The sequence below is a fragment of the Paludifilum halophilum genome (assembly GCF_002245355.1).
GTDB lineage: Bacteria > Bacillota > Bacilli > Thermoactinomycetales > DSM-45169 > Paludifilum > Paludifilum halophilum.
Window position 1 is genome coordinate 57672 of the sequence record NZ_NOWF01000001.1, and the last position, 57671, is coordinate 115342.

57 protein-coding genes (2 of these 57 cut by a window edge) are annotated in these 57671 nt (G+C 52.2%); 53 read left to right on the top strand and 4 right to left on the bottom strand.

Translation table 11 applies throughout. The features are described 5' to 3' along the window. The 16 genes from truB to CHM34_RS00305 form a co-directional block, all read left to right on the top strand. On the top strand, positions 1-200 hold the 3' end of the coding sequence (gene truB / locus CHM34_RS00230; RefSeq protein WP_240511796.1) for a tRNA pseudouridine(55) synthase TruB. Its footprint begins 706 nt before the window's first position; the window shows 200 of its 906 coding nt (coding positions 707-906); its start codon lies off the left edge, out of view; its stop codon occupies positions 198-200. Between the two features lie 5 nt (positions 201-205). After that, positions 206-1156: a bifunctional riboflavin kinase/FAD synthetase gene (locus CHM34_RS00235; RefSeq protein ID WP_094263046.1), complete on the top strand. Its 951-nt coding sequence runs from the start codon at positions 206-208 to the stop codon at positions 1154-1156. Positions 1157-1330: 174 nt separating this feature from the next. Beyond that, positions 1331-1600 carry a 30S ribosomal protein S15 gene (rpsO, locus tag CHM34_RS00240; protein WP_094262586.1) on the top strand — a complete coding sequence of 90 codons (270 nt, stop codon included), beginning with the start codon at positions 1331-1333 and terminating at the stop codon, positions 1598-1600. Positions 1601-1731: 131 nt separating this feature from the next. After that, positions 1732-3831 (top strand): polyribonucleotide nucleotidyltransferase, encoded by a 2100-nt coding sequence (gene pnp, locus CHM34_RS00245; RefSeq protein WP_094262587.1) that lies wholly within the window; start codon positions 1732-1734, stop codon positions 3829-3831. Positions 3832-3968: 137 nt separating this feature from the next. Further along, on the top strand, positions 3969-4952 hold the full coding sequence (locus CHM34_RS00250; protein ID WP_094262588.1) for a polysaccharide deacetylase family protein: 984 nt from the start codon (positions 3969-3971) through the stop codon (positions 4950-4952). 68 nt (positions 4953-5020) lie between these two features. Continuing rightward, on the top strand, positions 5021-6277 hold the full coding sequence (locus CHM34_RS00255) for a M16 family metallopeptidase (RefSeq protein ID WP_094262589.1): 1257 nt from the start codon (positions 5021-5023) through the stop codon (positions 6275-6277). Then, positions 6267-6713 (top strand): dUTP diphosphatase, encoded by a 447-nt coding sequence (dut, locus tag CHM34_RS00260; protein WP_094262590.1) that lies wholly within the window; start codon positions 6267-6269, stop codon positions 6711-6713. Before CHM34_RS00255 ends, dut begins: the two co-directional genes overlap by 11 nt. Before the next feature lie 19 nt (positions 6714-6732). Further along, the gene (locus tag CHM34_RS00265) at positions 6733-6915 is read left to right on the top strand and encodes an aspartyl-phosphate phosphatase Spo0E family protein (RefSeq protein ID WP_169713505.1); all 183 of its coding nucleotides are present in this window, start codon (positions 6733-6735) and stop codon (positions 6913-6915) included. Positions 6916-7271: 356 nt separating this feature from the next. Continuing rightward, the gene (locus CHM34_RS00270) at positions 7272-7646 is read left to right on the top strand and encodes a YlmC/YmxH family sporulation protein (RefSeq protein WP_240511797.1); all 375 of its coding nucleotides are present in this window, start codon (positions 7272-7274) and stop codon (positions 7644-7646) included. A 123-nt stretch (positions 7647-7769) separates the two neighbouring features. Then, complete coding sequence (gene dpsA, locus CHM34_RS00275) at positions 7770-8660, top strand: dipicolinate synthase subunit DpsA (protein ID WP_094262592.1); 891 nt, start codon at positions 7770-7772, stop codon at positions 8658-8660. 5 nt (positions 8661-8665) lie between these two features. Then, a complete protein-coding gene (locus CHM34_RS00280) occupies positions 8666-9268 on the top strand; it encodes a dipicolinate synthase subunit B (protein ID WP_094262593.1) in 603 nt (200 codons plus the stop codon). A 104-nt stretch (positions 9269-9372) separates the two neighbouring features. Next, positions 9373-10413 carry an aspartate-semialdehyde dehydrogenase gene (locus CHM34_RS00285; protein WP_094262594.1) on the top strand — a complete coding sequence of 347 codons (1041 nt, stop codon included), beginning with the start codon at positions 9373-9375 and terminating at the stop codon, positions 10411-10413. A gap of 18 nt (positions 10414-10431) precedes the next feature. Next, the gene (gene dapG / locus CHM34_RS00290; RefSeq protein ID WP_094262595.1) at positions 10432-11661 is read left to right on the top strand and encodes an aspartate kinase; all 1230 of its coding nucleotides are present in this window, start codon (positions 10432-10434) and stop codon (positions 11659-11661) included. 178 nt (positions 11662-11839) lie between these two features. Continuing rightward, positions 11840-12724, top strand: coding sequence for a 4-hydroxy-tetrahydrodipicolinate synthase (gene dapA / locus CHM34_RS00295; protein ID WP_094262596.1), 885 nt, complete (start codon positions 11840-11842; stop codon positions 12722-12724). A 225-nt stretch (positions 12725-12949) separates the two neighbouring features. Next, on the top strand, positions 12950-14629 hold the full coding sequence (locus CHM34_RS00300; RefSeq protein ID WP_094262597.1) for a ribonuclease J: 1680 nt from the start codon (positions 12950-12952) through the stop codon (positions 14627-14629). A gap of 221 nt (positions 14630-14850) precedes the next feature. Next, positions 14851-15210, top strand: coding sequence for a DUF2512 family protein (locus tag CHM34_RS00305; RefSeq protein WP_141201598.1), 360 nt, complete (start codon positions 14851-14853; stop codon positions 15208-15210). A gap of 168 nt (positions 15211-15378) precedes the next feature. Here the strand turns inward: CHM34_RS00305 and CHM34_RS00310 are convergent, their stop codons facing one another. Continuing rightward, the gene (locus tag CHM34_RS00310; protein WP_094262599.1) at positions 15379-15954 is read right to left on the bottom strand and encodes a spore coat protein; all 576 of its coding nucleotides are present in this window, start codon (positions 15952-15954) and stop codon (positions 15379-15381) included. Positions 15955-16056: 102 nt separating this feature from the next. After that, positions 16057-17277, bottom strand: coding sequence for an MFS transporter (locus tag CHM34_RS00315; protein WP_240511798.1), 1221 nt, complete (start codon positions 17275-17277; stop codon positions 16057-16059). 147 nt (positions 17278-17424) lie between these two features. Here CHM34_RS00315 and CHM34_RS00320 point away from each other — a divergent pair, with 147 nt between their 5' ends. The 17 genes from CHM34_RS00320 to CHM34_RS00400 all read left to right on the top strand — a co-directional run bounded on the left by CHM34_RS00320 (position 17425) and on the right by CHM34_RS00400 (position 36772). Beyond that, positions 17425-18279, top strand: a complete 855-nt coding sequence (locus CHM34_RS00320) for a LysR family transcriptional regulator (protein WP_141201599.1) — start codon at positions 17425-17427, stop codon at positions 18277-18279. Positions 18280-18402: 123 nt separating this feature from the next. Continuing rightward, positions 18403-19191 carry a PhzF family phenazine biosynthesis protein gene (locus CHM34_RS00325; RefSeq protein ID WP_206093737.1) on the top strand — a complete coding sequence of 263 codons (789 nt, stop codon included), beginning with the start codon at positions 18403-18405 and terminating at the stop codon, positions 19189-19191. Positions 19192-19286: 95 nt separating this feature from the next. Then, a complete protein-coding gene (locus CHM34_RS00330; protein ID WP_094262603.1) occupies positions 19287-20069 on the top strand; it encodes a ClpP family protease in 783 nt (260 codons plus the stop codon). Beyond that, positions 20066-20278, top strand: coding sequence for a YlzJ-like family protein (locus CHM34_RS00335; RefSeq protein WP_094262604.1), 213 nt, complete (start codon positions 20066-20068; stop codon positions 20276-20278). The genes CHM34_RS00330 and CHM34_RS00335 overlap by 4 nt, the downstream gene beginning before the upstream one ends. 109 nt (positions 20279-20387) lie before the next feature. After that, positions 20388-22742 carry an FtsK/SpoIIIE family DNA translocase gene (locus CHM34_RS00340; RefSeq protein WP_094262605.1) on the top strand — a complete coding sequence of 785 codons (2355 nt, stop codon included), beginning with the start codon at positions 20388-20390 and terminating at the stop codon, positions 22740-22742. Between the two features lie 177 nt (positions 22743-22919). Then, positions 22920-23948 carry a BMP family lipoprotein gene (locus tag CHM34_RS00345; RefSeq protein ID WP_094262606.1) on the top strand — a complete coding sequence of 343 codons (1029 nt, stop codon included), beginning with the start codon at positions 22920-22922 and terminating at the stop codon, positions 23946-23948. 242 nt (positions 23949-24190) lie between these two features. Beyond that, positions 24191-25489: an EF-P 5-aminopentanol modification-associated protein YfmF gene (gene yfmF, locus CHM34_RS00350; protein ID WP_094262607.1), complete on the top strand. Its 1299-nt coding sequence runs from the start codon at positions 24191-24193 to the stop codon at positions 25487-25489. Then, positions 25476-26756, top strand: coding sequence for an EF-P 5-aminopentanol modification-associated protein YfmH (gene yfmH, locus CHM34_RS00355; RefSeq protein WP_094262608.1), 1281 nt, complete (start codon positions 25476-25478; stop codon positions 26754-26756). The genes yfmF and yfmH overlap by 14 nt, the downstream gene beginning before the upstream one ends. A 60-nt stretch (positions 26757-26816) precedes the next feature. Further along, positions 26817-27569: an elongation factor P 5-aminopentanone reductase gene (gene ymfI, locus CHM34_RS00360; RefSeq protein WP_094262609.1), complete on the top strand. Its 753-nt coding sequence runs from the start codon at positions 26817-26819 to the stop codon at positions 27567-27569. A gap of 153 nt (positions 27570-27722) precedes the next feature. Beyond that, complete coding sequence (locus tag CHM34_RS00365; protein WP_094262610.1) at positions 27723-27977, top strand: DUF3243 domain-containing protein; 255 nt, start codon at positions 27723-27725, stop codon at positions 27975-27977. 354 nt (positions 27978-28331) lie between these two features. Beyond that, complete coding sequence (locus CHM34_RS00370; RefSeq protein WP_094262611.1) at positions 28332-29105, top strand: YmfK family protein; 774 nt, start codon at positions 28332-28334, stop codon at positions 29103-29105. Between the two features lie 30 nt (positions 29106-29135). Continuing rightward, positions 29136-30338, top strand: a complete 1203-nt coding sequence (locus CHM34_RS00375) for a helix-turn-helix domain-containing protein (protein WP_094262612.1) — start codon at positions 29136-29138, stop codon at positions 30336-30338. A gap of 45 nt (positions 30339-30383) precedes the next feature. After that, positions 30384-31604, top strand: coding sequence for a helix-turn-helix domain-containing protein (locus CHM34_RS00380; RefSeq protein ID WP_169713506.1), 1221 nt, complete (start codon positions 30384-30386; stop codon positions 31602-31604). 137 nt (positions 31605-31741) lie between these two features. Beyond that, positions 31742-32587: a helix-turn-helix domain-containing protein gene (locus tag CHM34_RS00385; protein ID WP_094262614.1), complete on the top strand. Its 846-nt coding sequence runs from the start codon at positions 31742-31744 to the stop codon at positions 32585-32587. A gap of 735 nt (positions 32588-33322) precedes the next feature. Further along, entirely contained in the window at positions 33323-33907 is a 585-nt protein-coding gene (gene pgsA, locus CHM34_RS00390) for a CDP-diacylglycerol--glycerol-3-phosphate 3-phosphatidyltransferase (RefSeq protein WP_094262615.1), read from the top strand. A 31-nt stretch (positions 33908-33938) separates the two neighbouring features. Next, positions 33939-35192: a competence/damage-inducible protein A gene (locus tag CHM34_RS00395; protein ID WP_094263048.1), complete on the top strand. Its 1254-nt coding sequence runs from the start codon at positions 33939-33941 to the stop codon at positions 35190-35192. Continuing rightward, entirely contained in the window at positions 35189-36772 is a 1584-nt protein-coding gene (locus CHM34_RS00400; RefSeq protein WP_094262616.1) for a DEAD/DEAH box helicase, read from the top strand. The genes CHM34_RS00395 and CHM34_RS00400 overlap by 4 nt, the downstream gene beginning before the upstream one ends. A 169-nt stretch (positions 36773-36941) precedes the next feature. On the opposite strand, the gene CHM34_RS00405 is transcribed toward CHM34_RS00400, so the two are convergent. Then, positions 36942-37253 (bottom strand): metal-sulfur cluster assembly factor, encoded by a 312-nt coding sequence (locus CHM34_RS00405; RefSeq protein WP_094262617.1) that lies wholly within the window; start codon positions 37251-37253, stop codon positions 36942-36944. A gap of 180 nt (positions 37254-37433) precedes the next feature. Between CHM34_RS00405 and recA the strand changes: the two genes are divergently transcribed. The 14 genes from recA (at position 37434) to CHM34_RS00480 (ending at position 51420) form a co-directional block, all read left to right on the top strand. Beyond that, positions 37434-38516: a recombinase RecA gene (gene recA / locus CHM34_RS00410; protein ID WP_094262618.1), complete on the top strand. Its 1083-nt coding sequence runs from the start codon at positions 37434-37436 to the stop codon at positions 38514-38516. Between the two features lie 28 nt (positions 38517-38544). Next, positions 38545-39198, top strand: a complete 654-nt coding sequence (locus CHM34_RS00415; RefSeq protein WP_094262619.1) for a RecX family transcriptional regulator — start codon at positions 38545-38547, stop codon at positions 39196-39198. A 6-nt stretch (positions 39199-39204) separates the two neighbouring features. Further along, positions 39205-40200 carry a metallophosphoesterase family protein gene (locus CHM34_RS00420; protein WP_094262620.1) on the top strand — a complete coding sequence of 332 codons (996 nt, stop codon included), beginning with the start codon at positions 39205-39207 and terminating at the stop codon, positions 40198-40200. Then, on the top strand, positions 40197-41720 hold the full coding sequence (locus tag CHM34_RS00425; protein WP_094262621.1) for an AAA family ATPase: 1524 nt from the start codon (positions 40197-40199) through the stop codon (positions 41718-41720). The genes CHM34_RS00420 and CHM34_RS00425 overlap by 4 nt, the downstream gene beginning before the upstream one ends. After that, positions 41650-41928, top strand: a complete 279-nt coding sequence (locus CHM34_RS00430; RefSeq protein WP_094262622.1) for a hypothetical protein — start codon at positions 41650-41652, stop codon at positions 41926-41928. Before CHM34_RS00425 ends, CHM34_RS00430 begins: the two co-directional genes overlap by 71 nt. Further along, positions 41912-42577 carry an ATPase gene (locus CHM34_RS00435; RefSeq protein WP_094262623.1) on the top strand — a complete coding sequence of 222 codons (666 nt, stop codon included), beginning with the start codon at positions 41912-41914 and terminating at the stop codon, positions 42575-42577. The genes CHM34_RS00430 and CHM34_RS00435 overlap by 17 nt, the downstream gene beginning before the upstream one ends. Before the next feature lie 254 nt (positions 42578-42831). Beyond that, positions 42832-44370: a ribonuclease Y gene (gene rny, locus CHM34_RS00440; RefSeq protein ID WP_094262624.1), complete on the top strand. Its 1539-nt coding sequence runs from the start codon at positions 42832-42834 to the stop codon at positions 44368-44370. Between the two features lie 57 nt (positions 44371-44427). Then, on the top strand, positions 44428-45219 hold the full coding sequence (locus tag CHM34_RS00445; RefSeq protein WP_094263049.1) for a TIGR00282 family metallophosphoesterase: 792 nt from the start codon (positions 44428-44430) through the stop codon (positions 45217-45219). A gap of 361 nt (positions 45220-45580) precedes the next feature. Further along, positions 45581-45841, top strand: coding sequence for a stage V sporulation protein S (locus tag CHM34_RS00450; RefSeq protein WP_040387185.1), 261 nt, complete (start codon positions 45581-45583; stop codon positions 45839-45841). A gap of 82 nt (positions 45842-45923) precedes the next feature. Beyond that, complete coding sequence (locus CHM34_RS00455) at positions 45924-46865, top strand: dipeptidase (RefSeq protein ID WP_169713507.1); 942 nt, start codon at positions 45924-45926, stop codon at positions 46863-46865. Between the two features lie 399 nt (positions 46866-47264). Further along, on the top strand, positions 47265-49025 hold the full coding sequence (locus CHM34_RS00465; RefSeq protein ID WP_094262627.1) for a 2-oxoacid:acceptor oxidoreductase subunit alpha: 1761 nt from the start codon (positions 47265-47267) through the stop codon (positions 49023-49025). Beyond that, on the top strand, positions 49012-49878 hold the full coding sequence (locus CHM34_RS00470; RefSeq protein ID WP_094262628.1) for a 2-oxoacid:ferredoxin oxidoreductase subunit beta: 867 nt from the start codon (positions 49012-49014) through the stop codon (positions 49876-49878). Before CHM34_RS00465 ends, CHM34_RS00470 begins: the two co-directional genes overlap by 14 nt. Positions 49879-49960: 82 nt before the next feature. After that, entirely contained in the window at positions 49961-50743 is a 783-nt protein-coding gene (locus CHM34_RS00475; protein ID WP_094262629.1) for an MBL fold metallo-hydrolase, read from the top strand. Between the two features lie 74 nt (positions 50744-50817). Next, the gene (locus CHM34_RS00480; RefSeq protein WP_094262630.1) at positions 50818-51420 is read left to right on the top strand and encodes a hypothetical protein; all 603 of its coding nucleotides are present in this window, start codon (positions 50818-50820) and stop codon (positions 51418-51420) included. Between the two features lie 34 nt (positions 51421-51454). Here CHM34_RS00480 and CHM34_RS00485 read toward each other — a convergent pair whose 3' ends face one another. Beyond that, entirely contained in the window at positions 51455-52141 is a 687-nt protein-coding gene (locus CHM34_RS00485; protein WP_094262631.1) for a tetratricopeptide repeat protein, read from the bottom strand. Between the two features lie 214 nt (positions 52142-52355). Here CHM34_RS00485 and tdh point away from each other — a divergent pair, with 214 nt between their 5' ends. The 6 genes from tdh to CHM34_RS00515 all read left to right on the top strand — a co-directional run. Further along, the gene (tdh, locus tag CHM34_RS00490; protein WP_206093725.1) at positions 52356-53396 is read left to right on the top strand and encodes an L-threonine 3-dehydrogenase; all 1041 of its coding nucleotides are present in this window, start codon (positions 52356-52358) and stop codon (positions 53394-53396) included. A gap of 32 nt (positions 53397-53428) precedes the next feature. Next, the gene (locus CHM34_RS00495) at positions 53429-54604 is read left to right on the top strand and encodes a glycine C-acetyltransferase (protein ID WP_094262632.1); all 1176 of its coding nucleotides are present in this window, start codon (positions 53429-53431) and stop codon (positions 54602-54604) included. Between the two features lie 153 nt (positions 54605-54757). After that, positions 54758-56230, top strand: a complete 1473-nt coding sequence (miaB, locus tag CHM34_RS00500; RefSeq protein ID WP_094262633.1) for a tRNA (N6-isopentenyl adenosine(37)-C2)-methylthiotransferase MiaB — start codon at positions 54758-54760, stop codon at positions 56228-56230. Position 56231: 1 nt separating this feature from the next. Continuing rightward, positions 56232-56654, top strand: a complete 423-nt coding sequence (locus tag CHM34_RS00505; protein ID WP_094262634.1) for a YlbF/YmcA family competence regulator — start codon at positions 56232-56234, stop codon at positions 56652-56654. Positions 56655-56773: 119 nt separating this feature from the next. Further along, positions 56774-57355, top strand: a complete 582-nt coding sequence (locus CHM34_RS00510) for an outer spore coat protein CotE (RefSeq protein ID WP_240511799.1) — start codon at positions 56774-56776, stop codon at positions 57353-57355. A gap of 135 nt (positions 57356-57490) precedes the next feature. Further along, on the top strand, positions 57491-57671 hold the beginning of the coding sequence (locus CHM34_RS00515; RefSeq protein WP_169713508.1) for a putative amidoligase domain-containing protein. Its footprint extends 1202 nt past the window's final position; only the first 181 of its 1383 coding nucleotides appear in the window; it begins with the start codon at positions 57491-57493; its stop codon lies beyond the right edge, outside the window.

A 57671-nucleotide genomic window follows, 5' to 3' on the forward strand; every position in this document is an offset into this window, starting at 1 on the left:
AGTTCCCCAGCTTGTTCCTTCCGGGGGAGGCCTACTCGCAGGTGATGAACGGGATGCCGTTGGAGTGGGCCGATCCTTTGCCTTCTTCCCCTTACCACGGGCGGTTTCGGGTCTATACCGAAGCCGGGGATTTTTGTGGCCTGTACCGGATGGTTGATGAAACGACTGCCCATCCGGAAAAAGTTTTTCGGGTTAGGTGAAGCCGATGGAAACGATCCGTTTAACATATCCGTTGCGCATGGAACCATCTCGACCGGCAATCGCTTTGGCGATCGGTTATTTTGACGGCGTTCATCTCGGTCATCAGGCTGTTATCGGCAGGGCTCGGCGTTTTGCCGAGGATCAGGGGATTGCGACAGGGGTGATGACGTTTCATCCCCATCCTCGCGAAGTCCTGGGGAAGGCGAAGATGAACCACTACCTCACTCCTCTGCCGGAAAAACTGAACGCCTTTGAAGCGCTCGGGGTGGATCGCACGTATGTGATGGCATTTGATCGGGAGTTTGCTTCTCTCTCTAAAGAGGCCTTTATCGAGGAGGTACTTGCGCCTCTCAACGTCCGAGGGGCGGCTGTCGGATTCAACTTCTCCTTTGGCCGGGGCGCGGAAGGAAAAGCGGAGGACTTGGTCCGGTTGGGAGAGGGAAAGTTTCGGGTCGAAGTGACCCCCCCGATTGATCAAAATGAGTTGCCCCTGAGCAGTACTCGTTTGAGACAAGCTGTGCGGGAAGGAAGGGTGGATATCGCCGGACAGATTCTGGGCCGTCCCTATGCTCTCGCGGGGGAAGTTGTTCATGGAGATCGTCGGGGGCGGTTGATCGGTTTTCCCACGGCGAACCTTCGTCTGGGGGAGCCTTATATGGTTCCCGACCACGGAGTGTATGTGGTTCAGGCTTCCTGGGGAAATACGTCACGCTACGGGATAATGAACATCGGTGTCCGGCCCACATTTGATGATCCCACCCCCCGGTTGACACTGGAGGTGCACCTCTTAGACACGGATGTGGACCTCTACGGAAAACAGCTGCGGGTGGAGTTCTTGCACCGGCTTCGTCCGGAGGTGAAGTTCGACTCCGTCGATGCCTTGGTTGACCGGATCCGAAAGGATGAAAGGGAGGCCCGGGCGTGGCTGGAGCGGAAGAAATCATCTTCGTGTTGAACGGCCTCATTTACTCATTCTTTTTGATATGCTATACTATTTTGGTACGAAAACAGGTGAAAACCCGTTTTCGGGCCGGCTTGATCGCCGGCGGACAACCCTGGCGCGGATAATCGACTGCCTCGGCGATTGACTGGGCCACGGGGGTTTTGAAATAAAGGAGGTGAACCGGAGATGAGCTTGTCTTTGGAACGCAAGCAGGAAATCATCAACGAATTCAAGACCCACGAGAACGACACCGGGTCTCCGGAAGTTCAGATCGCGATTTTGACCACGCGGATCAATGAACTGAACGAACATCTGCGGGTTCATAAGAAGGATCATCATTCCCGCCGCGGATTGTTGAAGATGGTCGGTCAGCGTCGCAACCTGCTCAACTATCTGAAGAAAAACGATATTACGCGGTATCGGACGGTGATCGGAAAACTGGGTCTGCGCCGGTAACGGGTGGTAAAGCGGGGGCTTCCCCCGCTTTTTTCAGTCGTGGGACTCTAAAAGGATTCCTGAAAGGAAATAATGTTACTGTGCAGAAGAAGTAAAAACGTGTGCTCAAGAGAGGAGGAAATGCAGCAACAATGGAACCTTCTGTTTTTAAAACGGAACTCGCTGGACGGCCGCTGACGTTGGAAGTTGGGAAATTTGCCAATCAAGCGAACGGGTCAGTGTTCGTCCGCTACGGTGAAACAGCTGTATTGGCCACGGCGACGGCCTCGGATGAGCCGAAGGACCTGAGTTTCTTTCCGCTGACGGTCAATTATGAGGAGCGGTTGTACGCCGTGGGGAAGATTCCCGGAGGCTTTATTAAAAGGGAAGGACGCCCCAGCGAAAAGGCGGTTTTGACCAGCCGTTTAATCGACCGGCCGATTCGACCCCTGTTTCCCGAAGGTTTTCGCAATGAGGTCCAAGTGATTACCACCGTCATGTCCGTCGACCAGGATTGTTCGTCGGAGGTGGCGGCGATGATCGGAGCTTCCGCGGCCTTATCCATTTCCGATATCCCCTTTGCCGGTCCCATCGCCGGTGTCATCGTCGGAAGGGTCGATGGGAAACTGGTGGTGAATCCCGATGTCAAGGAAATGGAGAAAAGCGATCTCCATCTTGTCGTTGCCGGGACGAAGTACGGGGTGAATATGGTGGAAGCCGGCGCGGATGAGATTCCGGAGGAAGTGATGCTGGAAGCGATCCTGTATGGTCACGAACACATCAAAAAAATGGTCGCTTTTCAGGAAGAGATGGTTGTCCAACGGGGGCAGGAGAAAATACAGCCGGAGCTTCGCCGGGTGGATGCCGATTTGGAGCAACGGGTTCGGGAATTAGCGGCTTCTTCGATGAAGGAAGCGGCCCAAGTGGTGGATAAGAAGGAACGCCAGCAAGCGGTCGACCGGATCAAGGAAAGCGTAGCGGAAGAGTTGGTTGACGAGTATCCCGAAGAGGAACAGCAGCAAGATATCGGAGAGGTGCTGGAGACACTCCTGAAAGAGGAAGTGCGCCGCTTGATCCTGGAGGAGAAAAAGCGTCCGGACGGACGTGGCCCTGACCAGATCCGGCCATTGTCCAGCGAGGTGAGTATTCTTCCCCGTACTCACGGGTCCGGCCTGTTCCGAAGAGGCGAAACCCAGGTATTAAGCATCTGCACCCTGGGAGCTCTGGGAGATGTACAGATTTTGGACGGACTGGACCTGGAAGAGTCCAAGCGGTTTATGCATCACTACAATTTTCCGCCCTTCAGTGTCGGTGAAGCGCGTCCTCTGCGGGGACCGGGACGTAGGGAAATCGGTCACGGTGCCTTGGGTGAGCGGGCGTTGGAGCCTGTCCTTCCGTCTGAGGATGAGTTCCCTTATACCATTCGCCTCGTATCGGAGGTACTGGAGTCCAACGGTTCCACTTCCCAGGCCAGTATCTGTGCTTCCACCCTCGCCATGATGGATGCCGGGGTTCCTGTTAAAGCGCCGGTGGCGGGGATCGCCATGGGGTTGGTGAAGGAAGGGGACCAGGTAACGGTTTTGACGGATATCCAGGGGATGGAGGACCATCTGGGTGACATGGACTTCAAAGTGGCCGGTACCCGACAGGGTGTAACGGCGTTGCAAATGGATATTAAAATCGAGGAAATCGATCGGCGGGTCTTGGAGCAGGCATTGGAACAAGCCCACCGTGCCCGTCATATGATACTGGATGATATGTCCCGGGCGATTGAAAAGCCTCGCGGCCAATTGTCTCCCCACGCCCCGAAGATCCTGGCGATCAGAATTGATCCCGACAAGATCCGGGATGTGATCGGGCCGAGCGGACGTGTGATCAATAAGATTATCGACGAGACCGGAGTCAAAATCGATATCGAACAGGATGGCCGTGTCTATATCGCTTCGACGGATCCGGAACAGAATGAAAAAGCCAAGAAGACCATCGAAGATCTTGTTCGGGAAGTTGAAGTGGGAGAGACTTACACGGGAACGGTTAAACGTGTGGAGAAATACGGAGCTTTTGTTGAAGTACTTCCCGGAAAAGAAGGGCTGGTTCATATTTCCCAGCTGGCTCCAAACCGGGTGAACAAAGTCTCTGATGTCGTCAGTGTAGGAGACGATATCCGGGTCAAGGTGACGGAGATTGATAATCAAGGGCGGATCAACCTCTCGCGAAAAGCAGTCTTGAAGGATAAGTCCGGGGTGGAATAAAAAGGTCCACCCAACATTGCAACAAAAAGAGCCAGAGCGATCTGACTCTTTTTTTGTGGGGGGAAGTTGCCTCTCCTCTTCTGTATAGGCGCTCGTTTCCACGCATAAGTTAGTACCAGTGACAGGGAGGTGCTGACGTGAACGAGCGGAGGCTGCGCAAGCGATGGTTGTTGCTTGTGATTCCCCTGATTGGATTCGTGGTGTACTCTCCTTCCGTCACCGCTTATGTTAATCAGGTGAAGGAAGGAAAGGCACAACCGGTCTTTCAGCGGGATGAGTTGAAAGATGTTATTGAACAGGGGGCTCGCGTGCGAAATGAGCCACCAGTGGATGCCCGGGTGGACCCGGTATGGAAAGCCATTCCCGGATATAACGGTCTGGCTGTCGATGTGGAATCCACCTATCGTCTGGCTAAGCGGATGGGACAGACCCGACCCGTACGCTGGATTATGGAGGAAGTGACACCGAAGGTTTCCCTGGATGATCTGGATGCACAGCCGATTTATCGGGGGAATGAAAAAAAGCCGATGGCGGCATTGATGATTAATGTGGCCTGGGGGACGGAACACCTGCCGGGTTTACTCGATATTCTGAAGCGGGAAGGGATTTCCGCCACCTTTTTTTTGGACGGGTCCTGGTTGAAAAAGCATCCTGAAATGGCGGAGGAGCTCCGGCGACAAGGACATGAGGTGGGGAATCACGCCTATTCCCATCCGCTGATGAGTCGGATTTCCCGAGAACGCATCCGCACCGAAATTCAAAGAACGGAGGCGCTGATTCAACAGTCGACCGGGGATCATTCCCGCTTTTTCGCTCCCCCGGCCGGGGATTTTAACCAGAACGTCCTAGATGAAGCCCGGCATTTGGGCATGAAGACGGTTCTGTGGACAGTGGACACCGTTGATTGGAAGAAGAGTTCAAGTCCGGAGTGGATGACGGCACGGGTGAAAAAAGGAGTCGGGCGAGGTTCCCTCATTTTGATGCACCCGACGGATCGGACGGTAAAGGCTCTTCCCAAAATTATAAGCACGGTGAAGAATAAAGGAATAAAATTGGGAACCGTAAATCAAGTCCTTTCTTCAAAACGGGTGGAAAGTGTTGAGCCGATGGATGCGTTTTGATATAGTGGGGATACTTCACGGAAAATACTTACAGAATGTTTGCGGGATAAGGAGGAACAGGGGACCCATTGATTGCTAAACATACTTTATCCAATGGGGTTCGCGTCGTAGCGGAAAAAATGCCGCATGTGAGATCTGTCGCCTTCGGGCTGTGGATCGGCACGGGTTCCCGAAACGAGACACCGGAGAACAACGGCATATCCCATTTTTTAGAGCACATGATGTTTAAAGGAACCGACCGCCGAACGACCAAGGAATTGGCGGAAACCTTTGACGAAATCGGGGGGCAGGTGAATGCCTTTACTTCGAAGGAGATGACCTGCTACTACGCCAAAGTGTTGGACCAGCACCTTCATGTGGCGATGGATGTGCTGTCCGATATGTTTTTTTATTCCACATTGGCAGAGGAAGAGATCGCCAAGGAGCGAAAGGTCATTGTGGAAGAGATTCGGATGGTGGAGGACACTCCCGACGATATTGTCCATGATTGGCTGTCCCTTGCGGCCATGCAGGAGCATTCCCTCGGCCTTCCGGTTCTGGGCGGTGTGGAGACCGTCAATGGATTCAACCGTACCAGGCTGATCGAATACCGAAGGAAGCAATACCAGCCGCAGCAGCTGGTGATCGCTCTGGCCGGCAATCTTCCTGACGATTATCTGGAACAGTTGGAGCAGCGCTTCAACGGTTTCGAGGGGGAAGGTTTTTCGGCGAAGAAGGAGCCCCCGCCGTATACCGGGGATTGGATCGCCAAGAAAAAACCGATCGAGCAGACGCATCTGTGCTTGGGATTGCCGGGGTTATCGATCGGCGATTCGGGAATTTATGCTCTGATCTTGTTAAACAATCTTCTGGGAGGCAATATGAGCTCCCGCCTGTTCCAGGAAGTGCGGGAGGAACGTGGACTGGCCTATTCGGTCTTTTCCTATCACAGTGCTTACAGTGACAGCGGATTATTTACGATTTATGCCGGAACGGCTCCCGGTCAGGAAAATGAAGTGATCGAAGTCATGATCCGTGAATTGGACGAGCTTCGGCAACACGGGGTGACGGATGCGGAATTGCAGAAAGGAAAGGAACAGTTGAAAGGCAGTTTAATGATGAGCCTGGAGAGCACCGAGAACCGGATGGGCCGCTTGGGCAAAAATGAACTCCTGTTAAGGGAGCATCCGTCTCTGGATGAAGTGGTGCGGAAAATCGAAGGACTGTCCCGGGAGGACATCTTGAACACGGCCCGCCGGGTCTTTTCCAACCCTCTGGCCTTATCGGTCATTTCTCCGGACGGTGGGGTTCCTTCCGCTTATAGGAGGGATGCACTTGTCTTATAATGTGAGGATTCGACCATGGCCTGGAAACGAAGATTTGCCGTTACCTGAGAAGATGTCGGAGGGGGCCAGCGGATATGATTTGTTGGCAGCGGTGGAGGAAGAGATTGAGCTGAATCCGGGAGACTGGACACTTGTTCCCACGGGGATTGCGATCGAGATGCCGAAGGGCTTGGAAGCCCAGATACGTCCACGCAGCGGCTTGGCCCTGAAGCACGGTGTTACATTGCTTAATTCACCGGGTACCATTGATGCCGATTACCGCGGGCAAATCTCTGTTATTTTACACAATCTGGGGAAGGAGTCCTTTACCGTTTGCCGCGGGGAACGGATTGCTCAAATGGTGTTTCAGACGGTGCCTGACATCCGCTTAACTATCGCGGAGGATCTATCGACGACCCGTCGCGGTGAGGGTGGATTCGGGCATACCGGTAAATAACGACAGCGGAGGGGAAGCGGTGAGTTCCACGCGAATCAAACGATTGGAACAGGAAGTCGAGCACTTGCGAACGGCTCTGTATCAAGCTGTGGCGGGGAGCGAGACCCGTTTGTCCCACTCCGCCGTCCTGCCCATCAGTCAGAAGTTGGACGACCTGATCAATCAATATTACGAAGAAGAAAAAAAGAAACGGGAATCCTAGCGCCTCCCCTGAGGAGGCGCTTTTTATAACCGGTTATTTCACACCAGCCATTGATGCCGACTGCGCCTGGAAATCGGCGCCCAGTGACTTCGGCGATTGACCAGACACACCCTAGAAGCCTTGTGATTTAGCACGTCCTTGGTGGGTCGGGGTGGGGTTCCACACTCCGTTTCGTTGTTCTGACGAGCCAAAGGCACTCCGTGTGGAACCCACCCTCCCGAAGACGGACTTTTTCACAACGCTTCTAGCCGAAACTTTTTTACGTCATAACTTTGGTGATTTGATGATACATTCTCTAACAGTAGCCAGGGCGTGTCTGGTTATTCAGGTTTCTACGACCCATAGGGAGGGCCGGTGTGATCGGCGGAGATCCTTTGCGTTTTTTGCAAGAGATCGGAGAGGATCACACCGGCCCGGGCACCAAGCTGGGGTTTATCAGACAGGCCCTTGGAAAAAACCACATGGGGGGATGGAATATGCGCTGGAGTGAATTCGCCGATAAGGAATTAATCGATGTGGACGGCGGTGAGAAGATTGGAACGGCGGGACAGGCGGACCTCGTCATCGATGACCGCACGGGAAAGATCCGCTCCATGCTTTTACCTGTCGGTTCTTCCTGGTTCGGAAAAAAGCAGGGGGAAATCGAGATTTCCTGGCATCAAATCCGTAAGGTAGGTCCGGAGATGGTCATTGTGGAGTCTTCCGGAAAGGGCCGTTTGTATCAAAAATGAGTCAATGAGAAAGGCGGTAACCGTTTGTAAGTCCCCGACATATGATGCAACAGAAGAGAGACGATTTCTGCGTGAAGTTCCCGATGGGAGAAGGATTCTCCAGGGAAAGGGGTCTTGTAGGGGATGTTAACGGGAAAGCATGTCGCCTTCCTCGGCGGGGATGCCCGGCAGCTGGAAGTTATTAAAAGCTGTATCGAGTTGAACGCGAAGGTGAGCCTGATCGGATTTGAAAACCTGCAAAGTCCTTTTAGCGGGGCGAGTAAACGTGACTTAAACAGGGATCTCTTAAAGACAGTGGATCTGTTGATTCTACCGATTATGGGGGCCGATGACGAGGGAAAGGTAGACAGTGTCTTCACAACGGAGAAAATTGTGCTGACCGGGGAGCACATCCGTTCCCTTCCCGCCGGGGCTGTCGTTTACACAGGCATTGCGAAATCATATCTTAAAAATCTTTGCGATGAAAATGCTGTTCGGTTCATCGAGCTTTTAAAGCGGGATGATGTCGCCATCTACAATTCGATTCCGACGGTGGAAGGAGCCGTTATGATGGCGATTCAGCACACAGACATTACGATCCACGGCTCCACCTGTACCGTGTTGGGGCTGGGCCGGGTCGGAATGACTCTGGCTCGCACACTTTATGCCCTGGGAGCTCGGGTTCGTGCGGGCGTACACCGTGCCGATCATTATGCCCGGGCCGTCGAAATGGGTTTGGAACCTTTTTTTACCGAGGAACTGCCCCGTCAGGTGCAAGATGTGGATCTTCTGTGTAATACGGTTCCTGCACCGGTAGTGACTGATAAGGTTTTGTCACGGATGCCCCACAGTGCTGTCATTATCGATCTGGCATCCAAACCGGGAGGCGTCGACTTCCGATTTGCCGAAAAACGGGGGATTAAAGCGATACTGGCCCCCAGTTTGCCTGGCATTGTGGCTTCCAAAACGGCCGGGCGGATTCTGGCGCAGACGATTACCCGTCTGTTGGCTGAAGAAACCGGGGAAAAGGGGTGAGCCGGATGAACCTTACAGGAAAGACGATCGGCTTTGGTCTGACGGGATCGCATTGTACTCACGATGAAGTGTTGCCGCAGATGGAGAGGCTGGTCGAATCGGGAGCCCGTGTCATTCCAGTGGTATCCCATACAGTAAAGACGGTGGACAGTCGATTCGGAGAGGCAAAGGAATGGTTGAAAAAAATCCGGGAAATTACCGGAGAAGAGATTCTATCAACCATACCGGAAGCGGAGCCGATCGGTCCCAAAAAATTGTTGGATTGCATGCTGATCGCTCCCTGTACCGGAAACAGCCTGGCCCGCTTGGCCAACGCGATGACAGACAGTCCGGTGATGATGGCTGCCAAGGCGCAAATGCGTAACCAACGCCCGGTAGTGGTTGCTATCTCCACGAATGACGCTCTCGGATTGAATGCGGCGAACCTGGCAAAGTTATTGCCAGTCGAAAATATTTATTTTGTTCCCTTTGGTCAGGATAACCCCCCAACCAAGCCCAACTCATTGGTGGCGCGGATGGAGCTGATTCCCGAAGCGTGCCAGGCAGCGATGGAAGGATATCAAATCCAGCCTTTAATAGTTGAAAAATATCGCGACTTGACCTCATAATAGATAAAGATGTTGCTAAAAACGGCATAAAAGTTGCGAGGCCTTCCCACGGATGAGAAGGCCCTGTGCTTTTTTGCCAAGCTTGGATAGGGGGAAATTCATTGATGCCATCACGTGAAGTGACAGTAGCCGTCCTTGGAGCGACAGGTGCTGTCGGGGAACAAATTCTACGAAACTTGGAAGAACGTTCGATTCCGATTAAGGAGCTGCGATTGCTTGCGTCCGCTCGTTCCGCCGGAAAGAAAGTGCGTTTCAAAGGTGAAGAAGTAGAAGTGCAAGAGGCCACCCCGGAATCCTTTGAGGGTGTGGATATTGCTTTGTTCAGCGCGGGAGGCGGCGTCAGCGAGAAATTTGCTCCGGAAGCCGTCAAGCGTGGTGCTGTTGTTGTCGATAATACCAACGCTTTCCGAATGGATCCGGAAGTTCCCCTGGTTGTGCCGGAAGTGAACGGAGATCAGATTCGGCACCATAAAGGAATTATCGCCAACCCCAACTGCTCCACCATTCAGATGGTGGTGGCGTTGAAACCGCTCTTCGATCGGTTCGGATTCGACCGGGTCATCGTTTCTACCTATCAGGCGGTTTCCGGATCCGGAGCTCAGGCCATGGAGGAGTTGACTGAACAATCCCGGGCGGCTTTGGAAGGGAGACAAGGGCCGCGGGAAATCATGCCCGTCGGCAAACTGTCGAAGCATTATCCCATTGCTTTTAACACGATTCCCCAGTGCGATGTCGCTCAGGATAACGGTTACACCCTGGAAGAGATGAAAATGATCCGGGAGACAAAAAAGATTTTTGATGACGAATCCATCGGAGTGACTGCCACCTGTGTCCGGGTTCCCGTCTTTCGGGGGCACAGTGAATCGGTCTATGTGGAACTGAAAGAGGAGTTCGACCTAGCGGAAGTGCGCCAAATTTTAAAAGAAGGCGAAGGAATCATTCTACAGGATGATATCGCCAATCAGGAATATCCGATGCCCCTGGACACCTCCGGTCGCGACGAGGTCTTCGTGGGCCGGGTTCGAAAAGATACGGTAAATTCCCGTGGTCTCAACTTATGGGTCGTGTCGGATAACCTCCTGAAGGGGGCAGCGACCAACGCCGTACAAATCGCCGAAAAACTCGTATCACAAGACAGTCAGTAGAAGGGGATTTTTATCGCAATGAGAATTCGGGTGCAAAAATTTGGAGGAACATCGGTCGCTACGCCGGAGTCGCGTTCCAGGGTGATTCACCACATCCGCGAAGCGGTGGATCAGGGGTTTAGCCTTGTTGTGGTTGTCTCGGCCATGGGCAGAAAAGGGGATCCTTACGCAACGGACACCTTCCTGGATTGGATCGGGCAAAACGGGAGTTCACTTTCCCCCAGGGAGCAGGATCTCCTCCTGAGCTGCGGGGAGATCATCTCCGCTTCCACCCTATCCAGCCTGCTCAATCAGGAAGGGGTGGCCAACTCGGTTCTGACCGGGGGGCAGGCAGGTATTATCACCAACGATCAATTTAATAATGCGCAGATTATGACGATCAATCCGTCCCGAGTGAAAGAAGAGTTGCAACAAGGTAAAGTAGTGGTTCTCGCTGGCTTTCAGGGACGTACCGCCGATGGTGATGTGACTACTCTGGGCCGTGGCGGAAGCGATACAACAGCCACCGCCTTGGGGGTTTCCCTGGAAGCGGAATCGGTGGATATTTTCACTGACGTAGAGGGAATCATGACTGCTGATCCCCGTATTGTGGAGGATGCCTCCCATTTGGAAACCGTCACCTATTCGGAGATTTGTAACTTGGCCTTTCAAGGGGCCAAAGTGATCCATCCGAGGGCGGTGGAGCTGGCGATGCAGACCAATGTTCCGATCCGGGTTCGTTCCACTCATTCCGATCACCCCGGAACCTTGGTAACCAGTACCCACGAAGTGAATGGAGTGGCCGGGGAAGTGAGTGACCGGCTGATTACCGGAATCACTCAAATGCCCAATGTTACACAGATCAAAGTACGCTCCGGGGAAGGGCAATACGATCTGCAGCACCGCGTTTTCAAGGCAATGGCCGAGCACGGGATCAGCGTCGATCTGATCAATATCAATCCCAGCGGCGTCGCTTATACCGTCTACGATCATGTGGCCGACGAAGCAGAAGAGATCCTTGACTCGATGAATCTGAAGGCGGAACTTTATCGCCAATGCGCAAAAGTATCCGTGGTAGGTGCGGGAATCGCCGGAGTTCCCGGAGTGATGTCCAAAATTACCGAAGCCTTGACTGAAGAGGACGTCCGGATTCTCCAATCCGCCGACTCACACACCACGATCTGGGCCTTGGTCAGAGGAGAGGACATGGTTAAGGCGGTTCGTGCATTGCATAAAAAATTCGATCTCCACAAAATCCACGTGCAATAAAAGAGGGCCGGGGTGCGGCAGCCCGGTGCATCCCATCGATGAAGCCCGTCACAGCACTGGATCCACTTTCGGACTCCCGCCTTCCCGCCAAGGAGAAGGTGGGGGTCCAATTCTAAAAAGAACCCTTTCATCAAACTCGTTTCATTCATTTAGATCGGGATTTTGGAGGGAAGACACCGTGAATTTTGGTAGACTTTTAACGGCAATGATAACGCCTCTGACCGAGAGCGGTGCGATCGATTGGCCCCGTGTTGCCGACTGCATGGAGCATTTGATTGCTACCGGCACCGAGTCCATCGTCGTGGCTGGGACGACCGGCGAATCGCCTACACTGACTCATCGGGAAAAATTGGAGCTGTGCCGATACGCGGTGCGGCAAGCCGACGGACGCGTAAAAATTATCGCCGGGACCGGTAACAACAATACGCAGGCTTCGGTGGAACTGACGGGCGAGGTGGCCTCTACCGGAGTGGACGGCGTCATGTTGGTGGTTCCCTATTACAATAAACCGACACAGGAAGGGTTGTACCAACACTTTAAAACGGTGGCCCAGTCGACATCCCTCCCCGTGATGCTGTACAATATCCCCGGCCGCAGCTCCGTCAACATGGACGTGGATACCATGGTCCGTCTGACGGACGAAGTGGGTAATATTACGATGATCAAGGAGTCCAGCGGAAATCTGGTTCAGGTTATGGACCTGGTTTCCCGAAAGCGGAAAGATGTCGCCGTTTACAGTGGGATGGACGAACTGATTGTCCCCTATCTGTCGGCGGGGGCGGACGGAGTGGTCAGTGTGGCCGGTCATTTGGCCGGTTCTTCCATCAAAGAGATGATAGAAGCTTTCATCCAGGGAGATGCCGGCAAAGCGGGAGAGATTCAGCGGAGATTGATTCCCCTGGTTCATGCACTGTTTATGACATCCAGTCCGGCACCGCTGAAATATGCCATGTCTCGTCTGGGTCTGTGCGAGGAACATGTCCGTTTGCCCATCGTTTCCCTGCATCAGGGGGAAAAGGATCAGGTGGACTATGTACTCCGTTCGCTTCAAATTTCCAGATAATCGCCCCTCTCATAAAACTGAAAAAGGGACCCGACCGCCGAACGGCTTTTGGTCATCCTTTTGACAAACCCCCGTTATAAACGGGGGTTTGTCGTGTTTTATCCGGGACTGGGAAGAATTTTAAGCACGGTTTCTTGCAAGCTTCTCAGACGATCGTGTATACTAGTGATAAGTGACTTGTGCGGTTTTTGGGTGAACTACAATTGAATACAGGAGGAATTTTTTTTGACAAGAAACAACTCACGAAGCAAACTATCGATTTTTGCTCTCGGTGGGTTGGATGAAATCGGGAAAAATATGTACGTGGTTCGATATGGGGACGATATCGTCGTCATTGATGCCGGTCTGATGTTCCCCGAGGAAGAGATGCTCGGCATCGATGTAGTTATTCCGGACATTACGTACTTGGTTGAAAACCGTGAGAAGGTGCGCGGAATTCTTTTGACTCACGGGCATGAAGACCATATCGGAGGGCTTCCTTACATTCTGCGGGAGTTAAATGTGCCGGTATACGGTACCAAGCTAACGATGGGACTGGTAGAGCATAAACTTCGGGAGGCCCATCTGTTGAACCAGACGAAACGGATTCTGGTCAACAACCGCTCGGAAATCAAGTTGGGCTCCATGAAGGCCACTTTTTTCAAAACGAATCACAGCATTCCGGATTCCGTAGGTGTTTGCCTGGAAACTCCGGAAGGGAACGTGGTGCACACCGGTGACTTTAAATTCGACATGACTCCGGTCAATGGCCAAGCTGCGGACATGCATAAAATGGCTGAAATCGGAAAGAAAGGTGTTGTATGCCTTCTATCCGACAGCACCAACGCGGAACGCGCCGGCTTTACAGGTTCGGAGCGCAATGTCGGTGAAGCGTTGGAAGAAGTGTTTCGCAAATCCAAGCAGCGAGTGATTGTGGCTACCTTTGCCTCTAATATCCATCGGATCCAGCAAGTAGTCGATGCGACTGCTTTGTACAATCGGAAGCTGGCGGTTATAGGGCGCAGCATGGTCAACGTGGTCAATATCGGGATGGAATTGGGGTACCTGCGAGTCCCGCCGGATCTTCTGATCGATCCCGATGAGATCAATCGGATGCCCGCTCACAAAGTAGCGGTCATGTCCACGGGAAGCCAGGGGGAACCTATGTCTGCTCTGACCCGGATGGCTCATGGGTCCCACCGCAAAATCGAAATTTTACCGGGGGATACGGTCATCTTGGCGGCGACCCCGATCCCGGGAAACGAGAAGTTGGTCGCCCGCACCGTCGATCAGCTGTTCCGGGTAGGGGCTAACGTCGTTTACAGCACTAACTCCCAACACGGAGTCCATGTCTCAGGTCACGGTTCCCAGGAAGATTTAAAACTGATGCTCAACCTGATGAAGCCCAAATTTTTTATCCCGATTCACGGTGAGCACCGCATGTTGCGGGCTCACAGCCAACTCGCCGAATCAGTAGGTATTCGTCCGGAAAACATCTTTATCAGTGACAATGGGGATGTTGTGGAATTCTCCGGCGGAAAAGCTCGTTACGGTTCCAAAGTCGCGACTGGTAATGTCCTGATCGACGGATTAGGCGTAGGAGATGTCGGTAACATCGTCTTAAGAGACCGTAAGCTACTGTCTCAAGACGGAATTTTAGTAGTTGTAGTCACCCTCAGCAAAAACAACGGCAAGATTTTGTCCGGACCGGATATTATCTCCCGCGGCTTCGTCTATGTACGCGAATCAGAAAAACTGCTGGAAGAAGCCAACCGCATTGTCACCCAAACGATGGAAAAATGTGCGAATGAACGTGTCAGCGAATGGGCGACCCTGAAAACGAGCATCCGTGATGCTCTGAGTCGGTTCCTTTACGATCGGACCCGGCGTCGACCGATGATTCTTCCGATTATCATGGAAGTATGATCAAAAACCTTCATGGTTTCAAAGCCGTAACCCCTTACTGCCTAGGGATTACGGCTTTTTTCATGCCTAATGGAAAGATTATATTATGAATATATTATCATTTTGCTGAGTTGGGATTCCGATGTCAACCGCCGAATGACGATTAAGGAGAGACTTTTGTATAATATTTTCTGTTGAAGTGAAAGCTGTACTTGATGATTCGATCAGGGGGGTGACACCCGTTGAGACACTTAATGGCCTGGATCATTAAGTTTGCGCTGACAACCTTTCTTCTTTTTGTGATTCTGGGTGGATTTTATGATGTATCGTTTACGGATGTTTTTTTGTTGAGTGTTCTCTTGACTGTATTGGGTTATGTGGGAGATGTGTTTATTTTGCCCCGAGTGGGTAACCTGGCGGCTTCTTTGGGCGATTTTGGACTGGCTCTGATTATCATCGGATGGATGGGTTTTTACCGTTTTGATGAAGATGTATCCCTGATTGGCGCTTCCCTTATCAGTTCATTCGCGATCGCTGTCGGTGAATGGTTTTTTCATAAGTACATGAAAAACACCATTTTAGAAAGAGAAGCGGTCTCATAAGTTTTCATCGGTTTCTCCTCATCTCCAAACCGGGAAAAGAAATTCATCCCCAAAACCAAGCCCCTCTCACCTGAGAGGGGCTTTTTCCATCATATCTTTCACGTATTGGGCAAGATTTTTCGGCGGGAAGATGAGAAGAAGCGCATATAACATCTTGATCAGCGATTCTTACTGCATCGGCACCTGGTTGTCGGGGGAAGCGGGTTGATACATGCCTAACATGGCATTTGCCGTGTTCTGGGGCATGGTGGGCACTTGGTAATATCCTCGTTGATTCATATATTGGAAGGTTTCATACGCCTGATCCCCACAGTTTACAGCTCCCTGAGTCAACATGCGGCGAATCTGGGGATCTGCACATTCCAGAGAAGCGAGCATTCGCAAATTTGCGGAGGATTTGGCGCATCCCAACATACCGGAGGCGATATCGCGGTCAGATAGTTGTTGACCCGAGGGATTGGGAGCTGTCGTGCCGGGATTATCCACACCGTAAACGGGGGCGGATCTTTGACTCGATTGAAAAGCTTTGGACGGACGGCCTTGTAACGGGGCCATTTGACCCAAAGCCTGAACCATTTGATTATATTCCTGGTTCATAAACTGAATTTGATGGTCCAAAATGTTGGCCAACTGGGGATCCTGAACGTGAGGGCGATACAACTCAAATTGATTGATCCCGTCAACCGTATCGCTCAAAACTTCATGGATTTCCATCACTTCATGTGCACCTAACTGGGGACTCATTCCATCATCTCCCTTGTTCGTTTACATCGTCATTTCATCCGTACCATGTGCAGTTTCGAAAAAAAATACACCGGCACACGTGAATTCATGTTCAAAAGCTTTTTAAAAACTCTTTTTTTCAGCGATGGTTTTTTCACAGTTCTTTTTGGGGGAAGAGTCCCGCAGGTAAGCGGACCAAAGCCAGATACCGCTGGCGCCTAATGGGACGGTTAACAGAAACCAGGGCGGGAAGTAAGAGTCTTGCCAGTCGACCAACCACCCAAATAGAGCAGGAGCGGTTATAATAGCGATTTGATTAATGGTCAATGCGTAGCTGACCGTCAGTCCGATGGAACGGCGGCTGGATCGTTCGGCAACTTCTACGATGAATAAACTGTACCACCCGATTCCGAAGAAGCCCAACCAACCACAGAGGAAGAATAATGTCCAGACCGGTAAGTAGGGGGATACCGTACATAAAAGGATAACCCCGATAACAGACGACCAGATGCTCAGGATTAACGGGCGGATTCGATCACCCTTCCACACGGTGTCACTCAACCAAGCTAACGTCATGCGCCCAACCATACCAAAAAATAGACTGACGGCAAGCATTCTCCCCGCTGAAACCAGCGATACCTCGATCGTGTTTTTCAAAAAAAGGACCAGATGGGCTACCAACACCATTTGCAGAGAGACCAGGAACCACCCTGAACAAAGCAGAGGGTACAATGGTTTTTGCTGAAACAATCTTTTTAATTCGTCCCATAAGCGGTAATCCTCTTTGGTTTCCGTCTCTTTTGTCTTCGGATTTCGGTAAATAAATAGGAACAGGAAACCACCAGTAATGGCTAAAGCGGCTTGTAACCAAACAGCCGTTGCCCAGTGATATTGGATGCTGAGAAAGGGGATGCACAAACCGGCCAAGGCTCCACCGATGGGAATCCCCGCTTGGCGAATGCCCATGGCTAAACCTCTTTGTGCAGGAGGAAACCACTGAACCACCACTTTGCTTCCGCCTGGCTGTGCTGTTCCATAATGGATTCCTACAAGGAATAGAAGAAAAAGTAAGGTTTCATAACTGCTGAGAAAGCCAGCCAAACCCATGGTGAGTCCGAGTAAAAGGGATCCGCATCCGATGATCCACCGCTCTCCATACTGATCCAACATCCGACCCACAAACAACATGGATAGGAGTGGGCCGATGTTTACCACAGAAACAAGCAATCCCGCCTGAGTTTGTGACAACGAAAAATCCTGTTGCCAAATGGCGGCTAAAGGGCCGATGCCATAAGTGACAAAAGTGGCGGATGCTTGAGACCAAGTGGCCAGTCCCAAAACCACCCAACGAAATGGAAGGGGTCTGTTAGAGGGTAAGAAACGGATTACAATCTCTCCTTTTTGATTGTAGTGTATGGGTTGGGTGCTATGATGTAAAATGATTAAATCAGATGTACGATATCACTTATATTGAAAACAGAGGTGAGTTCCGTGGACGTTCGTGACCTGCAGATATTCCAGTCGGTAGCCCGACATCAGAGTGTAACCAAAGCGGCACAAGAATTGAACTATGTACAGTCCAATGTAACCAGCCGTATCAGCCGATTGGAAAAAGAATTGGAATCTCAATTGTTTTATCGAAATGGAAGAGGGATGGTATTAACCTCCGCCGGACATATTCTTCTCCCTTATGCCAATCAAATCTTGCAATTGATGACCGAAGCGAAAAATGCATTTTTTTTGCCCCGGGGCCCTTTAAAACTCGGTTCTACAGAATCAACAGCCGCGGTGCATCTTCCCGGACTATTTATGGAATATCAACGGATTTGCCCCGATGTCGATGTGTCACTAACTACGGCTTCATCGGAGCAATTGATCGAGCAAGTGCTCCGTTATGAATTGGATGGCGCGTTTGTGGTGGGTCCTGTCAACCATCCGGATTTAAAATCGTCTGTTTTTGTAGAAGAGGAGTTAGTGTTGATCTCCGCTTCTGATCAGGTCATCCAGTCTGCCGATGATCTCGGAAAACAGACGATTTTAGTCTTTGATTCGGGATGTTGTTATCGTTCCAAATTGGAGCAGTGGTTCAGGGACGAGGGTATCCGTCCCATCAAGCGAATGGAGCTGAATACGTTGGATGGGCTGTTCGGCTGTGTGAAGGCCGGATTGGGGGTTGCCTTGGTCTCACGCTCAGTGGCCCGGGAATATAACCGCAGGCAAATGATTCTCCACTCCGTTCCCCGGGAGTACAGATATGCTGCAACTGTTTATATTCAGCGGGACGACATTCAACGTACCCCTGCTTTGGTTCATTTTCTGAATCTTATGAAAAAGCAAGCGGTATAGAAGAATGGATTGTCAGCGTAAAAGTCAGAGTCGAGTCTTTGGATGATGGAGGTGGTTGGGGCTTTTTCATATGGGGCATGGTATAATAATTGCGAGGTGATAAACTTAGTGATACAGAGAATCATGCATGTCAACACTTTTACAAATGAACCGTTTTCGGGAAATCCGGCCGGGGTGTGCGTGATGGCCGAACCACGGGATGAATTGTGGATGTCAAAGGTAGCGCAAGAAATGAATTTGCCGGTCACCGCCTTTCTGTTAAAACAGGAAGAGGGTTATCGCATCCGGTGGTTCACACCAACGAAGGAGATCGATCTGTGCGGGCATGCCACTTTGGCCAGTGCACACATCTTGTGGGAACAGGGCCTTTCAAAACCGGATGAAACCCTTCGCTTTCATACCCGGAGCGGTGTTTTAACAGCCGACCTGGAAAACGGATGGATCAAGATGGATTTCCCGGCACAACCTGTGCAAGAGAGCGCGCTTCCCACTCTTGTCGAGCAAGCGCTGAACGTTCCTTCACCCTCCGTTCAGTTCACAGGCAAAAATTCCGCGAAATATCTTGTTGAATTGGAATCAGAAGATCGGGTGAGAAACCTGAAACCGGATATCGGGTTGCTGAAAACCATGCCGTTCAAAGGCGACCTTATCGTCACCGGCCGTGGAACTTCGAAAGAATACGATTTCGTTTCCCGCCATTTTGCTCCCCAGTCGGGGATTGATGAAGATCCGGTTACCGGTTCCGCCCATTGTGCTCTCGGTCCTTATTGGGGAAAGAGACTGAATCGAACGGATCTTTTGGCTTATCAGGTCTCTCGGCGAGGCGGTTTTTTACAGGTACATACCAGCGGGGATCGGGTTTATCTGAGTGGTCGGGCGATTACGATCATGCGGGCCGAGTGGTTGGTTTAAAAGAGATTTCGAAAGAGGGGTTCTCCGGAACGCCTCTTTTGTATGGGAGGAGGGAGAGAGGGTACATACTAGGGAGGAACAAAGGGGGGACAACTATGGAAAATAAACCCGCTGTAGAACCGGCTCAAAAACCAAAGCCGGGAATTCAGCCGCAGAAGAATCCGGAGCCCAACAAGGGACCGCAGAAAAATGGTAATGATAAAAAACAGAAAGGAATCATGGATGCCATTCAGGAACTGGGACAAAGCAATGTACCCCAGCTGAATTCCAACATCTACTGTTTATCTGTCATCGGCCAAGTGGAAGGCCATCTGGTGATGCCGGCACAAAATAAGACTACCAAGTATGAACACATGATTCCGCAGATTGTGGCGGCGGAGCAGAACGAAAATATCGAAGGGATGGCTGTGATTCTGAATACGGTGGGCGGAGATGTGGAGGCGGGATTGGCCATCGCTGAAATGATCGCCTCGATGAGAAAGCCCACGGTTTCTCTGGTTCTCGGTGGAGGACACAGTATCGGGGTGCCGATTGCTGTAGGGGCTGATGTTTCTTTTATCGCGGATACAGCTACCATGACGATTCATCCGGTCCGGCTGACCGGTATGGTTGTTGGCGTACCGCAGACCTTTGAATACATGGAAAAAATGCAGGATCGAGTCATCCGGTTTGTGTCCGACCATTCCAGCATTACGGAAGATCAGTTTCGGGAGCTGATGTTTCGTACCGGTGAATTGGCCCGGGATATCGGTACGAATGTGATCGGGGAGGATGCGGTCAAGTATGGTTTGATTGACCGGGTCGGCGGATTGGGGGATGTGTTGATGGAGTTGAACCGGCGGATCGAACTCAACCGGAACGGAGGCGTTGTTCAGTGATCTATTATTCGGTGATCCCGGCGGAACAGGCCTTGGTGGATGCCGACACTGAACAACCGGATTATCGGGAAGTGGAAGTGGAAGGGGTTTCGATGACAGTGGAGATGATCGGCCCCTCCGAAGGGCGGATCGTTCGATTGCTTTCACCGGATCCGCAGCATTATCTGAATCCCCGATTTCAGCCCGGGAATAGGGTGTCCGTTTCTTAAAAGTCCATCGCATTCTCCACTTTTTACCCTCCAATGCCTTATTGGAGGGTCTTTCCATGTTATAATAGATTTAACTTGACAAGGGGTTGTGAAGCGAAGGGGGTTCAGTATGGCGAACGGGAAAAGGAAAAGGCGGAAAAAAGGTCAAGGTCTATCGAAGCCGATCCTGTTTGAATTATACGGAATCTCCATTTTTACTTTGTCTTTGATGGCGATGGCGCAAATGGGGGCGGTCGGTCGTTCCTTAACGTATCTATCCCGCTTTCTGGTGGGAAACTGGGATTTTATCCTTCCCTTGGCGGGGTTGGTTTTGGCGGTCTATGTCATGGTGAAACGGAGATGGCCCGATCGTTGGACTTCCCGCTGGACAGGAGTCCTCCTGATCGTGATGGCCTTTCTCATTTATATTCATATTGAAACATTTGATACATTAAAAGCACAAGGCAACGACGGTCCTGTTCTGGCGACAACCTGGGAGAAAATTTTGCAAGAGCGGGAGTCCCGCCTCCCGACGGATATCGGGGGCGGTATGATCGGTGCACTGGGTTATTCCTTGTTCCGATATCTGTTCGATCAGACAGGAGCCCGAATCGCGGTCTTTGCTCTTTCCCTGGCCGGTGTACTGTTGGCGACGGGATTTTCGTACCTGGATCTCCTCCGCTCACTGCGCCAGTGGTGGAACGATCGGGTGCAGGAATGGAAAACGGCATTGGAGCGGCGTTTTTCCCGTTTGAACCGGGCTTCCTCAAAGAAAAAGCCTCACCGGGAAAAAAGCCGGATGTCGAAGGTCCGGGAGAAGGAACCTGCGCGGGAATCTCCTGACATTCCGGTTATTCACGATTTCTCGGAAAAACAAGAAGAAAATGATCCGCCGAAGGAAGTGGAACAGAAGGAATTGTTTCCTTCGGGCGAAGAGCCTTCTTCCGAGACCCGTGTGGCTCCTTCCAGACAGAACGCAGAGGAGAAAAAAGAAAAGAAAGAGGATCGATCCGATGCGGTTGTCGTTCAATTTCAGACGGAAAAAGAACTGCCGGAATACAAGCTTCCACCGTATACACTGTTGGACAAGCCGAAAAAAAACGGGCGAAATCGGGAACGGCAAGGGATGACGGATAACGCAAAAAAACTGGAAAACACTTTAGAAAGCTTTGGTGTGAAAGCCAAAGTGACACAAATTCACAGGGGGCCCGCAGTCACGCGATATGAAGTGCAGCCGGATACCGGAGTGAAGGTGAGCAGAATCGTTAACTTAAGCGACGATATCGCGCTGGCCTTGGCGGCTAAGGATATCCGCATCGAAGCGCCCATCCCCGGAAAGGCGGCCATCGGCATTGAAGTGCCCAATCCGGAAATCTCGGTTGTCAATCTCAGAGATGTGCTGGAAAGCTCCCAATATCATGAATCCTCGTCCAAGCTGTCCATCGCATTGGGCAGGGATATTTCCGGGGAGCCCATCGTCGGCGACTTGTCCAAGATGCCCCATCTGTTGGTTGCCGGGGCGACGGGAGCGGGAAAAAGTGTTTGCATCAATGATATTATCTGCAGTCTCCTGTATAAGGCCAAACCCAATGAAGTGAAATTAATGATGATCGATCCCAAAATGGTGGAACTCAATATCTATAACGGTATTCCTCATTTATTGGCTCCCGTGGTGACGGAATCCCGCCGGGCGGCGATGGCTCTTAAGAAAGTGGTGGCGGAGATGGAAAAGCGGTATGAACTCTTTGCCAAGTCTGGAGCCCGGGATATAGAGCGGTACAATCGGTTAATCGAAGAGAATGGCAAGGATGAGCCAACCCTCCCTTATATCGTTGTGATTGTGGATGAGCTGGCCGATCTCATGATGGTGGCCCCGGCTGAGGTAGAGGATGCGATCTGCCGGTTAGCCCAAATGGCCCGGGCGGCAGGCATTCATCTCATTATCGCCACGCAGCGGCCCTCTGTCGATGTCATTACAGGGGTGATCAAAGCAAATATTCCCTCGCGAATCGCTTTTGGGGTTTCCTCCCAGGCGGATTCCCGGACGATACTGGACTCGGGGGGCGCGGAAAAACTTTTGGGACGGGGTGACATGTTGTACCTTCCTGTCGGGGCGTCCAAACCGATTCGCGTTCAAGGTTCCTTCCTTTCGGATCGGGAAGTGGAATCCGTCGTCCGATATGTGAAGGATCAGCAGCGGGCCCGCTACAACGAAGAGATGATCCCGGAGGAAGTTGACGACAGAAGGGATGACGGGGAAGTGGAGGATGAACTCTTTCCCCGGGCCGTTCAGCTGGTGGTGGAGGCAAAAACCGCCTCTGTCTCTCTGTTGCAGAGAAGACTGCGAATCGGTTACACCCGCGCGGCCCGCCTGATCGATTTTATGGAAGAGAGGGGGATTGTCGGGCCTTACGAAGGGAGCAAACCCAGAGAAGTGCTGATGGGTCCGGAACAGTTACAAAAACAGCAGAATGCGTCGATGTAGCCCTTGGACAGAAAAGTGGAAAATCATATCCACACGTGATATAACCATAGAAGAGAAGAGAAAAGCTTCCCGGTCCAACGCGAATGATTTTCTCCGGCGCCGACGCGGGTGCCGGAGTTCTCTTTTTCGGATCGTTCGATCATCGGGATGCTTTTTTATCTCAAGGGGGTTATTGAAATGAAGAACAAAGGGTTGGGCGCTGGACTCTGGATCGTGCTTCTCGTTTTTGTGACGGCGTGTGGAAACACGGGTGGACCGGACTCCGGCTTTGATGCCGCATTCGTAACGGATGCGGACGGGTTGACTGACGGATCCTTTAATCAGACAGCCTGGGATGGGTTGAAAAGAGCGGAAAAAGAACTGGACGCCGATATCGATTATCTCGAGTCCAAAAAAGATGGGGATTATATCCCCCATTTGACCCAGTTTGCCCGGAATGATCGTGATATTATCTGGGGTGTCGGTTTTAAACTGGAAAAGGCGATTTCCGAAGTGGCTAACCGGTTTCCCGAAAAGAAGTTCGGAATGGTGGATAGTAACCTGGGCGGGAATATACCCGATAATGTTGTCGCGATTGCTTTTAAGGAAGAGGAAGGATCCTTCCTGATGGGTGTGATCGCCGGAAAGATGACGAAAACAGATAAGGTAGGATTTTTGGGCGGAATCACTTCCCCCGTGATTAAAAGGTTTGAATCCGGGTTCCGCGCCGGTGTACATGCGGTCAACCCCGATGCAGAAGTCTTGGTGTCTTATACGGAGGATTTTAATGATACAGCGAAGGGCCGATCCCTTGCAGCCGATATGTACAACGGCGGAGCCGATATCATCTATCAGGCCGCCGGCAAGGCCGGCAAAGGACTCTTCCATGAAGTGAAGACTCGGGAGCAGAACAAGTATTGGGCGATCGGGGTGGACAGGGACCAGTCTGCAATGGCCCCGGACCGCACGCTTACTTCGATGGTCAAGCGGGTGGATGTGGCTGTGTTTGATATCATGAAAGAGCTGAAAAGGGGAGCATTTGCAGGCGGAAAGGAAGTGAAGCTCGGTTTGAAGGAGGGAGGTGTAGCGATCGCTGAAACTTCCGATAAACACGTTCCCGAAGAAGTCCTGAAGGAGGTGGAAAATTACAAAATGAAAATTGTGAAGGGAAAAATCAACGTCCCTTCGACGGAAGATGATCTGAAAACCTTTAAAAAGAATCAATAACACGAAGAAGGCATGGGCTCGATTACTTTCAAGTTAAAAAGGGAGACATGGGACAGGTCGACAGAAAGTAAGCTGTCATTACAGAACGGATAACCGTGTATTTCAACGACGGTCCGGCTCGCAATATTTCAAGAGGAAAGGGTCATACTAAGAAGTGTTATGTAAACGGCGGATCCCCTTCCCGAGTGATCGGTTTCTTCGCTATAATGGAAAAGAGATCCGAATCGAAGAGAGGTGTCCTTGTGTCAGAAATTCGTTTTGAAACGATTCCGGTAGGAAATTTGCGCGTACACGTCTGTTCCACGGATAAATTCAAGACCAATCTGTTGTCGGCTATGGTCCAGCAAGAATTGTCCTCTTCCTCAGTCACCCGTCATGCTCTTCTTCCCAGTGTTTTGCAGCGGGGGACGGAATCTTATCCTTCCACTCTGCAGTTGAAGCGAAAGTTAGACGAATTGTACGGAGCGACGCTGTTTGGTGATGTGTATAAGCGGGGCGAACGCCACATTATGCAAATCGGTCTGGAGGTGCCCAATGAGCGGTACCTGAGGGATTCTTCCCCTTTGTTGGAGGAAGGAGCCGCTTTTCTGGGCGAGCTGTTGAATCGCCCGGTAATCGAAGGAAAAGCTTTTAAAGAAAGCTATGTTCACGCTGAAAAGAAGAACCTAAAGCAGAAAATTGAGAGCCTGCAGGATGACAAGATCCGCTATGCCGCCCAGCGCTGTGTCGCGGAAATGTGTAAAGGAGAACCCTTCAGCCTGTTTAACCACGGCCGCCTGGAAGATCTGGATTCCATTGATCCTCAAAACCTGTATACATATTACCGGGACTTGATTCGAACGCGTCCCGTGGATCTTTATTTTGTCGGTCATTTAACCGCGGATCAAGTCACCCGAATGGTGGAAAAACATTTTCCCACCCGGGATGGGCAACGACAAAGCGTTCCCGTGGCCGGAGTCAAACATTCAGTGGACCGGGTCAAGGAAGTGACCGACCGGCTCGATGTAAAACAAGGAAAATTAAATATGGGTTGTCGTACGCAGATTTCTATCCGGGATGAAGATTACGTCTCACTTTTGGTCTACAACGGTATCCTCGGCGGTTTTCCCCACTCCAAACTGTTTACCAATGTGAGGGAGAAGGCCAGTCTCGCGTACTATGCCGCTTCCCGACTGGAAAGTCATAAGGGAATCCTGACCGTTCAGTCCGGGGTGGAAATCGCCAACTTCCCCAAAGCGGTGGATATCATCAAGAAGCAGTTCGAATTGATGGAACAGGGAGAGATCAGCGATTCGGAATTGTCGCAGACAAAGGCGATGCTGATTAATCAGTTGAAAGAACGTCGGGATCGTTCAGCTGATTTGATTGATTTTCACTACCAAAACCTGCTCAGCGGAATGGACCGCTCATTGGAGAGTATCATCCGGGACGTTCAAGAGGTGAGCAAAGAGGATATCCGGAAAGTGGCGGACAACGTCCAGTTGGATACGATCTATTATTTGCGGGACAAAGGGGAGGGACCCGTCGATGAAACGCATTGAACACAAACAGCTGAAGGAAACTCTTTATTATGAACAGCTGGATAATGGATTACAGGTATACCTCCTGCCCAAGCCGGGATTTTCCAAAACCTATGCCACCTTTACGACGCGGTACGGTTCGATCGATAACCATTTTCAGATTCCCGGCGGGGATAAAATCCGGGTTCCCGACGGAATCGCCCATTTCTTGGAACATAAAATGTTCGAGGAAGAAGACGGGGACGTGTTTAACCGTTTTTCCGAACGGGGAGCTTCCGCTAATGCCTTTACCAGCTTTGACCGAACAGCGTACCTTTTCTCTACAACAGATCAAGTGAAAGAAAATCTGACCACGTTGATCGATTTCGTACAAAACCCCTATTTCACAGATCAAAATGTGGAGAAAGAAAAAGGGATTATCGGTCAGGAAATCCGCATGTATGAAGATAATCCCGATTGGCGGTCTTTTTTCGGGCTGATTGATGCGATGTATGAAAAACACCCGGTTGAAATCGATATTGCCGGTACCGTGGAATCCATCGCCGAAATCGACAAAGAAACCCTGTATACCTGTTACGAGACCTTTTACCATCCGAGCAATATGCTCCTATTCGTCGTCGGTCCTTTCGATCCGGAAGAGATCATGGATCTGATCCGTAAAAACCAGAACACCAAGGATTATCAGAAACAGGCGGAGATCCGGCGTTTTTATCCGGATGAACCGGAAAAGGTGGCTGAACCGCAAAAAGAAGCCCGCTTGAGCGTAGGCATTCCCAAGTGCTTATTCGGATTTAAAGAAAAAAATGTGGATCTGGAAGGGGATGAGTTGGTTCGTCAGGAACTGGCCACTGAAGTGATGTTGGAGGCGCTTTTCGGTTCAGCCTCGGATTTGTACCAGTCTCTGTACGACGATGGGTTGATCGATGACCATTTCGGTTATGATTACAGCTTGGAACCGAGTTACGGATTTTCCGTGGCCGGCGGTGATACTCCGGATCCCGACAGGTTGGTGGAGCGAGTCCGGGAAGAGCTTCCCCGTATTCTCGACTCCGGCATTCCGGAAAACGTTGTAGAACGAATCCGGAAAAAAAAGTTGGGGAATTATCTCCGCCATTTGAACTCTCCCGAATGGATCGCCAACCAGTTTATCCGATATCGGTTTGTAGGGTCGGATTTGTTCCAGGTGATCCCGCTGTTGGAAGAACTGAAGGCGGAGGAAGTGAATCGGCGCCTTTCGGAACATATCGATTGGGATCGGTTTGCCGTTTCGATTGTCCGTCCCCTGTAACCGGGTAAAAAAAGCGCCCCCCTGGAATAGGCGGGGCGCTTTTTTTGGAGGAGGAATACCATGAACGGTTCCTTAGAAGGGCAAACGGCTCTCGTTTCCGGAGGCAGCTCCGGGATCGGGGCGGCCATTGCTAAACAGTTGGCGGCGGCGGGAGCGGATGTGGCTGTCGGCTACCGCCGTTCCCGGGATACCGCTCGACAGGTGGTGAAGGAATGTACTTTGCGTGGGGTCCGGGCCGAGGCGTTTCAGTCGGATGTCCGCTATAGGACGGAAATCGAAGCGTTATTCAGTCGGATGTCTTCGGAATTGGGCCCGCCGTCCATCCTCGTGCACAGCGCGGGAGTAGAAGGGGATAACCTGTTCCAAGACATTTCCGAGGAAGAGTACGACGCGTTGATGGATACGCATGTGCGGGGAGGCTTTTATTTAATCCGGCAGTCGTTGCCGGATATGATCCGCAATAAATCCGGCCGCATTATCCTTATCTCTTCGATCTGGGGAGAGTCCGGAGGATCCGGAGAAGTTTTGTATTCCGCGGCCAAGGGGGCTCTCAACGGGATGACCCGGGCATTGGCCAAGGAACTCGCTCCTTCCGGTATCACTGTTAATGCGGTGGCGCCCGGGGCGATCCGTACAGATATGTTAACCCGTCAGCTTTCAGAAGAAGAAAGACAGGTATTGACTGAACGGATTCCCTTGGGGCGTTTAGGAAATCCGGAAGAGGTGGCCTCGATGGTAAACTATTTATGTCAGCCGGAGGCGGGGTATGTGACCGGACAAATTCTTCACGTCAATGGAGGCTGGTATCCTTGATCTTCACGTTTTTGTAAGAGATCGGATAGGTCCCTGCCAGAGAGGATAAAAAGCAGAAGGAGCATTCCCACACTCCCGGGAATAAGGTTCCGCTTTTTGAACCATATTACTTTTAGAGGATCAGACTGGAACTGATAAAGGAGGGTTTGGCCCATGTCCGTCTTAAATGACTATCAGGATTGGAAAAACTTCTTGTCCCAACGCGTCGACCAAGCTCAGAGTCTTGGTATGGACGAGGAGAAGATCAAAGATGTCGCATACCAGATCGGCGATTATCTGGCTCAGGATATCGACCCGAAAAACGAGCAGGAACGTGTGTTAAAAGATTTGTGGGATGCGGCGGACGAACAGGAACAGCGTACGATGGCCGGGCTGATGGTCAAGCTGGTCCATGATGGAAACAAGTAATGAGGGATGATGGTCGAGACCGAGCCGCCTTTTCCGCTGACGGAAAGGGTGGTTCTTTTTTCTGTTTCGGATTTGTGCAGGATTGAACTTTGTTTTTGGTAATATTTCCATATCGGAATGAAAATAACTTAAATGATGCCAATAGCATGACTGTATCCATTTTTGGAATCCCTCCCGAAACCCGGGAACAGCGGGATGAGAATCGGTTCGGGGCATGTATGTGAAAAACGATTTTCTTCGATTTAACGGGTTCGCTTATCGGATCACATATGATATACTTTAAACAAATTTGTTCCGTATGCAATTGTACTGAACACTTTGACAGAGTTCGCAGTTCCGGAAAGGTGTGTTGGAATGGGTAGCCATGACTGGTATCTCGAATACCAAATCCATAAAAACCGCCCGGGCCTGTTGGGGGATATCGCCTCACTACTGGGAATGATGTCCATTAATATCCGGACCATTAACGGGGTGGAACACAAACGGCGGGGGATGCTTTTAAACACCGATGATCGGGAAAAGATCCACGCACTTAAGCAAATCTTGAACCGCGTGGACGATATTACCGTCACGGCGATTCGCCCTCCTACTTTGATGGATCGCATGGCTGTCCGCCACGGCCGTTATCTGGATCGCTGCTTGGAGGATAAACGCACGTATCGTTTTACCCGGGACGAGTTGGGGCTTTTGGTCGATTTTATGGCGGAATTGTTCCAAAAGGAAGGGAACCAGCTGGTCGGTGTGCGGGGGATGCCCCGCGTCGGGAAAACGGAGTCTATTGTGGCTTCCAGCGTTTGTGCCAACAAGCGATGGACCTTCGTTTCTTCGACGCTGCTGAGGCAGACGGTCCGCAAGCAGTTGGCGATGGATGAGATGACACCGAATAATGTGTACATTATCGACGGAATTGTTTCCACGCTTCGTTCCACCGAAAAGCATCATATGCTGGTACAGGAGATCATGCGTATGGATGCCACCAAAGTGATCGAACATCCCGATATCTTTGTCCGGGAATCTGAATACTCGCTGGATGACTTCGATTATATTATCGAGTTGCGTAATGATCCGGATGAAGTGATTACATACGAAGTTTTGGATACGGATGTCGCGGCCTTCGACATTCGTTGAGGATGGAAGGGATAACAGGAGGTGCCGCTCATGTCTGGAATTGGATCGGAATTGAAGATGACGAGGGAGTCGCTGGGACTTACATTAGATCATGTCCAGCAGAGCACAAAAATTCACATCGAGTATTTGCGCGCTTTGGAGAACGACCAATTCGAAACACTGCCCAGTCCTTTTTATGTGCGCGCTTTTTTACGCACCTACGCCCACAGCTTGGGCTTGGACGCTCAACCGCTCCTGGACCGTTATGAGCGGTTTGCGGTGACGGGAAGGTCTCCCCGGCGCACCCCCGGCCAACAAGGCCAAACCGGACGCCAAAGCCGTGGAGCCCCGAACCAACGGCCATTTCGGACACAGCCCCGGTTGGGTCGTACTTATCCGTCGCGATCCCAAAGGACGGCTCCTCCCTCGTCCCGGTTACAGCAGTATCAGCCCTTCACTGAACAACAGCAGTACAGCGGGCAGTTTCATACTGTTCCACCACAACAGGGGACAAGCCGTCAACAGCCGGCCACTCCCCCGAATCAATCATCCGCTCCGGTTTCTCCGCCTTCCGGACCCCGGCAGGAGAATACTCAGCGGCATCAGTTGCCTGCTCCGTTGACCCCGGATTCCTCGGGACAACAGCTGAAGCAGAAGAAACAGGAGGATTTGTCCCAAACCGGTACCTTTACTCCCCGCCGTGTCTCTCAGGAAGTGAAACGGGGGGAAAGTGAAGGAGATGGCCGGCCCAAGAAAAAGGGAGGGTTCGGCAAATGGATGATCGGTGTAGCCACCGTTGGAGCATTGTTGTTGGTGCCGGTCGGTTATCTGTATATGAACGATACATCCGGTTCCGGCCAACAGGCTGACGGCGGTGAACAGACCGAAGATGCCGGCGGTGCCGGAACGGATACCGTCAATGCCAATGAAAATGAGTCTCCGACTCTCGCCAAGGTGGAAACAGGCAGTGATGTTGAGGGGGATTTGTACAACCTCCAAAATGCCAAAAATCTAAAGGTCGAGATTAAGGCGAGTAAAGGCGAAAGTCGGCTGGATTACGGTGAGGAAGTCAACGATCCGAAGGAAGGGTTTACGATGGAGGTCGGTGAACAACGAGTCATCGGGGAAGGCAACGACTTCGTCTGGTTCCGTGTCGGCAAGCCCTCCAATGTTCAAATCAAAGTCAACGGACAGGATATCGATACAACGGCTCAGGATGTACCTAAAAGCTACCGCATTCAATTGAAGAAGTAGAGCTGGGTTGTTTGAGCGGATAATCAGTACTAGGAGGTGGGCCGGGTGTCGGTTGAGATCGGTTACCGGCTCAGACAAGCCAGAGAGTCCTATGGGAAGAGCTTGGAGGAGTTGGAACAGGAAACCCGGATCCCCGCCGCCTATTTGGCTGCGATCGAAGCCGGCGATTTTGAAAGTTTTCCAAGCGCTTACTTTGTCCGGACTTATTTACGCACCTACGCTCTCAGCGTAGGTGTTGATCCTCAGAGCATTCTCAATCTTTACAGGGGAACGGGCCGGACAGGCGGACGGAGGTCCCGGCCGGGACGACAGGGGAGGAATGTGACTTCTTCTCCGCCCGGTTATCCCTCGTATGATCGTCAACAGACGAGTACATCCTCCCGAACGCGTCTTTCCCGTCGAGGGAAGAAATCCCCTCCTTCTTCTAAAGGAGGGGATGCAGATTCTCTAAACCGGACTGCTTCTCATTCCCGGACACAGGGTGTGACCGGAGAAGGCGGAAAAGGATTCACTCCCTCCGAAGAGATGGCGGCGGGGCATTCTTCTTCACCGCAGTCCCCGTCCGGTCGTAGTGCTCCCCGCCGCGTCACGATGCCCGATGACCTGCCTGAACCCCAAGAGATCGGACTTCCGCCGAGGCAGGAGCATAAGGAACGGGCCGAAGAGGAAGAAGCTTCCCGCACGGAATCACTGAGTCGACATTCCCGGGTCAGCCGGACCCGCAGCCAACGGAACAACGGCGGGAAAGATGAAAAAAAGAGCCGATTCATTACATGGTATACGCGATTGTTGATAATCGGGGCGGTTCTACTCATTCCAGCGACGATCTATGTCGTTTATCTGGTGGCTTTTGCGGAAAGTTCGGAGGCTCCCGAGAAAGATCCGAAACAGAAACAGGATCAAACGGAATCGGATGACGGTAATGAAGCCGGGGAGGCTCATGCGTCCCAATCCGTTTCGTTGAGGCCGATCGAAACGGAGGAGGATGGCCCGGACCGTTACGAATTGAGCAATGCGGATCAGATTGAGTTGAAGCTGGAAGCCGAGGGGGAGTGTTGGTTTCAGATCCAGGGGCAGGAAGTGGGCGGCAAACTGGAAGACCGCGTATTGAAAAAGGGAGATACCTTTCCGTTTACATACAAGGATGGGGAAGAACTCTGGCTGGAGGTTGGACGACCGGATCAGCTGAAAGTGACCGTTAACGGGGAAAAGATGAATACATCCTATACTGAAAGTAAAAAGTTTCATATCACGTTATTAAAATAAAGGCTTCCGTCACCGGGAGCCTTTTGACATGGGATCAAGCTCTCCGTTATACTGAAACAGGTATTTGCGCGAAAACATCTCTTTTCAGAATTGAAGTGCTAAGGCAGGCCGATAGACGGCAGGAGGTGGGTCGCGGCATGTCCAAACCGACGGATCGGCTTCGGCGAACCCGGGAAAAAGCCGGTCTGACGTTGGAACACGTTCAGGAACAGACGAAAATTCAAGTTAGGTTTTTGCAGGCCTTGGAAGAGGCTCGGTTTCATGAATTACCCGGTAAATTTTACACCCGTGCATTTATCCGATCGTACGCTGATTATTTGGGTATCGACTCTACACCGGTCCTTCGATATTATGAAGAGAAGTTGACCGAGGAGAACTTGGAAGAGGAGCTTTCCGAGGCAGATCCCCCCAAGCCGTCCATCAGCCGTCGCCAGAGGATGGAACAGCGGAAGAAGAGAGGGGAGCGCAGGTTTTCCTGGATTCGTTTTCCCCGTTTCTCGCCTTTAAAGGGGTATGCATGGCTGTTGTTGGTTCTGTTTGTTCTGCTGATTCCAACGGTGATCTACCTCTTTGGCGCATGGGACGATGATAAACTCCAGGGTGAAGAAAAATCAAATGATCCTGGATCTTCCGATTCTCAGACTGAGAAGGATCAGGAGAATGAAGCCGAAGTCCAACTGATAAAGCCTTCGGAGACCAACAAGTACGGCGATGAGTTTGAGGTGAAAAACGCGAAAGAAGTTGTGGTTACGGTGGAGGCGGAAAAGCAGAGTTGGTTTCGCTATCGCGCAGGCGGACCGACTCAAGAAGTGACTGAGGAGGCCCAACTCCAGCCGGGACAAAAGAAAACCTTCAAACATCCCGCGTGGATTTCCTTGTTGATCGGTAACCCGGCCCGAGTAAAGTTGATGGTTAACGGGCATGTGATCGATACTTCCGAGGAGAATTCCCAGCATGCCTATCAGTTGAAACTAAAAAAATAATACACCTGAAGCGGTCAGGCGGGTGGATCGGCCTGACCGCTCTTTTTTGACACGGTCGATTTGCATATATTATACTTACGGAAGAATTGCGGGAACGGGGCGATTATCAGGTGAATGACTGCTTTACTCTTTTGCCGTCAACTTTCGTTACATAAATTTTTTACGGAAAAGCAGAGTAGCAAAAGAGTGATCAAGCGCGAGCCAAAACGTTTTCCATTCCGGGTCGATTCTCGTAAGCCCGATAAGTTTTTACGATCTTCAAGGGCGCGAGCAAAAACTCGTTAAACTAACCGGGCCGCCGTTTTCGGATCCCGGAACAGAGCCGTACCGACTCAGCGCTTATCGTCTGGCTCAGAGGGGGATCTGCCGGATGGCCGGCCAGCCCCGAAGAGCCGAGAAGCCCATGCGCTTCAGCTGTGTGGAACATCACAAGAGAAGTCGTCCTGTTTCGGTATAGAGGTTTGTGACGAGCGGAAACTTGTTAAAGAGGGTTCCTTACTCCGGAAACGTTCGTCACCGTCTTTACGGTATTGGCATACCGCAGGTCCGTTGTAACCATAAGGCCCGATCTTCCTCGGATGGATGGGTGCAACCGTTTTTAAAGCAAATACCGTTTCAATTCGATTACCAGGGGCTCATCATCGGCCCGACAGAGTTTGACGTATCTGGGGTGGAGCGGCGCCTCCCGTTCGCCGCTCCCTGCGCGTTTGACTCGCGGGGGGGAGGTTCGCTGACGTGAATCTAGCCAATAAAATCACCCTGGCCCGAATTTTTCTTGTTCCGGTCTTGATGATTTTTTTGTTGGTAAAATATGATTTAGGTCAATTTCGTTTGGGCGAAGGGACGATCACCGTCAGTGAGATTATCGCGACGCTTATCTTCATTACAGCCGCGGTGACGGATGGATTAGACGGCTATATCGCCCGAAAAAAGAAGCTCGTCACCAATTTGGGAAAGTTTTTGGATCCCTTGGCGGATAAGCTTCTCATTTCCGCCGCTCTGATCTCGCTGGTGGAGATGCAGCGGCTGGATGCTTGGATCGCTATCGTGATCATCAGCCGCGAGTTTGCCGTAACCGGACTTCGGTTAGTGGCGGCTGCCGAGGGGCAGGTGATTGCGGCCAGTGCGATGGGAAAACTGAAAACGATTGTTCAGATCATCGCGATCGCCGCCTTAATCCTTAATAACTTCCCTTTCTCTTCCATCGCCTTTCCCTTCTCGCAGATTTTCGTCTGGTTGGCGGTCATCATCACTATCGGGTCCGGTGTCGATTATTTTGTAAAGAATCGCAGGGTCATTCGTTTTTCTAAATCCCGGTAACCGCCGATTTGATAGGAAAGGAAGTTGTATGATGCGAGCTGAGTTGGTCGCGGTCGGAACGGAACTGCTGTTGGGTCAGATTGTCGACACCCATTCTGCCTGGTTGTCCCGGGAATTGTCTCAGCTGGGTATCGACGTTTATTACCACACTTCAGTCGGAGATAACCGAAATCGGCTGAAAGAGGTGATCCGACAGGCGGGGACCCGTTCCGACCTGGTTATTTTTACGGGGGGTTTGGGTCCTACGGAAGACGATTTGACCAAAGAGGCCGTTGCGGAGGTGCTCGACCGAAAACTGGTCGAGCATTCGCCGTCGATAGCCGCTTTGGAAGCGATCTTTTCCGAGCGCGGTTTGTCGATTCCTCCCTCCAATTACAAACAGGCCTTCGTATTTGAAGGAGGGATGGTGTTTTCCAACCCGAACGGGACAGCTCCCGGAGTGGCTGTTACGCAAGACGGAACCACCTATGTCCTTCTTCCCGGCCCTCCGACGGAGTTGTACCCGATGTTTGAACGGGAAGTTCGTTCTTTTTTGGAAAGGAACCGTCAGACGGAAGGTGTCCTGGTTTCCAAGGTTCTCCGTTTCTTCGGCATCGGGGAATCCCACTTGGTGGAAAGAGTAGAGGATTTGCTGCAGAACCAGGAGAATCCCACCATCGCTCCTTTGGCCAAGGAAGGGGAAGTCACCCTCCGAATCACGGCGAAAGCCGCGGACGAGGCGACTGCCTTGAAGATGATCGCCCCGGTCCGGGAGGAGATTTTGCGCCGGGTCGGAGGCTATGTGTACGGGGAAGACGATGAAACCCTGGAGACCGTGGCGATTCAAGCATTATTGAAAAAACAGCGCAAACTCGCTTTGGCGGAAAGCTGTACCGGAGGCCTGATCGCCGAATGGCTCACTTCCGTTTCCGGTGCCAGCGGGGCCTTTAAAGGCGGAGTGGTCTCCTATACCAATGAGGCGAAAGAGAATCTGCTGGGAGTGTCCCCCTCATTGCTGGAAGAGCATGGAGCCGTCAGTATGGAATCCGCTTTGGCCATGGCGGAGGGAGCCCAAGCGCGGTTTAACTCCGATCTGGGTCTCAGTGTGACCGGTGTAGCCGGGCCGGACCCTTCCGAAGGGAAACCCGTCGGCACTGTTTTTATCGGCCTGGCCCAAAAGGGGGCGCCCACTCGGGCCTTTAACCTTTCATTGGCCGGGTCCCGCCAGAAGATCCGGATCCGGGCGGCCAAATTTGCGCTGTATATTTTGCAGGAACGTTTAAAGAAAGGTGAACAGACAACATGAAGCCATTTGATTCTTTCCAATTAGACCCTCTCATCTTAAAGGGTATTCGCGATATGGGTTTTGAAGAGCCCTCCCCGATTCAGTCGGAGTGTATTCCGGCGGTCCTCCGGGGAGAAGACGTGATCGGCCAGGCCCAGACTGGTACCGGGAAAACCGCCGCTTTCGGTATTCCGCTTTTGGAACATGTGGATCCGAGCCGACGCAAGGTGCAAAGCGTCGTGTTGGCGCCTACCCGGGAGTTGGCGATTCAGGTGTCGGAAGAGCTTCGCAGAATCGGCCGTCCCAAGCGCGTCCAGACGTTACCCATCTACGGCGGGCAATCTATCGGCCGCCAGATCAAAGCGTTGAAGCAAGGGGTGCATGTTGTGATCGGTACCCCCGGTCGGATGCTGGATCATCTTCGCCGCGGGACGCTCCGCTTGAATGATGTGGAGATCATGGTCCTGGACGAGGCGGATGAAATGTTGGACATGGGCTTTATCGACGACATCGAAGCGGTGATGAAGTACTTACCGGAACAGCGGCAGTTGCTTCTTTTTTCAGCTACGATGCCCCCGGGGATTCGCCACCTGGCCCAAAAATACATGAAGAAACCCCGTTATATTACTGTCAGCCGGGGTGAAGTGACGGCTCCCGTCATCGAACAGGTTTATTATAAAGTCTTGGAAAACGGGAAACTGGACTCGCTGTGCCGGATTTTGGACAGTGAAGATGTAGAGCAGGGGATTTTATTCGGCCGCACCAAAAAAGGGGTGGATGATCTGGCGGAAGCGTTGCAGGCCCGGGGATATCTCGCCGGCGGATTGCACGGGGACATGGCTCAGCAACAGCGCGATCGGGTGATGAACGCTTTCCGTCGCGGGGATATCGAGCTTCTGGTGGCCACGGATGTGGCGGCCCGGGGAATTGATGTGGGACGTGTTTCCCATGTGATCAACTATGACATCCCTCAAGACGCGGAGAGCTATGTTCACCGGATCGGGCGCACCGGCCGGGCGGGTCGGGCAGGAATGGCCCTGACTCTGGTAACGCCCCGGGAGATGAAACAGCTTCGCTCGATCGAGCAGGAGATCGGGGACCGATTAACTCCCCGGGAGTTGCCCACCCTGGAAGAAGTGGCGGAACGGCAGCAGCAGGTGTTGGCGGAACAACTGGCGGAAACGATCGAGAAAGAGGAGCCCATCCCGCTGTTTGAAGAGATTGTCGAAAAGCTCACTGCTGAGCATGATCCGAAGAAGATGGCGGTAGCGGCACTGCACCTGGCTTTTGCTGACCGTTTTACATCAGGAAACGATGCGGTATACGACTTCGGTGAAACTGGTGCTTCTCCGGGGATGGTCCGTTTCTTTATCAATGTGGGCCGTAATGCGGATATCCGCCCCCGGGAGCTGGTTAAGGCCATCGCTGAACAGGCGGGAATTGCCGCCAAAAAAGTGGGGCGAATCAATATCTATGATCGGTTCTCCTTCGTAGAAGTGCCGGAGGAGGCGGCTCCCTTTGTCTTTGAAGCTCTGCGGCAGACCCGGATCAACGGAGCCCGGGTCAATCTGGAACCAGCCCGCCCCCGCAACCGGAGATAAGATCGGATTCCGGGGTATGGATCAAACAGGGAAGCCAGTTACCTGACCGTGTCGGGTGGCTGGCTTTTTTGAAATTCGCTGTCCCTGAAGAGTTTTGTTGTAATTTTATCAATATTATATTGCAGAAAAAAGCTGCCGACGATATCCCGTCAGCAGCCTCAACCGGCAGTTAATGGATTCCCAGGGCCATCTTGGCGTAACGGGACATCTTGTCCTTGCTCCAGGGCGGATTCCAAACAATGTTGACTTCGACATCCTTGATGTCGCCGACGCTTTTAACAGCGGTGGTGACCATTTCGTTGATCATCCCGGCCAAAGGGCAGCCCATCGCCGTCAGGGTCATCGTCACTTTGACGTTGCCTTCATCGTCGAGATCGACGCCGTAGACCAGTCCCAGATTGACGATATCGATATGGAGCTCCGGGTCCTCCACCGTTTCCAGAGCTTCCATGATTTCTTCTTTTTTCTTCTCTTTATCCATTTCTTTCCCACTCCTTTCAGAACCGCTTCCATTTCATTATACTGAACATCGCCTTAGACTAAAAGCCCGTCGAAAAAACGAATAAATGTTCGCAAATGATCTTGGCACGGATTACAAAACGATGTATGATGAGGATATCTGAACGCATTGGGAAAAGCGAAATCGAAGGAGTGAAGGTGTATGTCCGACCGCCGTCAGGCATTAGATATGGCTATGAGACAGATTGAAAAGCAATTTGGCAAAGGTTCGATCATGCGCATGGGTGAGGCCGGTCCCAGTCAGGTCGAAACCGTCTCCAGCGGGGCCCTCGCCTTGGATATCTCTCTCGGAACCGGCGGATATCCCCGAGGGCGGATCGTCGAAGTGTACGGTCCGGAATCTTCGGGGAAGACGACGGTGGCGCTGCATGCGATCGCCGAAGTGCAACGGGGAGGAGGACAAGCGGCCTTCATCGATGCGGAACACGCATTGGATCCGGCCTATGCCCAGAGATTGGGAGTCAACATCGATGAATTGCTTCTGTCCCAGCCGGATACAGGGGAACAGGCCTTGGAAATCGCTGAAGCTCTGGTACGAAGCGGTGCGATTGATATCATCGTTGTCGACTCAGTGGCCGCCCTGGTTCCCAAAGCGGAGATCGAAGGGGAGATGGGGGATTCCCATGTCGGTTTACAGGCCCGTTTGATGTCCCAGGCCTTGCGGAAGCTTTCCGGCGTTGTCAGCAAATCCAAGACCATCGCTGTTTTCATTAACCAGATTCGCGAAAAAGTGGGTGTGATGTTCGGCAATCCGGAGACGACCACCGGCGGCCGGGCCTTGAAATTCTACTCCAGCGTCCGCTTGGAAGTGCGTCGGGCAGAGTCGATCAAGCAAGGCAATGAGATGGTGGGTAATCGGACCCGGATCAAAGTCGTGAAAAACAAAGTGGCTCCTCCATTCAAACAAGCGGAGGTCGACATCATGTACGGGGAAGGGATCTCCAAAGAAGGGAGTATCCTGGATATCGGCAGTAATCTGGATATTGTGAAGAAGAGCGGTGCCTGGTACTCCTTCGACGGTGAACGGCTGGGACAAGGACGGGAAAACGCCAAGCAGTTTCTCAAGGAGAACGACAAGGTTTGCAATCAAATCGAAAAACGGATCCGGGAGCACTACAATCTGAAGGTGGAAAAAGAAGAGGAACCGGCGGAGGAGAAAAAGAAGAAGGCCTCCGGCAAAAAGAAATCCTCTTCCGACTCTCTCTCCCTCGATCTGAAGGAATAAAATATCCGGTTTCAGCGGGTGAGCGCGGATGGGTATGTGTGAAATTACACGGATCGAACGGCAAAAGAGCGGAGCGCCGCGGTACAATATTCATATCGATGGATCCTACCGGTTTGCGGTTCATGAGGACGTTTTGGTCCGATTTGCTTTGTCCAAAGGGATGCGGGTGAACCCGGAGGAGATGGAGAGGATCCTGGATACGGAAGAAAGGAACAAGGTGCGCCAAGCGGCGCTCCGTTACATAGGATATAAACCCCGAACCGTCCGGGAGGTTCAGCGATATCTGGATGGGAAAGGATTCGACCCCCGACATCGGGACTCTGTGGTCAAAGAGATGAAGAGCCACCAGTACTTGGACGATCGCCGTTTCGCTCAGGAATGGGTGGAGCAACGCCGGAGGAGAAAAGGATACGGAGCCAGGATGTTGCAGCAGGAGCTGGAACAAAAAGGGATTTCAAGCGATGTCGCTGCCGAGGCTTTGACGGCTGTTGACGAGGCGGACGAGCATCGGTTGGCCGAGCAGGTGGCGGAGAAGCGGTATCGCCGGCTTCTGGGGAATCCCTGGCCGACGGTGGAGCGTCGCCTGGGTCAATATCTTCTCCGCCGGGGATTCAACTCCTCCGTGGTATTCGGCTTATTGAACCAATTTCGGAGGCGGCACGACGGGGAGGAAGGGGAGTGAAAACGAATGCTCCGTTTACTGTACGTGACGGACACTCATATACGGGGAACGTCCCCTCGCAGCCGCATCGATGATTTTGTCGGGGCTATGCGCCGAAAGCTGGAAGAAGTGGTGCAAATCGCTCGGGAAGAAAAGGTGGACGCGGTTTTGCACGGGGGGGACCTGTTTGACCGGCCGGACCTTTCCCCCGCCGTTGTCCGGGATGTTGCCCAGTTGTTGCGCCAATTTGACGCTCCTTTGTATACGGTCGCCGGCAATCATGATATATACGGGCACAATCCGGACACCGTCGACCGGTCGATGCTGGGATTGATGGATGCCTTCGATACTGTGCGACTTCTCCGTCCCGGACATCCGGTTCGTTTGGAAAAAGAGGGTATCTCTCTCCAACTCACCGGTCAACCGTTTCACTACGACCTGGACAAGAGAGATCCGATGCTGGACTATTCGGTCCGCAACCGATTGGAGGCGGACTATTGTGTTCATATGGTTCACGGGATGGCGGTGGACCGGCCCTTGCCCGAAGGAGTGGCCCACACTATGGTTCACACTTTGTGGTCCGATGAGGTGGATGTGCTGTTAACCGGTCACTATCACGCCGGATTTCCCTTACAGCGAAAAGAGGGCCGTTATATCGTCAATCCGGGGGCGCTGGCCCGGATTAACAACCATCCTTCGGAAATCGGACGTACTCCTCAAGTGGCTATGCTGGAATTGGACGAATCGATCGCGGTACGCTTTCGTCCGCTCCGTTGTGCAGCGCCCGGAGAGGAAGTATTGGACCGTTCCTATTTGGAACAGGCGGCCTACCGAGAAGAGAAAATGGCTTCCTTTGTACAGGAGGTCCGTGCAGCGGGGGATTTCCGGGGAATGGACGTCATCGACATTGTCGAAGAGATCGCCGGACTCGAAGAAATCGATGATGAAGTGAAGTACGAGGCGATGCGCCGGATTGCCGTGGTCCAGGAACGCTTGGGCCCGGAAGGGGGAGCGGAGGAATGAAGCGATTGCAAAAGCTGGTGATCGAAAACTTTCAGTCCCATACCTTGACGGAGGTGGACTTTTCCCGGGGGTTCAATGTTTTCGTCGGTCCTTCAGACAGCGGGAAAAGCTCTATCCTTCGGGCTCTCCGCTGGGTTCTTTACAACCAGCCTCGAGGGAGCGAGTTCATCCGTTCCGGAAAAAATCGCTGCCGGGTGATGTTGACATTGTCCGACGGAACGGAGATCACCCGGGAACGGTCCGCTTCCGTCAACCGGTACACCCTGAAGGATTCCGAGGGAAAGGAAAAAGTGTTTGAAGGCTTCGGCAAAGATGTGCCTCGGGAAGTACTGGAGGCCCATCGGATGCACCCTTTGAAGCTGGATCATGATTGGAATATGCCTGCCCAATTCGGTACCCAGCTGGAGGGACCTTTTTTATTGTCGGAAACAGGGGGAGTCCGGGCCAAATCCATCGGACGGGTCAGCGGAGCTCACATCATCGACATCGCTCTCCGTGAGACGGCGCGGGACCGGCAGGCTTTATCCTCTCAGGTTAAACACCTGAAAGAGGAGCAAACACGGTTGGAAGAAGCCTTAAAACCTTATGAAAACCTGCCCGAACTGCTGGACCGGGTCAACCGGGCCGAGAAACTTTACCAAAAGGCCGAGGAACATCGTCAACAGATGGAGCGTCTCAAACAACTGCGGGAGAAGTGGAGGGATCTTCGAAACGAACAAGAAAAAGTTCGCTCCGCAGTGGATCGCTTAACCGGGGTGGAAAGGGCGGAATCCGCACTGCTTCATCTGGAGCGCTACAAACTCCGCTTGGAGCGGTTGACTCACATTCTTAGCAATCGGAACCACAACCGGGAGGAAATGACCCGTTGGCAAACAACAATGGAAAAGACCTCCCGCTGTTCGGATGTGGAACGGGAACTGTTAAAGGTGGATGAAAAAAGACAAGTTCATCACCATTTGAAACAACTTCACGGTCGGTGGTCCCAGTGCCGGGAGGAATTGAACCGGTTTCGCCGTCTCCGTGCCGAGACGGATGCTCTTCCCCGACTGCTTCGGCGGATGGAAGAAGTGAATGCTGCCGTCCTCCGGTATGATCGCATGCGCCGTCTTTTTCCCCGTTACCTCCGTTGGAAAGAGGAGAAGGTAAAGACAGAGGCTTTCCTGAATCGGACAGCGGGAACTCAGAAAGCCTCCCACCGGTTGGAAAGTATGGAATACGATATGGAGCGGCTAAAAGGGTTGGGCCAAACCCGGAGTCAATGGAAAGATGTCGGCAGACGGTTGGCGGACGGACGGAAGTTCATGGAACGAACCGAGGAGGAGATCCACAGCTATACGAAGCAGCTTGTCTCCCTGTTTCAACAGCTGGGCAAGTGCCCCACCTGCGGTTCCTCCATTGACGGATCGGTTTTGAATCATATCATGGAAGAATATCAAGGGGGGATGACCGGTGCAGCAGCTGGAAGAGAGGATCAAGGAAGTAAAGACGGCCCTGGAAAAAGCGAAGGATCTCCGCTATAAAGCGGAGGCGCGCCTGGAACAACTGGAACGGCAGGAGGAGGAGCTTCTCCAGGAACTGCAGGAGCTGGGCGTGGAGCCAAAACATCTGGAGCAGGAGATCGAAAAGCTGGAGCAGCAAATTGAACAGCAGCTGGAAGAAGCCTGGACACTTCTGCCACAGGAGTTGGTACGGGCCGGGGGAGAAAAGGCCGATGGTTCTCATGACTGATCTCGGTTCCCGCATTGCTGCAGCCAAGGCGGAAGGGTTGAAACGGGAAGCCCGCCGGGAAGAACTGGATCGTCTTTATAGAGATGTAAAAGAGCGGATCACAGAGGTGACCGCCCGGAGGGACGTCTTCGACAAAGTGCGGCTGTTGCTTCAGGAATCTGCGGATTATGCCCGGGGACAAGCCAAGGCGCAGATGGAAACCCTGGTGACGAATGCCCTTCAATATGTATTCGGCCCTCTGTTCCGTTTTGAGATTGAGTTGTCGGAACACAGCGGCAAGCCGGTGGCCGAGTTTTATGTGATCACCGATTGGGAGGGGCAAAGCGTCAGGACCAAGCCACAGGAGGCGAGGGGCGGGGGAATTGTGGATATCACTTCTTTGGCGTTGCGTATCGCTATGATTGAGACCTTTCGCCCTCGTCCGGAAGGCCCTCTCATTCTGGACGAGCCGGGCAAGCATGTCAGTGCCGACTATGTTTTGTCGATGTTGGAATTCCTCAAATCCACCGGGGAAATGTTTGATCGGCAGATTATTCTGGTTACTCATAACGCCCATTTGACGGAAGGGGCGGATAAGGCTTTTCGGGTGGAGATCAAAGGGGGCGAAACCCATGTCCGTCCTGCGCGTCTGCTTGACAATAAGACATAGGAAATAATACAATTGGATTGCATCTGAAAAATCCTTGAAATTGCTGGATATGAGGATCTTGGAACGATGCACCTATATTTGGTAAATGTGCTTTGCCCTCTGTTGAAACCGGGCGTTGAGTTTTGAAACATAGGGTGACTCAGCTCTAACCCTTCGTGGAACCCATCAAACCCGGAGAGTACCGGGTGAAATGAGTGGACCGTTTGACAGACCGAAGCCAATCGGTCTTGTTTTATACTTGTGGAAGGGAGGAGGTGGGTAAGATAGATGTACTGAAATTACTGTTCCTGTTCTTCCTCGGCTCCGGGATCGGGTACTATATTCGTCGAATGACGGCAGAGGCCCGGATCGGCAGTGCTGAAAAAGAGGCGGAACAGATCATTGATAAAGCCAAGAACGATGCGAAAAACCTGCAGCGGGAACGGGAACTGGAAGCCCGGGACGAAGCGCATCGCCTCCGTGCGGAAGCGGAGCAGGAAATCCGGGAACAGCGGAATGGTCTGGCCCGTATGGAACAGCGCTTGATGCAAAAGGAAGAGACTCTGGACCGGAAGCAGGAGTCTCAGGAAAAGCGGGAAGAGAATCTGAGCGAAAAAGAAAGCCAGATTGAAGAGCGCCGGCAGCAGATCGAAGAGCTGTACCAAGAACAGGTGACGGAGTTGGAACGCGTATCCGGTTTGTCCACAGAGGAAGCCAAGCAACTGATTCTGTCCAAAGTGGAGAGCGAGATGCGTCATGAAACGGCTCAGATGATCAAAGAGATGGAAAGTCAAGCGATCGAAGAAGCGGATAAACGGGCTCGAAGCATTCTTTCTCTGGCTATCCAGCGCTGTGCGGCGGATCATGTGGCGGAAACGACGGTTTCTGTCGTAACCCTTCCCAATGACGAGATGAAGGGACGGATCATCGGCCGTGAAGGGCGCAACATACGTGCCTTGGAGACGTTAACGGGGATCGATCTCATCATTGATGACACTCCGGAAGCCGTCATCCTGTCCGGGTTTGATCCGATTCGCCGGGAAGTGGCGCGGGTGGCCTTGGAGAAGTTGGTCGCCGATGGGCGAATCCATCCGGCACGTATCGAAGAGATGGTTGAAAAATCGCGTCGGGAAGTGGACGAGCGTATTCGTGAATACGGTGAACAGGCCACCTTTGAAACCGGGGTGCACGGTCTTCATCCTGACCTGATCAAGATTTTGGGTCGATTGAAATTCCGGACCAGCTACGGCCAAAACGTTCTGAAGCATTCTATGGAAGTGGCTCATCTGGCCGGTTTGTTGGCCGCGGAACTGGGCGAAGATGTCCATCTCGCGAAGCGTGCGGGGCTGTTGCACGATATCGGGAAAGCGATTGACCACGAAGTGGAAGGTTCTCACGTTGAAATCGGAATTGAACTGGGTAAAAAGTATAATGAGCACCCTTATGTCATCAACGGAATTGCTTCGCACCACGGCGACGTGGAAGCGACCAGCATCATTTCCGTTCTGGTCGGAGCGGCTGACGCTCTCTCCGCAGCTCGCCCCGGTGCGCGGAGAGAAACGTTGGAAGCGTATATCAAGCGCCTGGAGAAGTTGGAAGAGATCTGCGAGTCCTTTGACGGTGTGGAGAAATCCTACGCCATTCAGGCGGGCCGGGAAGTTCGGATCATGGTGCGTCCCGATGAGATCGGTGACAGCGAATCCGTACCATTGGCCCGGGAGATCAAAAAACAGATAGAAAATCAGTTAGATTACCCTGGGCATATCAAAGTGACGGTGATCCGAGAGACACGTGCTGTTGAATATGCAAAATAAAGTGGCCTTTTTTTAGCCGCTTTATTTTTTTCCTTAGGGGTGGAGGCGCCGAAAATGATGCGTTTGTTAATGATAGGAGATATCGTGGGCACTCCTGGACAATCTGCTTTGTACGATCATTTGCCGAGATTGAAGCGCGGATATCATCCGGATCTGATTGTGGTCAACGGAGAGAATGCGGCGGACGGTCGAGGCATTACCCGATCGATCGCCCGTGAAATGATGGGTTCCGGAGTGGACTGTATTACTTTGGGCAATCATGCCTGGGATAAACGGGAAGTGTTTGATTTTATCGATGATGAGCCCCGTATTCTCCGTCCCGCCAATTACCCCGAAGGAACTCCCGGACGGGGTTTTGCGCGCATTTCCTCAAGGCAGGGGGAGTTGGCGGTAATCAGTTTAATGGGCCGTTCCTTTCTGTCCAGTGTGGATTGTCCCTTTCGTCGGGCCGACTCCCTTCTGAAGCAATTGAAACCCGGTACTCCGGTTTTTGTCGACTTTCATGCGGAGACCACTTCGGAAAAACAGGCGTTGGCCTGGTATTTACAAGGGCGCGTATCGGCGGTGGTGGGAACACATACCCATGTTCAGACCGCCGACGAGAGGATTTTACCCCAGGGGACCGCTTATCTGTCCGACGTGGGCATGACGGGCCCCTACGACGGGGTCCTGGGGATGGACAGGGATCTGGTGGTCAAAAAGTTTCTCACCCAATTGCCGGTGCGTTTTGAGGTGAGTCAAGGCCGAACTCAATTGAACGGAGTGGTCATCGATATCCAACCATCCACAGGAAAAGCAAAACGAATCGAACGGGTTCGTATCGATGATGATCAGCCCTGGTTTGAGTGAAACCATCGTCACTCTGACGGTGAAGCCCGGTCTTTTCGGCTCCGATTCCGTCAGGGAGATTGAAAAAACCCGTGATGTGAAATTTCAGGTTCAAAGAAGTTATGGGGATCGCAGTTGTTCGGATCAATTCTGTTTTTGATCCGGGCTGTATCCGGCCCCTTTTTCTCCGATGAGAAGAAAGCGTTTTATTTTGGTTTCTCGGTGGTAAAACTCACGTCATGGCCTCAGTTGAAAGGGCTGAAGGCTTTTGAAATAAAAATGGTATCCAGTAAACAGTGCTTCCTGATTAGAAGGAATTTATAAAAGATTGCCGAATATATTAGAAGTGGACTCACTCCAAACCATCGAGGAGGTAGCCGACATGGAAGTATTAAAAGTTTCAGCAAAGTCCAACCCGAACTCCGTTGCTGGTGCGCTTGCCGGTGTCCTGCGCGAACGAGGAAATGCGGAAATCCAAGCGATTGGCGCAGGTGCACTGAATCAATCGGTGAAGGCGGTAGCGATCGCAAGAGGATTTGTGGCACCAAGTGGTATCGACTTGATTTGTATCCCGGCTTTTACGGATATAGTCATCGATGGGGAGGAACGTACGGCCATTAAGCTGATTGTGGAGCCCCGATGAGGGGCCGGGAATGAAAGACTGTGATGAAACCTGTTTATCTCGTATAGACAGGTTTTCTTTTATGTCCGGGAGGAGGTCAAGGATGAAGTGGATGGATGGGCATTGCGATGTTTTGTATAAAATGTGGAAGTCAGAGTCACCAATCTCCTTCTATGAATGTAACGAGAGCCTGGACGTCACTTATCCCGCCGCCCATTCCTCAGGGGTGGGGATACAGGTGTTTGCGGTTTTCGTTCCCCCGGAGGTTCCCCGAAGTCAATTTCTGCATGCGGCTTTGAAACAAGTGGATCTTTTTCATGAAAGAATCCTCCTCCATGGAAAAAAGGTGGTTCCCCTTCTGTCGCGGGAGGACTTGATCCGCCTGAAATCTTCCGGAAGGATGGGAGCTCTTTTATCCTTGGAAGGGGCCGACCCCCTCCAGGGGGATACAGCTCATCTGCGTCTGTTGTACCGGTTGGGGATGAGACAGGTGGGACTCACCTGGAATCATGCCAACGAAGTTGCGGACGGGATCGAAGAGGAACGGAACGGGGGGCTTACCCGGTTTGGCAGGAGCTTGGTCAAGGAGATGAAACGGTTGAATATGGTACTCGACGTTTCCCATTTGTCCGTTCGGGGGTTTTGGGAAGTGATCGAGGAGGATCTCCCTGTTATCGCTTCTCATTCCAATTGCCGGGCCGTCTGTTCCCATGTCCGAAATCTGGGGGATGAGCAAATACGTGCCCTGATCCGAAGAGAAGGGTTGATCGGTGTTACTTTTGTCCCGAAGTTTGTCCACGATGATCCGGATCAAGCTTCTATTGAAGGTGTCCTTCGCCATATCGATCATATTTGTGCCCTGGGCGGGGAGAAATGTATCGCTTTCGGTTCGGATTTTGACGGCATCGATCAAAAAGTCCCCGGATTGGAGGATACAGGGGCTCTCGATGGATTCAGAGAGATTCTTCTGCAAAGATATCCGGAACCCTTGGTGCGCCGGTGGACGGTGGAGAACGGGTTCCAGTTTTACTTCAAGCATCTATGATTGGATAAAAACTGGTTCCTCATTTCCGCAGGAGTGTCCATCGATGAAAGAGGGGAGATCGTGATAGGAAATCTGAGATATGAAGGTTGCTTTTTAAAGGGAACGGGTCTAGAATTGATTAATGATAATGATATCGAAACACCACAAGACCGAAGGGCCCGGTTTTGTGGGGCTTCGGTATGGTATAAAAAGCCGTTGTGAAAACGCTGACGATTTTCTGTATTTTGTCCAAAAGAATCGCTCGCCGGTACCTTGGAGACGCGGGGAAACCGAACCAAACGCCTGTGGAGACGCCGTTTACCGGCTCGCTGAAGCAGGAATCCATGGGGTCTCATCCTCAGAAGCGTCAGACAATGAGGGTTTGCTAGCCGTAGGGAAGATCCAAAGGAGATGAGATCATTGATCAAGCAGCTTTCGTGGAAAGTGGGCGGACAGCAGGGGGAAGGGATTGACAGCACCGGTGAAATCTTTTCAACCGCGCTAAACCGTTTGGGGTATCATCTATACGGTTATCGTCACTTTTCTTCCCGGATCAAAGGGGGACACTCCAACACCAAAATCCGGATCAGCATTCGCCCGATCCGCGCCGTGTCGGATGATTTGGACGTACTCGTCGCATTTGATCAGGAAACCATCGATCTGAACGCTCATGAATTGCATGACCGCGGTGTCATCCTGGCGGATGCCAAATTTAAACCCGTCGTCCCGGAAGGGGTTTCCGCCCGGTTGTTCTCCGTTCCTTTCACGAAGATTGCCCAGGATGTCGGCTTGGCTCAAATGAAGAACATGGTGGCTGTCGGTGCCTCCAGCGCTTTATTGGGGTTGCCGCTGGAAGCCTTTCAAGGTGTGATCGAGGAGAAATTTTCCCGTAAAGGCCAGCAGGTGGTCGATAAAAACATGGAGGCGATTCAATCTGGGGTGGATCATGTTCTGAAAGAGACCGGCGGGATGATTGAAGATCTGAAGCTGGAACCCTCCGATGGAAAAAAACGCCTTTACATGATCGGCAATGATGCCATTGCTTTGGGTGCGATTGCTGCTGGTGCCCGCTTAATGGCGGCTTACCCGATTACACCCTCTTCGGAAATCATGGAATACTTGATTAAGCAGTTGTCCAAGTTCGGTGGAACGGTGGTTCAGACGGAGGATGAGATTGCGGCGATCTCCATGGTACTCGGTGCCAACTACGGCGGTGTTCGCGCCTTGACCGCCTCTGCAGGCCCCGGTCTTTCCCTGATGACAGAAGCGATCGGTTTGGCCGGGATGACGGAAACCCCGGCGGTGATTGTCGATACGCAACGCGGGGGTCCCAGCACGGGTTTGCCGACCAAACAGGAGCAAAGCGACATCAATGCGATGCTCTACAGCACTCACGGGGAAATCCCGAAAATCGTGATCGCCCCCAGCACTGCGGAGGAATGCTTCTATGATACAATCCAGGCTTTCAACCTGGCGGATCGGTACCAGTGTCCGGTGATTATCCTGTCGGACTTGGCTCTCTCCCTGGGCAAACAGACAGTGGAACCCCTGGACTACGACCGGATTTCGATCGATCGGGGCAATCTGATTACGGATTCCGAAGGGTTGAAGCAACTGGAAAACTCCGAGTTGTTCAAACGATACGAGTGGACGGAGGATGGTGTGTCCTCTAGGGTGTTGCCCGGCGTGAAAAACGGTTTGCATCATGTAACCGGTGTCGAGCATGATGAAGTGGGACGTCCTTCTGAAAATCCGCTCAACCGCCAACGGATGGTGGAGAAGCGCCTGAAAAAACTGGAACAGGGGATCGATTTTGAACACCCGGTCCATGTCGATGCTGAACATGAAGAGGCGGATCTTCTGATCGTGGGGATCGGTTCCACCCGGGGTGTGATCCACGAAGGGATGGAACGCTTGCAGGCCGATGGTGTCACGGTGAACCATCTTCACATCCGTCAGCTCCTCCCCTTCCCGGCCGAAACCGTGAAGAAGGAGATGGCAAAGGCGAAGAAAGTGGTGGTAGTGGAAAACAATGCGACCGGTCAGCTTGCCAGCCAGTTGAAGCTGCATGTGGGAATGGCGGATAAGATCAGCCATGTCGGTAAGTACGACGGCAACCCCTTCCTGCCTTCTGAAATTTATAATCAATGTAAGGAGCTGTTGGTCCATGGCCACGTTTAAAGAGTTCCGTAACAAAGTAAAGCCCAACTGGTGTCCCGGCTGCGGCGATTTTTCCGTACTGGCCGCCATGCAGCGCGCCTTTGCCAATCAGGGGCTGGAACCGGAAGATGTGACACTCGTTTCAGGGATTGGCTGTTCCGGACGGATCTCCGGTTATATGAACGCTTACGGATTTCACGGCATTCACGGACGCGCCCTTCCGATTGCCCAGGGTTTGAAACTGGCCAACCGCGATTTGACCGTAGTGGCCGCAGGCGGCGACGGGGATGGTTTTGCCATCGGGATGTCACACACCATTCACGCGATTCGCCGCAATGTGGATATCACCTATATCGTCATGGATAACCAGGTATACGGTTTGACCAAGGGGCAAACGTCACCCCGAAGCGAGATGGGCTTTAAAACGAAGAGTACGCCGAAAGGGGCCATCGAAGCTACCATCGCTCCGCTGGAAATGGCTTTAACCGCCGGTGCCGGGTTTGTCGCCCAGGCTTTCTCCAGCGACTTGAAGCAGATGACCCGCCTAATCGAAGAAGGGCTTAACCATAAAGGCTTCTCTCTGATCAATGTTTACAGCCCCTGCGTCACGTATAACAAGATCAACACTTATGACTGGTTCAAAGAGAACCTCACCAATCTGGAGCAAGATGAGTCTTATGATCCTTCCGACCGAATGATGGCGATGCAGAAGCTGATGGAGAACAATGGTCTCGTCACCGGGTTGATCTATCAGAATAAAGAGCGGAAGAGCTACGAAGAAATGATCTCGGGTTTCAGAGAGGAACCGTTGGCCAAACAGGACCTGAAGTTGCCGAAGGAAGATTTCGATCAATTGGTGGCGGAATTCGCTTAAAGCTCCGGGTAACCGGACTCACCAAGCCACTTTCCCGCGGGAAAGTGGCTTCCTTTATCCCTGAGAAGGAAAGGTGATTTCGATGGAAAAGGGTGACCCGAAAGAAACATCCCGACGGGAGTCGTTGACGTGGACGGTATTAGGCTATCAATCGCCTTACCCGGGGTCCGGCGGAGCCACACCGGGTTATCTGTTGGAAGGATCGGGACACCGGATTTTAGTGGATTGCGGAAGCGGCGTTCTATCCCAACTGGGTCGATATGTTCAGCCCTGGGAGTTGGATGCGGTCTGGCTTTCCCATTTACATCACGATCATCTCGCCGATTTTTTTGTCCTCCAGTATGCGCTGCAAACAGAGATCCGGCTGGGGAAACGAAAACAACCGCTCCCGGTGTTCGCCCCGACGGAACCGGAGCGGTGGGGCAAACAGCTCTCCTATCGCGATGCAGTCCGCCTTCATCCCATTGGAGAAGAGCGAACATGGAAGCATGGGGAGATGCAAGTGGCCTGCTTCCGGACCGAACACCCCGTTCCCTGTTACGCGATGGATATTCAATGGCGGGGAAAGCGGATTCTCTATGGTGCCGACGCCGGCCCGGAAACCGATTGGGAGCGGGCCGATCCTGAACCCGATCTGTTTATCTGTGAGGGAACTTTTCTGGACCGGGACGCGTCTCATCGATCCTCGGGGCATCATACAGTGAAAGAGGCGGCAGAGGCGGCGGAAAGAATCGGGGCCCGACGGTTGCTGCTTACGCATCTGTATCCGGGTTATTCCCGGCGTGAAATCGAAGCGGAGGCAAAGACGTATTATTCCGGCGATCTTCTCTTGGCGGAGATCGGGTGTAGAGTTCGTCTGATCTGAAGAGATAAGAGGGTTGAGGTTGCAGGGAAGGAGGAAGAAGGATCAAACGGTTTCAGTGGGATGATCAAAAGAAAATGATCGAGCATGCCAAGCGTTTTTTTGAAAAAGGAAAAACGGAATTGAAAAAGGCAGTGGACGTGGTCAAGGAAGAACGGGCGCGCCGGGAACGGGAAAAGGCTTACCGGGAAGAGTTTGAAGCGGAATTTCGTTATAAGGACGATGACTTGGATTTTGTGATGCTGATTTCGGCGGAAGAGGCCAAAATCTATGAAAAGGCAAAGAAAAAATTGAAAGAGGTAGAGCGCGTCCAGTCCGATCCCCAGATTTTAAAACAATGGCAGTCCAAAAAATATCTCAGCCTGCATCACCACTTCAGTGAAAAGGTCGTGTTTTACTATGAACGCCGCAACGAAGATCCGGTCGCTCTTCACCGCACGATTCGGTACAGTGAACGGCTGGTGGAGTACGCCCCTGTCGCGATTAAGGCGTATCGGATGGATCCCTATGTTTATGAACTGCCGGAGCATCCCGGTTATGAAACCCTGATTGCCCTGTACGGGGAAGTGGGGGAATGGGAGGAAGCTCTTCGTTTATGCGAAAAGGCGCGGGATCAAGGATGGAAAGGTGATTGGGATGCCCGCATATACCAGATCCAGGAAACCATTCATAAAAAATAAACGAACAGCCTCATTGGCGGCTGTTCGTTTCCTTTTATTGGGGTGATTCGGCGGATTTGTCGCGATTTTTTCTGTACCGGTGGATCCGTTCTTCCCAGTCGCCGTTCCATCCTTCTTCCAATGCTTGGCGGCAGAGACGGATCGCTTCGTCATGTTTCCCTTGTTTATCATAAATGATGGCCAGTTGTTTATACCCGTAGTGGTGGGGCAGCTTCCCTTTCGACAAAGGATCCATCCGGTGGGCGCGGATCGCCATCGGTGCGTAACGGATCTGTTTTTTACAGTAACGAATGGTCTTTTCCAACGCTTCGGATTGATGATTGCGCTGCTTATACCAGTACTGGGCCTGCTCTTTATAGTGGACCTGTAAGGCCCAATATTTCATGAACAGCGCCCGTTGAACCTGTTGTCGTTCCCATTTGTTATCACTTCCGGAATAGCGTTTCTCCAGCTCGGCATGCTTTTCCTCGGCTTTTTTCAATACCTGTTTCTCCTCTTCATCCAGAGGAATGGAAAAGGTGAAATCCCCCTCTTGGTAGACGAATTCATCTGCTTCGCCGGTTGAGGGAGAGGGAGTCGAGGGGGATGATACGGCATCCGTGTTCTCCGGATTCGGAGAGGATGGACTCCGGTTTTTCACATCTTCAGCGGTGGGCGATTCAGAGGGGGGCGGACTGGACTTGAATAATTCCTTGGCCCGAGTCAGTAATTTTCCGATCAACGGATGAAGCCTCCTTCAGACAAAATTCGACAGGATCTATCGAAATGGTAATCCTTCTAAGTCCATTCTGTCAATTCACTCGGCGGTCAAGATATCATAATATTATTAAAATGTCTTTTATATATGGACATTTTGCCGATTTGTTTCGTTGGTGATATAATAAAAGCTGTATTTATACTGTTAAATCGTTTTCGACAAGAAAGGAGTGTCCGCCGTGAATGGAACCATGCGCGCTCTGGTCAAACACCATGAGGGTCCCGGTGCGGAGCTCAGAGAAGTACCGATTCCGGAAATCGGTCCGGACGAAGTATTGGTACGGGTTCGGGCGACTACGATTTGCGGAACGGATGTACACATATATACTTGGGATGATTGGGCCGCAAGCCGTCTTTCACCTCCGTTGGTTTTCGGCCATGAGTTTTCCGGGGAAGTGGTGGAGGTCGGTGAAAATGTGACCCATCTGGAGACGGGGGATCATGTATCTGCGGAAACCCATATCGTCTGTCATCATTGTCCCCAATGCCGCCGAGGCGAGGCCCATGTTTGTGCTCATACGGAGATTATCGGGGTAGACCGGAATGGCTGCTTTGCTGAGTATGCGGCGATGCCTGCGGAGAATCTGTGGAAAAACAGCGTGGATCTGCCGCCGGAAGTGGCTTCCGCCATGGAACCGATGGGCAATGCGGTCCATACCGCCCTTTCCGGTTCCATCGCCGGTAAATCCGTCGCAGTGGTCGGTTGCGGTCCGATTGGATTGATGGCAATTGCGGTGGCCAAGGCTTCCGGTGCTTCGGCGGTGATCGCTCTGGATATCAACGAGTATCGCCTTGAATTGGCACAAGCGATGGGAGCGACTCACTTGATTCATTCCGGTCAGGAGGATCCGGTGAAGCGGGTTCGATCTCTTACCGGCGGTTGGGGCGTTGACGTTGTATTGGAGATGTCCGGTAATCCGCAGGCGATCCGACAAGGCTTTTCCATGGTGACCGGCGGCGGCCGCGTTTCCTTGTTGGGACTTCCCACTCGTTCCATCGAGCTGGATGTAGCCAATGATATCGTATTCAAAGGGATTCAGGTTCATGGGATCGTCGGACGGCGCATGTATGAAACCTGGCAACAAACCGCCGGGTTTTTGGAATCCGGACAGGTCGACTTGATGCCGATGATTACCCATCGTTTTTCACTGGAAGAGTTTGAAAAGGGTTTTGAGCAGATGATCAGCGGGAAATCGGGGAAAGTGGTATTATATCCTTGAAAGCGTTATCGACAGAATGGGAGGGACGGCCAGTGAAAGGTTTTGAACGCCTGGAAAAAGAAATTCAACAGTGGCAGGAGAATGGAGTTTATCGCCCTTTGACGGAACTGGAATCGGATCAGGGTTCCAAAGTGGTAATCGACGGAAGAGAAGTGATCCAACTCTCGTCTAATAACTATCTGGGATTAACCACCCATCCCCGTTTGAAAAAAGCCGCCTTGGATGGGGTGGAAAAATACGGTGCGGGAACCGGTTCGGTTCGTACCATCGCCGGCACCTTTTCCATGCATGAGGAGTTTGAACGCCAGCTGGCCGATTTTAAGCATACCGAGGCGGCTTTGGTCTTCCAATCCGGGTTTACCGCCAATGTGGGTGTGATCGCCTCCATCCTCGGGGAAGAAGACGTGGTGATCAGCGACGCTCTCAACCATGCCAGTATCATCGACGGAATCCGCTTGACCAAAGCCGGACGGCGAATTTATCAACACGCGGATATGGCGGATCTGGAAAAGGCTTTGCAGGAAACACAAACGGCCCGTACCCGGCTGGTGATCACCGATGGGGTGTTCAGCATGGACGGTGACATGGCTCCCCTGCCGGATATCGTCGAGCTGTGTGAAAAGTACGATGCTCTGGTGATGGTGGATGATGCTCATGCCAGCGGTGTGATGGGGAAAAACGGTCGCGGGACGGTGGATCATTTTGATCTGCACGGTCGGGTCCACATCCAGGTGGGTACCCTGTCCAAGGCGATTGGTGTTCTCGGCGGCTATGTGGCCGGTCCGAAGGCACTGCGCGATTACCTGATCCACCGAGCCCGTCCCTTCCTGTTCAGTACCTCCCATCCTCCAGCCGTTACAGAGGCCTGCCGAGAGGCGATCCAAGTGTTGCTGGATGAGCCGGAGTTGATCGATAAACTCTGGAAAAACACCGAGTTCTTTAAGAATGGATTGTCCCGGTTAGGTTTTGACACAGGGAAGAGTGTAACACCGATCACTCCGGTGATGGTGGGTACAGATTCTCTGGCGATGAAATTTTCCGATGCCCTGTTGGAAGAAGGAGTCTACGCCCAGGGGATTGCTTTCCCCACTGTTCCCAGGGATCAGGCCCGGGTTCGAACGATCGTCACTGCCGCCCATGCCCGGGAGGAGTTGGAACAAGCCCTGGAAGCTTTCGCCCGCGCCGGGCAGAAGCTGGGAATCATCTGAGGATTTTGTTCTGTGAAATTCGCAGCCGTCCGCGACTTGGACGGTTGCTTTTTTGTTTGAAAGATCCGCTTTCATTGAAGGGAAATCGGTTTTCGTTTATAATAAATGAATTGCATAGATCACTCACACTCGCTGGAAAGGTGTTGAGTATAGATGAATGAAGAGATGGCGCGCTATTTCACCCGGCCGGATTTAAAGGCGGCCAAGAAGCGCGGAAAACAAGAAGTTTCTGTTTTGCAGTTTGAGCACATCCCGGAGGAGATGCGAGGCATCGGCGACGGGAAACGGTATATGATCAAAACCTATGGCTGTCAGATGAATGTTCACGATTCCGAGACGATTGCCGGAATCCTGGAATTAATGGGTTATGAAGCAACGGATTCCGAGGAAGAGGCCTCGGTGATTCTGCTCAATACCTGCGCCATCCGGGAGAATGCCGAGGATAAGGTGTTCGGAGAGATCGGCCGGTTGAAGACGCTGAAGACGGAGAAGCCGGAGCTGGTGCTGGGGATGTGCGGGTGTATGTCCCAGGAGGAAGGTGTGGTTAACCGGATCCTGACCAAGCATCAGCATGTGGACTTGATCTTCGGGACCCACAATATCCACCGCCTGCCCCATCTGTTGAAGGAAGCCCTGATGAGCAAGGAGATGGTGGTGGAAGTCTGGTCCAAAGAAGGGGACATTGTCGAGAATCTGCCCAAGGCACGGGAAGATGGTCTGAAAGCCTGGGTCAACATTATGTACGGTTGCGACAAGTTCTGCACCTACTGCATTGTTCCCTATACCCGCGGAAAGGAACGGAGCCGTCGTCCGGAAGATGTATTGGCCGAAATCCGCGACCTGGCCCGCAAGGGTTACCAGGAGGTGACTCTTCTCGGTCAGAATGTCAACGCCTACGGCAAGGATTTCACGGATCGAGAGTACCGGTTTGGCGATCTGATGGACGATGTTCGCAAAATCGGTATTCCCCGCGTTCGATTTACGACCAGTCATCCTCGGGATTTCGACGATCATCTGATCGACGTGTTGGCCAAGAAAGGGAATCTAGTGGAACATATCCATTTGCCCGTTCAGTCCGGCAACGATAGGATTCTTAAAATCATGGCCCGCAAACACACCCGGGAGCATTATCTGGAGCTGGTACGCAAGATCAAAGAAGCGATTCCCGATGTGGTGCTGACCACGGATATTATCGTCGGGTATCCCGGAGAGACGGAGGAGCAGTTTCAGGATACCCTTTCACTGATGCGGGAAGTGGAATATGACTCGGCGTTCACTTTTATCTATTCTCCTCGGGAGGGAACGCCGGCGGCCCGGATGAAAGACGATGTTCCGATGGAAGTGAAAAAGGAGCGTCTGCATCGGCTTAACCGGTTGCAGGAAGAAATCAGCCGCCGGAAAAACGAGGCGTTGCGCGGCGAAGTAGTAGAGGTTCTGGTGGAAGGGGAGAGCAAGAAAAACCCCGACATTCTCTCCGGCCGGACCCGAACCAACAAATTGGTCAATTTCCGGGGACCGAAGCATTTGGTGGGACGGTTTGCCCGAGTGCGCATCGACGAACCGCGAACCTGGACGTTGAAGGGCGAATGGGTGGAGGATTCTCCGATGGATCAGGTGGGAAGCTGATATGCCGCAAGTAGAGAAACAGCATCCCGTTCTGGTTCATGCCGCCCAACTGGGCCGTCGGCTGTTGGAAACAGAAGAGATCCAACGGTTTCGCTCCGCTGAGGAGCAGATTCAAAACAGTCGACGCGTCAACGGTTTGATCGAGGAGATCAAGCGGAAGCAAAAAGAGCTGGTTCATGCCAAACACTATCAAAAGCATGAATATATCCGCCAATTGGAAGCCGATCTGGACCGACTTCACCGGGAGATGGACGAATTGCCGATCGTCCGCGAGTATCAGCAAACCCAGGTGGAAGTCAACGATCTGTTACAGACACTGCAGAGCATCGTCGCAGGTGCTGTTTCGGAACGGCTGGATGTTGAAACCGGCGGAGATGTTGGTGGTGGGGGCTGCGGCAGTGGCGGTCCCTGCCGCTGCAAGTAACGGTGGCTGGCCCAGGATTCGCAAAAACCTCACGGAGATTCCGTGGGGTTTTTTTAGCACCCTAGACTCCTGCCCTGCATACACATGGAAGTGAACGATTGTTTGGAGGAGGGAGCATCGTGTCAAATACAGAAAACGGAATGCAATGCCGCCAAATCATTACCAAAGCGGTCACCGGAAAAGGTCGTAAATTCTCCCAAGCGACGCACTCCATTCAACCACCCGACAATATTTCCAGCATCCTGGGTTGCTGGATTATCAACCATCATTATGAGGCCAGCCGGGTGGGAGATTCCATTGAAGTGTTGGGGAGCTACGACATCAATATCTGGTTTTCCTTCAACCGGAACACAAAAACCGAGGTGGCCAATCAGACGGTGCGGTATGTGGAACAGGTACCGCTAAGCTACTTTGACAGTCATGTCCGCGAAGGTACAACGGAGGTCAGCGCAGTGGCCACACAACCACCCAACTGCATCGAAGCGACGATCGCTCAGGATGGGTCGGTGCTGGTGCGGGTGGAAAGAGAATTTTATGTGGAAATGATCGGGGAAACGAAGGTTTGTGTCGCTGTATGCCCCGGCGATTGTGACGACTGGGACGACAAAGGTTTCGTCGGTTCAGAGATGGGGGCGGAAGGAGACGCCCGGGACTTTGAAGATTTGGATCCGGATCTGGTGATTGATGATTTGAACGATTAATCCCCCAGGATTTCCATAGAACGCCCCGTGGAGGCAGGTGCCTCCATTTTCTTTTTGTCGCTAACCTCTAACGGGCTGCATTCATAACATAACAAAGGGTAAAGCCGGATGGACCGGGGGAAAGGGGAATGGATTATGGAATCGCTCCAACTGAACGGCAAACAACTGAAGAATGAACAAGCGATTCGCAGTAAAATTATTACTGCGAAAGGAACTCTGGCTCCGTCCATTCACCTTCAATGGGTGACCGATATGAACTATTCCGAAACGGTTCTCACCCTGAATCACCCGTCGGCGGCGGAGGCGATTGGTTCTG

What these genes read in the sequence shown, in the direction of transcription:
- CHM34_RS00330 (WP_094262603.1), top strand. Translation starts at nt 19,287, where the DNA reads ATGGAAAATAAACCCGCTGTAGAACCGGCTCAAAAACCAAAGCCGGGA.
- pnp (WP_094262587.1), top strand. Translation starts at nt 1,732, where the DNA reads ATGGAACCTTCTGTTTTTAAAACGGAACTCGCTGGACGGCCGCTGACG.
- CHM34_RS00235 (WP_094263046.1), top strand. Translation starts at nt 206, where the DNA reads ATGGAAACGATCCGTTTAACATATCCGTTGCGCATGGAACCATCTCGA.
- CHM34_RS00420 (WP_094262620.1), top strand. Translation starts at nt 39,205, where the DNA reads ATGCTCCGTTTACTGTACGTGACGGACACTCATATACGGGGAACGTCC.
- CHM34_RS00375 (WP_094262612.1), top strand. Translation starts at nt 29,136, where the DNA reads ATGTCTGGAATTGGATCGGAATTGAAGATGACGAGGGAGTCGCTGGGA.
- dapG (WP_094262595.1), top strand. Translation starts at nt 10,432, where the DNA reads ATGAGAATTCGGGTGCAAAAATTTGGAGGAACATCGGTCGCTACGCCG.
- recA (WP_094262618.1), top strand. Translation starts at nt 37,434, where the DNA reads ATGTCCGACCGCCGTCAGGCATTAGATATGGCTATGAGACAGATTGAA.
- ymfI (WP_094262609.1), top strand. Translation starts at nt 26,817, where the DNA reads ATGAACGGTTCCTTAGAAGGGCAAACGGCTCTCGTTTCCGGAGGCAGC.
- miaB (WP_094262633.1), top strand. Translation starts at nt 54,758, where the DNA reads ATGAATGAAGAGATGGCGCGCTATTTCACCCGGCCGGATTTAAAGGCG.
- CHM34_RS00345 (WP_094262606.1), top strand. Translation starts at nt 22,920, where the DNA reads ATGAAGAACAAAGGGTTGGGCGCTGGACTCTGGATCGTGCTTCTCGTT.
- CHM34_RS00280 (WP_094262593.1), top strand. Translation starts at nt 8,666, where the DNA reads ATGAACCTTACAGGAAAGACGATCGGCTTTGGTCTGACGGGATCGCAT.
- CHM34_RS00415 (WP_094262619.1), top strand. Translation starts at nt 38,545, where the DNA reads ATGGGTATGTGTGAAATTACACGGATCGAACGGCAAAAGAGCGGAGCG.
- CHM34_RS00385 (WP_094262614.1), top strand. Translation starts at nt 31,742, where the DNA reads ATGTCCAAACCGACGGATCGGCTTCGGCGAACCCGGGAAAAAGCCGGT.
- CHM34_RS00450 (WP_040387185.1), top strand. Translation starts at nt 45,581, where the DNA reads ATGGAAGTATTAAAAGTTTCAGCAAAGTCCAACCCGAACTCCGTTGCT.
- dpsA (WP_094262592.1), top strand. Translation starts at nt 7,770, where the DNA reads ATGTTAACGGGAAAGCATGTCGCCTTCCTCGGCGGGGATGCCCGGCAG.
- rpsO (WP_094262586.1), top strand. Translation starts at nt 1,331, where the DNA reads ATGAGCTTGTCTTTGGAACGCAAGCAGGAAATCATCAACGAATTCAAG.
- CHM34_RS00505 (WP_094262634.1), top strand. Translation starts at nt 56,232, where the DNA reads ATGCCGCAAGTAGAGAAACAGCATCCCGTTCTGGTTCATGCCGCCCAA.
- CHM34_RS00400 (WP_094262616.1), top strand. Translation starts at nt 35,189, where the DNA reads ATGAAGCCATTTGATTCTTTCCAATTAGACCCTCTCATCTTAAAGGGT.
- CHM34_RS00340 (WP_094262605.1), top strand. Translation starts at nt 20,388, where the DNA reads ATGGCGAACGGGAAAAGGAAAAGGCGGAAAAAAGGTCAAGGTCTATCG.
- CHM34_RS00370 (WP_094262611.1), top strand. Translation starts at nt 28,332, where the DNA reads ATGGGTAGCCATGACTGGTATCTCGAATACCAAATCCATAAAAACCGC.
- CHM34_RS00425 (WP_094262621.1), top strand. Translation starts at nt 40,197, where the DNA reads ATGAAGCGATTGCAAAAGCTGGTGATCGAAAACTTTCAGTCCCATACC.
- CHM34_RS00455 (WP_169713507.1), top strand. Translation starts at nt 45,924, where the DNA reads ATGAAGTGGATGGATGGGCATTGCGATGTTTTGTATAAAATGTGGAAG.
- CHM34_RS00470 (WP_094262628.1), top strand. Translation starts at nt 49,012, where the DNA reads ATGGCCACGTTTAAAGAGTTCCGTAACAAAGTAAAGCCCAACTGGTGT.
- CHM34_RS00285 (WP_094262594.1), top strand. Translation starts at nt 9,373, where the DNA reads ATGCCATCACGTGAAGTGACAGTAGCCGTCCTTGGAGCGACAGGTGCT.
- CHM34_RS00480 (WP_094262630.1), top strand. Translation starts at nt 50,818, where the DNA reads ATGATCGAGCATGCCAAGCGTTTTTTTGAAAAAGGAAAAACGGAATTG.
- CHM34_RS00325 (WP_206093737.1), top strand. Translation starts at nt 18,403, where the DNA reads ATGCATGTCAACACTTTTACAAATGAACCGTTTTCGGGAAATCCGGCC.
- CHM34_RS00475 (WP_094262629.1), top strand. Translation starts at nt 49,961, where the DNA reads ATGGAAAAGGGTGACCCGAAAGAAACATCCCGACGGGAGTCGTTGACG.
- CHM34_RS00445 (WP_094263049.1), top strand. Translation starts at nt 44,428, where the DNA reads ATGCGTTTGTTAATGATAGGAGATATCGTGGGCACTCCTGGACAATCT.
- CHM34_RS00395 (WP_094263048.1), top strand. Translation starts at nt 33,939, where the DNA reads ATGCGAGCTGAGTTGGTCGCGGTCGGAACGGAACTGCTGTTGGGTCAG.
- CHM34_RS00405 (WP_094262617.1), bottom strand. Translation starts at nt 37,253, where the DNA reads ATGGATAAAGAGAAGAAAAAAGAAGAAATCATGGAAGCTCTGGAAACG.
- CHM34_RS00365 (WP_094262610.1), top strand. Translation starts at nt 27,723, where the DNA reads ATGTCCGTCTTAAATGACTATCAGGATTGGAAAAACTTCTTGTCCCAA.
- yfmH (WP_094262608.1), top strand. Translation starts at nt 25,476, where the DNA reads ATGAAACGCATTGAACACAAACAGCTGAAGGAAACTCTTTATTATGAA.
- CHM34_RS00310 (WP_094262599.1), bottom strand. Translation starts at nt 15,954, where the DNA reads ATGAGTCCCCAGTTAGGTGCACATGAAGTGATGGAAATCCATGAAGTT.
- CHM34_RS00435 (WP_094262623.1), top strand. Translation starts at nt 41,912, where the DNA reads ATGGTTCTCATGACTGATCTCGGTTCCCGCATTGCTGCAGCCAAGGCG.